Source organism: Kiloniellales bacterium (assembly GCA_030064845.1).
In the GTDB taxonomy this organism is placed as follows: Bacteria; Pseudomonadota; Alphaproteobacteria; order Kiloniellales; family JAKSDN01; genus JASJEC01.
In genome coordinates, this window is record JASJEC010000020.1 from 1 (window position 1) to 56,403 (window position 56,403).

Genomic DNA, 56,403 nt, shown 5'->3' on the forward strand with positions numbered 1-56,403 from the left:
CGGGGCTTCGAGGTCATCGTCGGCGGCGGGCAGGGACGTACGCCCGTGATCGGCGAGACGATCCGCGAGTTCCTGCCGAAGCGGGACCTGCTCAGCTACCTGGAGGCGATCCTGAGGGTCTACAACCAGGTCGGCCGCCGCGACAACATCTATAAGGCGCGGATCAAGATCCTGGTGCAGCAGACCGGGGTCGAGGCGTTCGCCCGTCTGGTCGAGGAGGAGTGGGCGGAGATCCGGGACGGCGCCCTCCAGTTGCCGCGCGAGGAGATCGCGCGGATCGAGAGGTATTTCGCGCCGCCCGCCTTCGAGGCCCTGCCGGCGGTGGACAGCGGCTTCGCGGAACGGCGTCTGGCCGACCGCGACTTCGCCCGCTTTGTGCGCAGCAACCTCTTCGCCCACAAGCAGCCGGGCTACGCCATCGTCAACGTTTCGCTCAAGCCCGAAGGCGGCGTGCCGGGCGACGCCACGGCGGCGCAGATGGAGCAGCTCGCCGATCTCGCCGAACGCTACAGCCACGACGAGATCCGGGTCAGCCACGAGCAGAACCTCGTGCTGCCCCACGTCAGGCAGAGCGAGGTCTACGCGCTCTGGCTCGGTCTCAAGGAAGCCGGGCTGGCGAGCGCCAATATCGGCCTGGTCTCCGACATCATCGCCTGCCCGGGCCTCGACTACTGCAACCTGGCCAACGCCCGCTCGATCCCCGTCGCCCAGCGGATCTCGACCCGCTTCGCCGACATCCAGCGGCAGCACGACGTGGGCGAGCTGAAGATCAAGATCTCCGGCTGCATCAACGCCTGCGGCCATCACCACGTCGGCCACATCGGCATCCTCGGCGTCGATAAGAAGGGCGAGGAGTTCTACCAGGTGACCCTGGGCGGCAGCGCCGACCAGAACACGGTGCTCGGCGATATCGTCGGGCCTGCCTTTTCCTACGACCAGGTGGCCGACGCGGTGGAGACCATCGTCGACACCTATGTCGCAACGCGCCAGGACGGCGAGACCTTCAACCAGACCTACCGGCGGGTCGGCCTGAAACCTTTCAAGGAGAAGCTCTATGCCGCTCATTAAGAACGACGAGATCGTGGAGGATCGCTGGGTATCCTTGAACGACGAGGCGGACGTGCCGCCCGTCTCCGAGCGGTTGGGGGTCATTGTCAGCCTGGAGCGCTGGCTGGCCGAGGGCGAGAGCCTGGCCGGGCGCGGCGTGCCGCTCGGCATCCGCCTGCGCAGCGACCAGGCGCCCTCCTCGATCGCCGAGGATCTTGACCGCTTCGATCTCGTGGCGCTGGAGTTCCCCGCCTTCAAGGACGGCCGGGCCTATTCCTACGCCCGCCTGCTGCGCGAGCGCTACGCCTTCACCGGCGAGATCCGTGCCGTGGGCCAGGTGCTGCGCGACCAGTCGGCCTTCATGAAGCGCTGCGGCTTCGACGCCTTCGAGGTGGCGGACGAGACGGCCGCGGCGGCCTGGCGCGCGGCGGCCGGGGAGATCTCGGTGCGCTATCAGCCGGCCAGCGACCGCCGCAGCTGGGCGTCGTTGCAGCGCCACGGCTCCGGCGCCCTCGCCGAGCGCGAGGTCGAGCCCTGCTCCGCCCACTGGGCCTACTGAGCCGGTTTCGGCCGACCTACAACTCCGGGCCGAAGCGGGCGATCGCGATTGCCCACTTGGCGGCATTGTTTGCGCCGAATACCAGGAACTCGTCCCACTCGGCGACGTACCAGCTGCCGCGCTCGATCTCGGCCTCGAGCTGGCCCGGCGCCCAGCCGGCGTAGCCGAGGGTCAGGACCAGGTGGCGCGGCCTTTCCGCGCCGGTCAGGCTCTCGATCGTCTCGCGCCGGTTGCTGAAGGCGACGCCGTTGCCGAGGTCGACGCTGCCCGCCAGCTTCACCTCGCTGCTGTAGAGGAGGAAGGCCCGCTTCGGTTCGACGGGTCCGCCATAATGCACCTTGATCGGCGCCGCCGATTCGCTCTCGCCACCGGCCAGCTTCTCGCTTGCCGATCCGCCGAGCAGGCGCGCCAGCGGCAGCTCGCCCATCGGCTCGTTGACCACCAGGCCGAAGGCGCCGGACTCGTCGTGGGCGACCAGGTAGATCACCGTCTGCTCGAAGTTGCTGTCTCCCAGTTCCGGCGTCGCGATCAGGAGGTGGCCGGTCAGGTCCTCGGCCTGCGCGCGGATCGGGAGCGCCAGGACGAGGAGCGTCGCCAAGACGGCGAGCAGGGCACGGAGGTAAAGCGTCACGGTCTTGCTCATCGTGATCGAGCCAGCGAAAACGAATACTAGCAGAACCGGGCGCCGCTTTCACGAGTGGGCGCGCCGGCGCGGCTGTGCTAAGGATTGCCCGATGACCAGACTCTCGCCGCTCGCCGCCGGGCTCTTTCTCGCGCTGCTTCTCGCGGGCTGCGCCAACCAGCCCTTTCCGGTCGCGCCCTCTTCCGATGCGCGTGAGGCCCTGCCGCCCGAGGCCTCGCAAGAGATCGTGCTGGGCACCTTCGACTATGATCCCCGGCCGCGGGCGGTCGCCGTCTGCTACGGCTCGTTGTTCAACCGGCCAAAGCAGGTGATGGCCGAGGCCCAGCGGCTCTGCCCGAACGGCGGGCGCCTGGAGAGGGTCGGTCAGGACGCATTCTGGAACGGCTGCGCGCTCATGCTGCCGATCCGCGCCAGCTTCGTCTGCTTCCCCGGTCCGGAACCCGAGCGCGCGGGACTACCGGCAACAAGCCCCGAGTAGACCGGAGGCGGCGCGCGGTTAGGGACCCACGCCCTTCTTGCCTCAGGAGGAACCGCCCTGCGGGTCGCCGATGCTCGTGCCAGATCTCTCAGGCAGGGCAGGGAGCAGAGTAGTCATAACGGGCTCGGAGGTCTGGAGCCTGCACCGAAGCGGACAGACCGGCGTCATGGCGGGCATGGCAAGGTGCAGCCATGAGCCGACATTGTGCCGAATCCGGCGCGATCGAAAGGAAGCGTAAGGACCCGAGACCTAGACTGCCGCCGAAAACTAGCGGCCCTTGGGTCCGCGAAGTGCAAACGCTTCGCGAGTATGAGTTCCATGGACACGTCTCCGGTCGAAACGATAACCAGACTCAAGGCGACCTTTGGGTGCCACACTGGAACTCCTTTGCCGGTTTCTCAGGTGCGGTCGGCTGTGGCCCAGTTAGGCTTGGGCCCGGAGTTTGAAGAGCTCTATTCGGTCGCGAACGGACTCGGTCTCGATTGGTTCGTCGTGCTGCCGATCTATGACCCGTCCAACCCGAAGACCACATGGGACAGTCTTCAGCGGGCTAACGATCAGGACCACTCCAAGCATCAGATCGCTGAGATGGGTTTCCTGGACCGCTTCACGATCTTCGCGGAGATAGGCGGGGGCGCCTTTGCAGCCTGTGAGAGGTCTGATGGCTCCATATGGTACGAAGAGGATGGAGAACTGCATCAGACCGATCTGTCTCTTTGGACGTTCATCGAGACGTGTCTTTGGGAAGTCGCTGATCTTTCTTGAGGGAACGCCGCGCATATGGCCTTCGGAGCCCCCGCCAGCCCGCAGTGCCGAGCGGGCAGCCGGGGCGGCGGGTTTGGGCCTCCATGGCGGCTCCAGCATTGTGCACGCATATCCGATGGTAGGCGGCTGTTCGCCTAAGGCCAAAATGACCGCATCGGGTCAATTCTCCCCGTCGCCAATCGCCGCGATGCAGGTCCGAGAACGGGGGTATACCCGTCGTCGACGGCTCTTAGGTCTGGGGCTAGGGCCAAAGCGGACACGCCAACGCCGTGACCGGCACGGCAAGGAATAGCCACAAGGCGACATTTTTCGGCAAGCCTGTTAGTGTCTACTGATCAACCGGAACATGGGCGGCGAGATGAGCAAACCGAGCATTAAAGCTGCTGATTTCCGCGAAATTGGTTGGACGCTTTGGGACCCAATAGCTCTTAAGGAGGCCGACGGAAATCCTCCCAAAAATGCAGAGGACGAGTATGACACCTACTTATTGCATGCTGCCGGGATGTTGATAAACGGGAAGGGTGTGGCTGCAGCTAGAGATTATCTAGCTAAAATCGAAGCGGATTACATGGGCTTGGGCGATGCTAACTTGGCTGCAATACAAGAAACAGTACGCGCAATCCAAAGAAGACTTGTTGAATTAGGCTACAAGGACGATTAAGTCGCCTTCGGGTCAGATTTCCCCGTCGCCGACCATCGCGGTTCACGTCCGAGATCGGGGGCAGAGCGGTCGTCAGCGGCTCTCAGGTCTGGACCCGGTGCCAAACCGGACGTGCCGCCGCCGGGGCAGGCACGGCGAGGTGTAGCCATTAGCCGACATGGCGCCGAAGCCGGCGCAATCGAAAGGAAGCGTAAGGACCCGCGCCCTAGACTGAAGCCGGATCTCGGGGGCCGAGCGCCCGTGGAACGGAGCCGAGGCGGCGGCGTGACAGACGACTTCTTTTTCGCCGACTACTACCTGGCATCGACGGAATCGGCCGATCTGGACGAGCCGCGGTGCTGCACCCTGGTCAAGCGGGTCCGGATCGGCGAGAGGGACGACTGCGCGCTGGTCAGGCTCAACCGGCCGATGACCGGACCAAAGCGCTGGTTCGGGAACCAGGGCATCGACCTGGTTCTGCTGCAGGCGCGCCACGGGGGAGAGACGCTCTTTCCAATCTCCAGTTGGCCCCTCTTCGTGCACGTGGCGACGTCGAGGGTTCCCAACCCGGAGGCGCGGGACGCCTTCGAGGTCGAAGAGGTTTTCGCCCTGGCCTGGGCGGAACTCTACGAGACCTATGCCCACGCCAGGCATAAGATCCCTTGAGCGGCGATGAAGCGCCTCGAGGGAAAAGAGTCCGACCGCGTTGTCCGGGCATTCCGGCGGCTCGGTTCGAAGACGAATCCCAACCTTCCTGAAGCCTTCGATCCGGCCCTGATGAAGAGGATGGTCTTCTTCAACCGAACGACGCAGATCGAGCGAATGGAAGAGATCCATCGGTTCTCGGGCGAGGTGATCGCGCTGGCGGGGATCGAAGCGCCGGCAACCCTCGGCGTCCTTGAGTTCGAGCCCTGGCCGCACGGAAACGGCTGGGAGCCCTACGAGACGCTGACGCGGCAGCTTCGGCAGAGCCCCCTCTTCAGGCCGCCCTCGGTGATTGATTTCGGCGACGGGGAAACGGACCAGCTGCACGGGTCTCTGGGCATCCTCAATCTGTTCTCACGGGCTTTCTTCGTCTTCTGGAACGAAGAGGAGAACGTTTATGGGCAGTGGCATTCGGGAGACTGCTATCTCCTGGCGCGGTCCGAGATCGAACACCGCAAATGGTTCAAGAAGCTCTCGGAGGAACCGTTCCGCAGCCTTCAATAACGAAGGCATGGGGCCGCCCGCGTCTGCCTGACCGCCGCGGACCGACAAGGAAAGAGTGAGATATGAACTGTCCCAGCAATGACAGGATTTTGAGAGCTGGAAGTGCCGCGCCATGATCTACATGAGAGTCAGATGGATCCACCAGGACCAGGACGATCCAGTGGAAATCTATAGCGAGTTAAGTGATGCGCGATGGGAGTTGAGGAAAATCGAAATCTTCAGAGATGGTAGGTACGGATACGCCAGCGAAGAAGGCTCCCTAGACTCGATGGGGCTATCGCTGGAAGAGATCCCGTCGCTAGAGGAGATTGCTCGCGACCCTGAATTCGAGCCCGAAACGATAACTAAGAAGCAGTTCGAAAGCATGTGGGTCAAGGCACTGGAGAGCAAGAAACCCAAGTGAGGGAGAAGATGCGGGGGCAGCAAGAAGCGCGTAGTCCTCTACCCACTTCCTTGGTCGGCTGTGTGGCCGAGCCCTTCTTCGAATGCTTCCAGTCAGTCGCGGACCGCCCAATCCGCCCCTGTTCCTCTAGCCAGCACCGGATTGAGACGAAAGGGTAAGAAAACGATGATCGCAACTCTCAAGCGTTTTCTGGAATGATCACGACGGCAGAAGAATTCTACAGGTTGCGTAGCAGCGATGATCCGAATGAGTATCGTCGCGCAGCCCATGAAGAGGCCAGCGAGGAAGTCTGGCTGGAAGTGATTCAAAAATATCCGGAGATGAAAGTCTGGGTGGTCCACAACAAGAAAGTGCCATTGAGCATACTACGCATCCTGTCGGATGACACGGATGCGGAAGTTCGAAGTTGGGTTGCGGGGAAGAGGAAACTCGATGCTGCCTTGCTGGAAAAGCTGTCTCGCGACCCCGAGGAGTCGGTCCGGCGAAAGGTCGCCATCCATGGGAATACGCCTGCCAGGGTTCTGGAATCGCTTTGCAGAGATGAGAGTGAATTTGTCAGTGAAGCCGCACGGCAGAGTCTGAAGGAAGCTGGAAAAGAGACGGAACGGCTCGACCGATTTGGATCGCCGCATAGCTGTTAACCTCCATCACCAGCCACCCAGTCGTTTGTTAAACCAAAGGGCAGCTTCGGGTCATAAGTTGCCTTGGATCAATCATCTTCGCGATGTCCGCTCTCGGGAGCAAGGCGGTCACCATCCACTCACCGGGATGCACCAAGAACGGACGCACGACTACAAACCGGCAATGAAGAAGACCGAACACGAAGGGCCGGCCTAGGACGCGCCACTTTGGGCCGTAGCCAAGGCCAAAGCTTCGCCGGCCGCTGAGAAGCCGTCCCGGGAAGCCCTGGGACAAGGATGCCGACGCCGCAAAACGGCGGAAGATTTTGCGCCAGCCATAACAGCCGTTACAGCCAAATGGGCCTGTGATGCCGAGATCAGCTCGCGCCGGCTCCTCGGACGGGGCCCGGCGGACCACCGTGTTGGCGCCGTCCTGCACGTGGTCGGGGCGTTAGTCGGCTTCGGCCCGGCCCAGCCATTCGTCCCGGACGTCGGCATCGCTTTCTCGCTCGAGATGCTCCCGCCGCGCCGCCGCGAAGTCCTCGGCCGTCGCTAGCCGCGACAAGGCCCAGACCGCCATGGCGCGGACCAGGGGGGAGGGGTCGTCCAGGTGCCGGCTTGCGACCGGCGCCAGCTCCGCCCGGCCGCTGTTGCCCAGGGCGATCAGCACGTTGCGCAGGAAGCGGTCGCGGCCGAGGCGCTCGATCGGCGAACCCGAAAAGAGCTGGCGGAAGGCCGCCTCGTCGAGCGCCGCGAGATCGGCCAGGCGCGGCGCGGTCAGCTCGGCGCGCGGCAGGAAAGCGCTCTCGCCGGCGGTCCGGGCGAACTTGTTCCAGGGACAGACCGCCAGGCAGTCGTCGCAGCCGTAGATCCGGTTGCCCAGGGCGGCGCGGAACTCGGGCGCGATGTGGCCCTTGTGCTCGATCGTCAGGTAGGAGATGCAGCGCCGGGCGTCGAGCCGGTAGGGCGCCGGAAAAGCGGCGGTCGGGCAGGCGTCGAGGCATTGCCGGCAGGAGCCGCAGTGGTCGGCCTCGGCCTCGTCGGGCGCCAGGTCCAGGCTGCAGTAGACCTCGCCGAGGAAGAGCCAGGAGCCGAAGTCGCGCGAGACCAGGTTGGTGTGCTTGCCCTGCCAGCCGAGCCCGGCGCGCTGGGCCAGAGGCTTCTCCATGACCGGCGCGGTGTCGACGAAGACCTTGACCTCGCAGTCGAGGTTCTCGGTCATCCAGTGGCCGAGCGCCTTCAGCTTCTTCTTGTGGACGTCGTGGTAGTCGCGGCCCCGGGCGTAGACCGAGATGCTGCCGCGCTCGGGCGCACTTAGAAGACCGAGCGGGTCGCCGGCCGGCCCGTAGTCGAGGCCGAGCGCCACGACGCTGCGCGCCCCGGGCCAGAGGGTCTTGGGGTCGCCGCGCCGGGCCAGGCGGCCGGGCTCGGCCAGCCAGCCCATGTCGCCGTGGTAGCCCCGGGCGACGAAGCCGGCCAGGTCCGCGCGCACGGCCGCGCCGAGCGCGGCCGGCGCGAAGCCGACGGCGTCGAAGCCGAGAGAAAGCGCCCGGTCGCGGATCAGCGCTTTCGGGTCTCTCTCGCTATCGGCCCCGCCGTTCCGCATTCGCCACCCCTCCGAGGTCGCCGCCGATCATAGGGCTGCGTTGGGAGGTCTTCAAACTTGCCCGAGTCCGGGCCCGGCCCCATCCTGGCGCTCTGTCCCCTGCACTCGGAGGAGCCGCCATGACCGCGCCGATCTTTCACATGCTGGCCGCCGCCGCCTCGCCGGTCGCGCCCTACAGCCACGCCGTCGAGGCCGAGGGCTGGGTCTTCCTGACCGGGCAGATTCCCAACGACCCGGCCGACGACTCCCGGCCCCTGCCCGAGGGCATCGAGGCACAGACCGAGCGGGTCATGGAGAACCTGAAGATCGTGCTGGCGGAGCTCGGCCTCTCGTTGGCCGACGTGGTCGCCGGCCGGGTCTTCCTGACTCATTTCCAGCGCGACTATGAGGCGATGAATCGGGTCTACGCCTCTTACTTCCCAGGCGACCGCCGGCCGGCGCGGACCTGCATCGGGGTGACCGGCCTGGCCCGCGACGCCCTGGTCGAGATCGATTTTGTCGCCCGGCGGCCATGAGGCGGCCCAGGTCAGCTCTCTCCAGGCGACTGGTCCAATTCATCGTCCGCGGATAAGCTGACACTGGCTCCACCCCCCAAGCTTGGAGGCCGCCATGGCCGACCCCGCACCGCTGACCATCCGCCTGCACGAGACCGACAACGTCGTGGTGGCGCGCGCCGACATTCTGCCGGGGACCGAAATCCCGGGAGAAGGGGTGACCGCCGGCGCGTCGGTGTCGGCCGGTCACAAGATCGCGACCCGGCCGGTCGCCGAGGGCGAAGCCCTGCGCAAATACGGCCAGATCATCGGCTTCGCCAAGGAAGCGCTCGAGCCCGGCGCGCACGTACACACCCACAACATGGAGTTCCGCACCTTCGAGCGCGACACCGCGGCCTGCTCGGACCGGCGGCCGACCGCCTTCTTCAACGAGGCGGAGCGCTCGACCTTCCAGGGCTTCCGCAGGCCCGACGGGCGGGTCGGCACGCGGAACTACCTGGGCGTCCTGACCACCGTGAACTGCTCGGCAACGGTCGCGCGCTGCATTGCCCGCGCCTTCGACCAAGAGAGGCTCGAAGATTTTCCCAACGTCGACGGCGTGGTGGCGCTGGTTCACGGCACCGGCTGCGGCATGGCCGGCGACGGCGAGGGCTACGCCAACCTGCAGCGCACGCTCTGGGGCTTCGCCCGCCATCCGAACTTCGGCGGCGTGCTGCTGGCCGGACTCGGCTGCGAGGTCAACCAGATCGACTTCCTGCTGGAAGCCTACGGGATCGAGCGCGGGCCGCGCTTCCGGACCATGACGATCCAGGACGCCGGCGGCACCCGCCGCGCGGTCGAGAAGGGCGTTGCCGTGCTCGAGGAGATGCTGCCGGCGGTCGACGCGGTGGAGCGGCAGACCGTGCCGGCCAGCGAGATCACCCTGGCGCTGCAGTGCGGCGGCTCCGATGCCTACTCGGGTATCACGGCCAATCCCTCGCTGGGGGCGGCGGTCGACCTCCTGGTGCGCCACGGCGGCACGGCGATCCTCAGCGAGACGCCGGAGATCTACGGCGCCGAGCACCTGCTGACCCGGCGCGCGGTCTCGGAGGAGGTGGCCGACAAGCTGATCGAACGGATCCGCTGGTGGGAGGACTACACCGCCCGGAACGGCGGCAAGATGGACAACAACCCGAGCCCCGGCAACAAGGCGGGCGGTCTGACCACGATCCTGGAGAAGTCCCTGGGCGCGGCGGCCAAGGGGGGCACGACCAACCTCTGCGGCGTCTACCGCTATGGCGAGCCGATCGACGCCAAGGGCTTCGTCTTCATGGACTCGCCGGGCTACGACCCCTGCTCGATCACCGGCCAAGTGGCGAGCGGCGCCAACATCGTCTGCTTCACCACCGGCCGGGGCTCGGTCTACGGCTGCAAGCCGTCGCCCAGCCTGAAGCTGGCGACCAACAGCGCGATGTACCGTCGCATGGACGAGGACATGGACATCGACTGCGGCGTCGTGCTGGACGAGGGCGTGCCGATCGGCGAGATGGGCGAGCAGATCTTCGCGCGCATCCTGGAAGTCGCCTCCGGCAGTCCGACCAACAGCGAGGTGCTCGGCTTCGGCGAGGACGAGTTCGTGCCCTGGCAGATCGGCGCGGTGATGTGATCCCGACCGTTTGAGGTGGGCATGGGCGCCACCAGGGCGGACAGCAGAACAGGTCCGCCTGCGGCCGGCGAGGTCATGCCGTCAGCGCCCGTCGTTGAGCGCCCAGTCGTAGGCGTAGCCATCGATCGACCCCCGGTCGGACAGGGCCTGCTTCAGCTCCGGGTCGGCATAGCGCCCGAGATGGGCCAGGACCGCGTCCTCCGAGCCGCCGAAATCGCCCTCGAACCAGGCGTAGATGCTCGAGACGACGAGCTCGCCGTCCTCGAGGCGGACGCCGCGCGGGTTGTTGATGTAGCTGCGCGCCGCCTGATCGAGCCGGGCCTCCAGGGACGCTCCTTCGTAGGCCGTGGCGTCCAGGTTGGGACAGCCAACGGACGCGCAGTTGAGCACGTAGTGGACGCGCGGATCCTGCCACAGCGGGCGCAGAATGCGGCTCTCGATGTCGTTGAGGGTCAGGGTCTCGCCCTCGACCCCGACCAGGGGGCGGTCCCAGGGGCCGGGCGAGAGGAGGCCGTCGTTGATGTCCCGGATCGAGTCGACCGGATAGTTCTCCAGCACGGTGCGGACGGTCACCGCGTTGTAGAGATTGACCCAGTAGGCGAACTGTTCGGGCCGGTTGTGGGCGCTGATCTCGATCGCCTCGAGGGAAGCGATGTAGGCGTCCAGCGCGGCCCTGTCGCCCGGGGTGACCTCGTCATAGGCGATCCGGTTCAGCCCGCTCTCGTCGGTGCTCACATGGCGCCCGAGAAAATCGTCCCAGTGGCTGTGATCGATCTTGCCGGTCGCCCTGGCGTCGTGCGCCTCCCAGCGCGGCCAGGGGTCCGAGTCGGGAACGAAGTTCGCCTCGACCCTGGCCTGGGAACAGGCCCCGAGCGCGAGGGCCGCGGCGAGGCCTCCGATCGCTGAGGCGGCGCGCCGCCGATTCCCCCAAAGCATCGCAAGTTCCTCTTCACATGTTGATCGCTTCCCGGTCGCGCGGCATCGGTGCTGGTCCGGCGGCCGGCAGTCGCCATCTACCCAAGAACCGCCGGACGGGCGGACACCGACCGCAGAGATGGGGGCGGGCGCGGCGCCGGTTCAACGCCGATCCCCGGCCGCTCACGGGATTGTAAGGAGATGTCATGAGATGAGCCGGCAGAAGATCCGCGCGATCGACCGCGCCGCCGTCGAGGCCTGCTCGCGGGCCTCGTTGTGCAACCTGCTGTTCGGGCGCCTGGTCGGCCGCAATCTGAGGCGCCCCTGGACGGCGGCCGTCACGCCCATGAAACTGCGGTCCGATGCCTGACGCCGCCCCTGTCGCCGAGCCCCGGCCGCGCCCGGACCAAACGCCGCAGCTGCTGGAAGAAATCGTCGTGGCCGAGCTGGTCGCAAGCTGGCGGCAGGACTTCGGCATCGACGTCGCGGATCATTTTGACGGCCTCGCGGCGTTGAGGCTGTGCCGCGATCCGGAGACCGGCCACGCCTACTTCGATCCGCCGGTCGCCGGCTCGGCGTCCTTCTACCGGCGTCTGCGCTCGTTCCCCTGGTACCACCCCGAGAACAAGGCCGAGCATCGCTTGGCGGCCAGGTTGATCGGGCCGGGCGAACGGGTGCTCGAGATCGGGGCCGGGGACGGCGCTTTCGCCGAGCGTCTGGACGACGCGGCTTACCAGGGGCTGGAATTCGACCTCGCCTGCGTCCGGCGGGCGCAGGCCCGGGGCCGCAACGTGAGCGGCCGGGATCTGGCCGGCCTGGCCGACGATGTCGCGGCGGGACGTCGGCCGCCCTATACAGTCCTGGCGGCTTTCCAGGTTCTCGAACACTTCGCCGAGCCGGACACTTTCATGGCCGATGGGCTGCGCTGCCTGGCGCCGGGTGGCCAGGTGATCCTGGGGCTCCCGGACGTCGACAGCTACCTGGGCGACCTGCCCGATTTCGTGCTCAACGCGCCGCCGCATCACCTTACCTGGTGGAACGAGCCGGCCGTCGCCGCGCTGCTCCGGCGGCACGGGCTGGAGAACCCGGCGTTCTACCGGCCCGCGGTCGAGCCCTGGGAACGGCGGCTATGGTGGATGGCGCGGGCGGCCCGTGCGCTCGGCCGCCGTGGCGGCGCGCGCTTCGGTGCGGGCCTTCGAGGACGGAAGGCCTGCTCCTGGCTGGCGTCGGGTCTGCTGCAGGCGATTCCACTCCCGGCTGCGGCGCGGGGGGCTACTCTGGTGGCGACCGCGGGGGTCGCGGCTTAGCTTGCTTCAGGCCGGCTGGGCGGCCGCCTGGTCCATCAGCGGGTAAAGGTGCTGGTGCTCCCGCTGGATGCAGCGGTCGAGCACGGCGAAGACGCCGCCCGCCTCGCGCAGAAAGCGGTAAGGCTGGCACAGCACGACGTCGCGGTCTTCCCAGCGGGTGGCGAAGCTTGCGACCTGCTTCGAGAGTTCGCCGAGCTCCTGGCGCAGTTCTCGCGCCAGCACGGCGACCTCGTCCGTCGAGCCGCGGACCAGGTTCTGGTAGAGCAGCTCCTCCTCGCCGACCAGATGGATCGCGATCTTGTCCTGCAAGGCGGCCAGGAGGAACAGGATCTCGTCGATCTGCGCGGACAGGGGACCCTCGTCCAGCTTGGCCGAAATCCTGCCGACCAGGTGGAGGATGTCCTCCTGCTGTTTGCGAAACACGGCTGTTCTGTTCATATCCAAGCACTGCCTTGAGGGCTGTGTGAGGCGATGGCGGCAATTATGCTGTCTGGCGTTATAGTTGTCATGAAGCAATTTTGTGTCGCGTGAAATGAAATTGTAAAAGTATCAAATAAATAGGCGTGTTTCTTGTTTAGTTCTAAAGAAACAGACTTGCTCAATCAATAACGCTCGAATTTTTCATTCTTTATCCGGAGATTTGTCGGGGTTTTTACTAAAGTTCGGGCAGATCGCCCTCGGCCAATTCCTGGTGGAACCGGGCCACGAAGCTGTCCAGCTGCTCCCTTTCGATGGCCTGGCGCAGCCCCTCCATGATCGACTGGTAGTAGCTCAGGTTGTGGGTGGTCAGGAGAATGGGCCCCAGCATCTCGCCGGCCCTGAAGAGGTGATGAATGTAGGCGCGGCTGTAGTGGCGGCAGGCCGGGCAGGGACATTCTGGATCGATCGGCCGGGGGTCGTCCTGATGGCGGGCGTTCTTCATGTTGATCTCGCCGCGCCGGGTGAAGCCCTGGCCGGTCCGGCCCGAGCGCGTCGGCAGCACGCAATCGAACATGTCGATGCCGCGCCGCACCGCCTCGACGATGTCGGCCGGCCGGCCGACGCCCATCAGGTAGCGCGGCTTGACGCCGGGCAGCCAGGGCAGGGTGGTCTCCAGCACGCCCAGCATGGTCTGCCGGCCTTCCCCGACCGCCAGGCCGCCGACCGCGTAGCCGTCGAAGCCGATCGCCTGGAGGCCCTCGGCCGACTCGTGGCGCAGGTCCTCGAAGGTGCTGCCCTGGACGATGCCGAAGAGGGCGTAGCCCGGGCGCTCCCGAAAGGCCGCCCGGCAGCGCTCGGCCCAGGCCAGCGAGCGTCGCATCGAGCGGGCGGCCTCCTCGGCCGTCGCCGGAAAGGGCGTGCACTCGTCCAGGACCATAGTGATGTCGGCGTCGAGCTGGTCCTGGATCTCGACTGCCCGCTCCGGCGTGAGCTCGTGCTTGCTGCCGTCGATGTGGGACTGGAAGGTGACGCCCTTGTCGGTGATCTCGCGCAATTGGGAAAGCGACATGACCTGGAAGCCGCCGGAATCGGTCAGGATCGGCCCCCGCCAGTTGATGAAACGGTGCAGCCCGCCGAGCCGCGCCACCCGGTCGGCGCCGGGGCGCAGCATGAGGTGATAGGTATTGCCGAGGATGATCTCGGCGCCGGTCGCCCGGACCTGCTCCGGTAGCAGGCCCTTGACCGTACCCACGGTGCCGACCGGCATGAAGGCCGGGGTCTCGAAACTGCCATGGGCCGTCGTGATCCTGCCGCGGCGCGCCACGCCGTCCTGGGCCAGCACTTCCAGGCCGAAGGGCCCGCCCCGCGGGCTCGGCGCTGCCGCCGGCGCCGCCCCGGGCGCCGCTCTCGCCGGAGACCTGACCGCCGTCGCCGAGCCTGGCGCCGCCCCGACGGCCTTCTCGGGCGCCCTCCGGTGCAGCAGGCAGGCGTCGCCGAAGGAGTAGAAGCGGTAGCCCGCCGCCTTGGCGCGCTCGTAGGCGCCGCGCATCCGCTCGACCCCGGAGAAGGCCGACACCAGCATGAACAAGGTGGACCGTGGCAGATGGAAGTTGGTGATCAGCAGGTCGACCACCTTGAAACGGTAGCCCGGCAGGATGAAGAGCCCCGTCTCGCCCTCGAAGGGCCGCAACCGGCCGTTCTCGTCGGCTGCGCTCTCGAGCAGCCGCAGGCTGGTCGTGCCGACCGCGACGACGCGCCCACCGGCGCGCCGGGCGAGCTCGATGGCCTCGGCCGTCTCGGCTGTGATGCGGCCTGCCTCGGTGTGGATCGGATGCTGCTCGGCGAACTCGGTCTTGACCGGGAGAAAGGTGCCGGCGCCGACGTGCAGCGTCACCCGGCGGCGCTCGATGCCGGCCTCGTCGAGCCGGGTCAGCAGCTCGTCGGTGAAATGCAGCCCGGCGGTCGGCGCCGCCACCGCGCCGTCCTCGGCGGCGTAGACCGTCTGGTAGTCGTCTCGGTCGCGCGGGTCCGGGCCCTCGTCGCGCCGGATATAGGGGGGCAGCGGCATGGCGCCGTGCTGGTCCAGGGCGTCGCGGAAGGCGGTCGGCGCCGAGGCGAAGACCAGCACCACCTCACCCTCGGCGCGCTTCTCGGCGACCTTGGCCGAGAAATCCGGGGCGAAGGTGATCCAGTCGCCCGGCTTGAGCCGCTTTGCCGGCCGGGCGAAGGCCCGCCAGCGGCGGCGGCCGATCGACTTGTGCAGCGTCACCTCGACCGTGACCTCGCCGCGCCGGCCAGTTAATCGGGTCGGGAGAACCCTGGTGTCGTTGAACACCATCACGTCGCCCGGAGAGAGCAGGTCGGGCAGGTCGCGGAAGACGCGGTCGTTCAGGCCGTCGGCCGTGACCTCCAGGAGACGGGAGGAATCGCGTGGCGTGGCGGGATGCTGGGCGATGAACTCCCGCGGCAGCTCGAAGTCGAAGTCGTCGGTGCGCATAGGGCGTGGTGTAGCATCGTCGGGACCGTCGGCCCAGACGCCAAAACCCTTCTCGGGACCGCGGGCCCGGCGCGCCGTGTGAGCCGGGTTCAGGCGGTCGCGGGCTCTTCCTTGCGGGTGTCGTGACGGATGCCCACGCCGATGCGGGTCTCGGTGACGTGGGAAAGCATGTGAAAGGGCCGGTCCTTGAGGCCGGCAAAGCCAGGTGCGCGCATCAGGACCAGGCCGCCCGCCGGCATCGGCAGTTCGCGCGGGTTCCGGCCGCTGCGATCCGGACAGAGAAAGAACCTCGCCCGCCCGCACAGGGTCACCAGGGCGACCAGGCCGGTATAGCAGATGTGGTCGCGGTGCGGCGTGATGCCCTGGCAGCCCGGCGCGTAGCGCTGGACGATCAGGTCGTTGAAACGGGGCGCCTCGGGCAGGAGACCGGCCGTGCGGTCCAGGGCGGCCGCCGTCAGCCGCTCCAGCGCCTCAGCCAGCCGGTGAAAGACGTCTCCCGGCTGGAACGCCACGGTGAGCTCGAAATCCTGAACGACGCGCTTCTCGCCCTCGCCGATCACCGGTGTGGCGCGGCGGTAGGGCAGGGCCTCGGCGGCGTCGAGCAGGCCGGCGCGGTCCTCCGGCCGCAGCAGAGGCAGGCTGACCGCGTCCTCCAGGATCAGGCGGTTGAGCGCAGCGGCGAGGTCGTCGGAGCCGATCTCGAAGCGGTCCGGTCCCACAATGCGGCTCACTCGGACACCCGAGCCTGGGCGTTGGAAGGGCGGAGGAGGCACGCCGGAAAAGCGGCCGTCGGCCACCTCGATACCTTTCGCGCCATGGGGGCAAGCTCGCCGTAAGCTAGTGAATCGCTTTGCTTACCGACTTTACCAGATCGAAAACGCGCTTGCGAATCCTGGGGTTGGGGATGTTGTAGTAGCAGCGGATCAGGTCCAGCGTTTCCTTTTCCGCCATCAGATCGTGGGACATCACCACGGCTTCCTCCCGGGCCGCGGGTGCCGAGCTCGGCAACTCGCTCTCGTCCAGTTCGGAGAAGAAGTAGCCGACCGGCACGTTGAGGACCCGGGCGAGATCGTGCAGCCGGCTCGCGACGATCCGGTTGGTGCCCCGCTCGTACTTCTGGATTTGCTGAAAAGTGATCCCGATGGACTTCGCCAGACGCTCCTGGCTGAGACCGACGGCGAGGCGTCTGAGACGCAGGCGGCCGCCCACATGAACATCGATCGGGTGCGGCGTGGAGGGCGCATCGGCTTCACGCTGCATGACAACCCTTGATCGTTTCGCCATTTTTCTGTAACACTGCCGCAATAACAATCTAGATATTTAGGACTAATCCTGAAAATTGCAGAAGTCAATTAAATTTGCAACCCACCAAAGGCATCGCCGCCGCCGCCACGCCCTTCGAGAGGCCATCGCTTCCAACCGCTTGAAACGGCGTGACATGCAGAAGGGGGCCCGGTGCTTGCCCGCCGGGCCCCTTTTTCGTGAGCCTGCCAGAGAGCATATCCGATGGGCCCGCTATCGCCTCGCTCAAGAAAACAGGCGCAGCGGGACCGCTTTTCGCCCGGGGCTCAAGTTGCAGGCCGCGTAGACGATCGACTCGGCGTCGATCCCGAAGTGGGCGTAGAGGTCGCCGATCTGACCGGTCTGGCCAAAATGTTCGACTCCGAGCGGCACCGTCACGTGCCCGGCGACCGCGCCGAGCCAGGCCAGCGTGGCCGGGTGGCCGTCGATCACCGTGACGATCCGGCAGTGGGCGGGCAGGGGGGCGAACAGACGCTCGACGTGACTGGCGGCACTCTCGTGCCCGCGCCGCCGGGCCCGCTGCGCCGCCGTCCACCCAGCGTTGAGCCGGTCCGCCGAGGTCACGGCCAGCACCCCGACGTCGCGCCGGAGCTCCGCGATGCGCCCGGCCGCGGCGATCGCTTCGGGGGCGACGCAGCCTTGATAGGCGATCACCACGTCGCAGTTCGGTCCGGGCTCCTTCCACCAGTAGGCGCCGTCGATCGCGCCCTGGCGAAAGCTGTCGTCGCGCCGCTGCCCGGGCTGCTCCAGGCTGCGCGTGCTCAGGCGGAGATAGACCGACCCGCCGGTCTCGTCGCGCAGCCAGGTCCGCTCGTCGGGGTCGCCCTCGCCGTCGCGCTGCAGGTAGTCGAAGGCCCATTCGAGGATCACCGACAGCTCGTCGAGGTAGGCCGGTTCGAAGGCGGCGAGACCGTCCTGGCTCATGCCGATCAGCGGCGCGCCGATCGATTGGTGCGCACCGCCCTCGGGGGCCAGGGTCACGCCGGAGGGCGTGCCCGCGATCAGGAAGCGCGCGTCCTGGTAGCAGGCGTAGTTGAGGGCGTCGAGACCGCGCGCGACGAAGGGGTCGTAGACCGTCCCGATCGGGATCAGACGCTCACCGAACAGCGAGTGGGAAAGGCCGGCGGCGCCGAGCAGCAGGAAGAGGTTCATCTCGGCGATGCCGAGCTCCAGGTGCTGGCCCGATCCGGCGAAGCGCCACTTCTGCGCCGAAGGAATCCGCTCTTCGCGGAAGGTGTCGGCGAGCTCGTCGCGGGCGAAGAGGCCGCGCCGGTTGACCCAGGCGCCGAGGTTGGTCGAGACGGTCACGTCGGGCGACGTCGTGACCGTGCGGTCGGCCAGCGCGCAGTCCGACTTGGCGAGCTGGTCCAGGAGCTTGCCGAAGCCCGCCTGGGTCGAGAGCTCCCGGTCCCCGGGCGCCTCGAAGGGCGGCACCGGGATCCGGTCGGCTGTGTAGCGCCGGGGCCCGGCGGCGAAGAACGGCACCGCGCCCAGGAAGCGCCGAAGGGCGGCCGGATCCTCGACGCCGGCGTAGGGCTCCCACTCCCGGCCTTCGGGCACCCCCATGGCGGCCCGGAAGGCGTCCATCTGCGCCGGGTTCATGATCCCGGCGTGGTTGTCCTTGTGGCCCGCGAGCGGCGTGCCCCAGCCCTTGATGGTGTAGGCCAGGAAGGCGATCGGGCGGTCGTGGTCCACCGCGTCGAACGCAGCCGCCAGGGTCTCGAGGCACTGTCCGCCCAAGTTGGTCATGAGGCGGGCGAGCTCGTCGTCGGTGCGCCGGTCGAGCAGGGCGGTGACCGCGCCCTGGTCGCCGATCTCGTCCATCAGGCGCTTGCGCCAGGCGGCACCGCCCTGAAAGGTCAGCGCCGAATAGAGCTGGTTGGGGCAGCGGTCGATCCAGTCGCGCAGCTTCCCGCCGCCCGGCTCGTCGAACGCCGCCCGCTGCAGGGCGCCGTACTTGAGCCGCACGACCTCCCAGCCGAAGGCGCCGAAGATCGCCTCGATGCGCTTCCAGAGGCCCTCGCGGACCACGCCGTCCAGGCTCTGGCGGTTGTAGTCGATGATCCACCAGGTGTTGCGCAGCTCGTTCTTCCAGCCCTCGTGCAGGCACTCGTAGACGTTGCCTTCGTCCAGCTCGGCGTCGCCGACCAGGGCGATCATCCGCCCCAGGGGGCGCGCGGCGCTCCACGGCTTGGCGGCCAGATAGTCCTGCACCATCGACGCGAAGGCGGTGATCGCCACGCCGAGGCCGACCGAGCCGGTCGAGAAATCCACGTCGTCGACGTCCTTGGTGCGGCTCGGATAGGACTGGGCGCCGCCGTAGCCGCGGAAGTTCTCCAGGTTCTCCCGGGTCTGATTGCCCATGAGGTATTGGATAGCGTGGAACACCGGCGAGGCGTGGGGCTTGACCGCCACCCGGTCCTCGGGGCGCAGGGTGCGGAAATAGAGCGCCGTCATGATCGAGACCATCGACGCGCAGGATGCCTGGTGGCCGCCGACCTTGAGCCCGTCGACCTTTTCCCGCAGGTGGTTGGCGTTGTGGATCGTCCAGCAGGCCAGCCACAGGAGCCGCCGCTCGATCTCCTTCAGATGCCGCAGTTCCTCGTCGCGCATGGTTCCCAGCCCAAACTTTCGCCGCCGTTCGGCCGGTACTCTAGCGGTCGTCGGCGGGCGCGCCAACGAAACCCGGCCTCTCCTGGCGGCATTGACCGGGTTGCTTGGCTAGTCTTCAATCGCGGCCTTGTTCTCGCGAGGGGAAAGCCAGCATGGAAGCCGCGCTGCTCGACGCCAGGGGCCTGAAGTGCCCGCTGCCGGTGCTGAAGGCCCGGCGGGCGATGAAGACCGTCGAAGCCGGCGGGCTGCTCGAAGTCCGGGCGACGGATCCCGACTCGGTGAAGGACTTCACCGCCTTCTGCGAGACCACGGGGCACGAGCTGGTCGAGTCGCGCGAGGAGGACGGCGTCTTCGTCTTCCATATTCGCAAGGCGGGGTGATCCCTCCGGGCGCGGTTACTCGCCCGGCAAGGTCAGCGGCCGTGTTTCCCGTTCCTGGGCGGCCCTGACCCGGCGCTCCAGCGGCCCGACCAGGACGGTCAGCAGGGGCGGGATGATCAGCAGCGTCAGCACGGCGGAGAGCGACAGGCCGCCGACCACGACAGAGCCCAGGCCGCGGTAGAGCTCCGAGCCGGCGCCGGGGAACAGCACCAGGGGCAGCATGCCGAAGACCGAGGTCAGGGTCGACATGAAGATCGGCCGGATGCGGTTGCGCGTCGCCTCCTTGATCGCCTCCTCGGGCGACATGTGGTCGACGCGGACGTGGTGGATCGTCTGGTGCACCAGCAGGATTGCGTTGTTGACCACGATGCCGATCAGGATCACGAAGCCGAGCAGGGTCAGCATGTCGAGCGGCTGGAAGGTCGTGAGATTGAGCAGCGCCAGGCCGGCGACGCCGCCCGCGGCGGCGAGCGGGACCGAGAGCATGATGATCAGAGGGTAGATGAAGCTCTCGAACAGGACGGCCATGACCAGATAGACGATCGCCAGCGCCAGGAGGAGCTCGATCACCATGGCGTCCCAGGTCTGCAGCAGCTTGTCCGCCGTGCCCGAGAGGCCGAGGCGGATGCCCGGCGGCAGCCCTTCCTCGCGCAGGGGCTGAATGACCTCTTCCTGCAGCCGGTCGATCGCCGCCTCGAGCGCAATGCCAGGAGCCGGACGGATTTCAAGGGTGACCGTGCGGAAGCGCTCCCGGTGGCGGATCTCGGTCGGTCCGGCGGTCAGGACGACGTCGGCCAGGGACGAGACCGGGATGATGTTGCCCGCGCTGGTGACGACCGGCAGGCTGGCGATGCCCTGGGTTTCGGTCACGTTGTCATCCGGCCCCTTGAGCATCAGGTCCAGGCGGTCGTTACCGACGGTCACCTCGGCGACCCGCAGCCCGTCGTTGAAGGTATCGACGGTTTCGGCCAGCTCGCGTGCGCTCACGCCGTTGTCGGCCAGGCGCAGGCGGTGGGGGATCACCCGGACCTCCGGCGCGCCCAGCTCCAGGCCCGGCTTCGGCCGGAACTGGTTGCCTTGTTCCAAGGGCATGGCCTGGAGCACCTTGCCGGCGGCGCGGCCCGCGACCTGCAGGATAGTCTCCAGATCCGGTCCCGAGATATCCAGATCGACCTTCCGGCCGCCGCCGATGCCGCGGCCGAAGATCGACGGCTGGTTGATGAAGCCGAAGGTGCCGGGCTCCCGAAAAACCGGTTCGCTCATGACCGGAATCAGCTCGCCCGCCCGCTGCGGTTCGACGGAAATCGCGCCCAGGAAGGTGCTGCTGCGTGAAGCGACGAAAAAGAAGCGCTCGATCTTGGGCGGTCCGCCAGGTTCGGCCTCCGGTCCGGAGACGGTCCTCCAGAGGGGTTTGATCTCCTCCTCGATCCCCTCGGCGATCTCGGTCATGGTGTCCAGGTTGTAGCCCGGTGGCGGGATGATCACGCCGAACACCAGGTTGCGGTTGCCTTCGGGCAGGTATTCGAGCTCGGGCAGGAAGCGCCAGGTGCCGGCGACCGCGACCACCGTCACCGCCGAGACCACCAGGATCGGCAGTGTGCGGGTGCGCAGCATGGCGTTGACGAAGGCCATGACCGCAGCCGAAAAGCCGGAAGCCAGGTGGTCGATGCCCGGCAGCCGGATCTTTTGGATCTTGGTCTCCCCTCCTGCTCCGCTGCCGAGCAGGTAGCGTGACAGCGCAGGAATCACGGTGATCGACACGATCAGCGACAGGACCACGCTGACCGAGATCGCGACCGCGATGTCGCGGAACATCTGACCGACCTCCAGCTCCATCACCAGGATCGGAATGAAGACCATCACCGTGGTCAGCGCCGAGACCAGGACCGCGCCCCACACCTGGCTGGCGCCCTTGTAGGCGGCTTCGCGGGCCGAGAGGCCCTTTTCGCGCAAGCGGAAGATGTTCTCGAGCACCACGATCGCCGCATCCACGACCATGCCGACGGCGAAGGCAAGGCCGGCGAGCGAAATGACGTTGATCGAGCGGCCGAGGGCCGCCATCGCCACGAAGGCGCCGATCACCGAGACCGGAATTGCGATCGAGATGACCAGCGTGGCGCGGGGGGAGCGGAGAAAGAGCAACAGGATGATCGCCGCCAGGGTGCCGCCGACCCAGATGTTCTGGCGCACCAGCTCGATCGCCGAGTTGATATAGACGGTTTCCTTATAGACCTGCTTCAAGGTCAGGTTCTGAGCCGGCACCGCAGCCTGGTTTAGCTCATCGACTGCCTCGGCGATGCCCTCCATGATCTCGATCACGTTGGCGCCGGTTTCGCGCTTGGCGTTGAAGGCGATGGCCGGTTCGCCCAGGATGCGGATGTTCGAGACCGGATCGCGGTAGCCGAAGCGCACCTCGGCGATGTCGCCGACCACAACGCGGGCAACCCGCCCGCTTGCCATATCCTCTTCCGAGCGGAGGACGACCTGGCGGACCGATTCGAGCGTGTTCAGTTCGCCCTCGACGCGGGTCACGTAGTTGCGCTTGCCTTCCTCCACGTTGCCGGCCGAGAGCGAGGTGTTGGCCTGGCGCAGGGCGCCGACCACGTCGCTGACCGTCATGCGGTAGCGGGCCAGCAGCTCCGGCTGGACGATGATCTGGATCTCGCGCTTGCTATCGCCGAATACGTCGACCCTGCTGACGCCCGGGACCCGTTCAATGCGGTCCTTGACCACGTCGCGCACGAAATCGCCGTATTCGTGGATCGGCCGCTCGTTGCCCTCGGCCCGGCGGATGATGAACCAGGAGATGGCGTTGTCTTCGCTGCCCGCCGTATCCAGGGTCGGCTCGTTGGCCTCGTCGGGGTAGCCGCTGACCCGGTCCAGTCGGTTGGACACCAGCAGCAGCGCGCGGTCCATGTTGGTTCCGACGGAGAACTCCAGGGTCAACTTGGCGCGGCCCTGCTGCGATTCCGAGGTGATCTCCTCCATGCCCTCGAGGCCGGCCATCTCCTCTTCCTGGAGGTTGACGATCTCGCGTTCGATCTCCGCGGGCGCCGCGCCGGGCCAGGTCGTGGTTACAGTGATGACCGGACGGTTCACGTCCGGGGCCAGCTGGATCGGGATTGTCTGGAGAGCCACCAGGCCGAACATCACGACCATCAGGACTGCCGCGATCACCGCCACGGGACGCTCGATCGCGATCTTGATGATGTTCATTAGGAGGCCTCGTCCACCAGGATCTTGGCCCCGGGCCGAAGCCGCTCGTTGCCGCGCACCACAACCCGGTCGCCTTCGGCCAAGCCGTCCAGCACCTCGAACCGGATCCCCGTCGGCTCACCCAGGGTCACCTGGCGCATTTCGGCGGTGTCGCCCTGGACCAGATAGACCAGGCTGTTCGCGCCGCGCTTGATCACGGCGTCCTTGTGTACCGTGAGAACGTCGCGCGGCTGGCCGACCGGCACGTAGACCGTCACGCTCTGGCGCGCGGCCAGGGGACGCTGGGTCTCACCGATCTTGGGCACGAAGCGTACGGCCCGTGTCCGCGTCATGGGGTTCTCTTCCGGCACCAGCGCCCGCACCGTCGCGCTGTGAGCAGTACCGTCGTCGAGCAGGATGCCGATCTCGGTCCCGGGCGCCAGACCGTCCAAGCGCTGAAAGGGAACGTCCGCCTCGACTTCCAGCGACTTGTCGGCGACCAGCATGACGACAGGGTCGCCGGTCTGCACGTAGGCCCCGGCCTCCGTCATGCGCCGGGTGATCACCCCGCCGTAGGGCGCCTTGATCCGGGCACGGGCGAGATTGATGTCCTCGACCTCCAGATCGACCCGCGCCGAGGAGACGTCGGCGCGCGCTTCGTCCGCGCGGGCCTGGGCAATCACCACGCTCTGGTTAGCGTCATCGTAGCGGGCCTGGTTGAAGGCGGCCGACTTGCGCAGGCCTTCCAGGCGGTCGAGTTCCTGGCGCGCCAGCTTCAGCTCGGCCGCCGCCGTGACCAGCTCGGCCTGGGTCTTCTCCAGCCGTGCCGCGGCGAGGTCGCGCCGGGCCTGGAGCAGCGAGGGATTGAGCGCAGCGATGATCTGGCCCGGCTCTACCCGGTCGCCGACCTCGACGAAGAACGCCTCGATCGGGCCGTTGATACGGGCCGACACCTCGCCCGCCTGCGTGGCGACCAGGCGCCCGAGCACGGGCACCTTCTCCGCCAGGGGCTCTATGCGGACCTCGTCGACGCGGACCAGCGTTTCCTGGTTCTGGGCTCGCGCCGGGACCGCCGCAACGCATGCGGTCACGCAGATCAGCAAGGCGCGTAGGCCAGTTTTCCTCATAATCGGGGTTTTCTTTCAAATTTTCCGCGCTTTTTCGACAAAGCGGGCGGACATAGAGAGACCCTATCTGGAGAATCCTACGTAATTTACCAGTCCTGGATCCCCACCTATCCGCAACTTCACACTCTAGCGCAAAGTAGGGACCCATGGCACGCGCCCTTGTAAGGCCTCCTGGCGCGGTTTAATCGTTGTGCAACCAAGAACCGACAAACCGAACGGAGACGCCGGAGGCCCATGGCGACGCTTCTCTTCACCCATATGGCCTGTGTCGCCCACGATACGGGCGCGATGCATCCGGAATGCCCGGCCCGGCTGGAGGCCGTGCACGAGTCCCTGTCGGCGCCGGAGTTCGACGGGCTGATCCGGCGCGAGGCGCCGCTCGCCGAGCGCGGCCAGATCGAGCGCGTACATGACGCCGCCTATGTCGCGGCGGTGCTCGAGGCGATACCGGAAAGCGGGTACGCCGGCTTGGACGCCGACACCATCGTGTCGCCGGGCTCGGGGGAGGCGGCCCTGCGCGCGGCCGGGGCGGTCTGTGCGGCGGTCGACGCGGTCGCCGCGGGCGAGGCCGACAACGCTTTCTGCGCGGTGCGGCCGCCGGGACACCACGCCGAACCGGACCGTGCCATGGGGTTCTGTCTGTTCAACAACGTCGCGGTGGGCGCGGCGCAGGCCCGCGCCCAGCACGGCCTGACCCGGATCGCCGTGGTCGACTTCGACGTTCATCACGGCAACGGCACCCAGGCCATGTTCTGGTCCGACGAGGCGCTCTTCTTCGCCTCGACCCATCAGATGCCGCTCTACCCCGGCAGCGGGAGCCCGAAAGAGCGCGGCGCCGGCGGCAATATCGTTAACGCGCCTTTGGCGCCGGGCGCCGGCAGTGCCGAGTTCCGCAGCGCCATGCAGGGCATCGTCCTGCCGGCGGTGCGGCACTTCTCGCCCGAATTCATCCTGGTATCCGCCGGTTTCGACGCCCACGCCGACGACCCGCTCGCTTCGCTGAACTTCCGCGAAGCCGACTTTGCCTGGGCGACCAAGGCCTTGCTGGAGGTCGCGGCGGACTGCTGCGCCGGTAGGCTTGTCTCGACGCTGGAGGGAGGGTATGACCTGTCGGCGCTGGCGGCCAGCGCGGCGGCGCACACCCGCGCCCTGCTGGCCGCGTGAGTGCCGGTTGGGACTAGGTGATGACCGAGGACATTGCGAAGCTGAGCTTCGAGGACGCTCTGAACGAACTGCAGAGGATCGTCGGCCAGCTCGAAAGCGGCGAAGGTCGCCTGGATCAGGCGATCGAGGCCTACAAGCGCGGTGCGGCGCTCAAACAGCACTGCGAAAGCAAGTTGCGCGAAGCCAAGGAACAGATCGAAAAGATCTCTTTGGACCCGGGCGGGGAAGTCGGGCTCCAGGCGCTAGAGGTGGAGTAGGTTCCGGGGGCACTCGAGAGATGAGCGGTCTAAAGGAAGCCTTGGCGGATACCGCCAAGGCGATCACGGAATTGCTTGGCGAGCTGATGCCGATGGTCAACGGGCCTGTCGGGCGCGTGGTCGAGGCCATGCGCTACAGCGCGCTCGGCGAGGGCAAGCGCCTGCGGCCTTTCCTGGTCGTTCAGAGCGCCGCCCTGTTCGACGTGGAGCGGCGCCAGGCTCTGCGCACGGGCGCCGCCCTGGAGATGATCCACTGCTACAGCCTGATCCACGACGACCTGCCGGCCATGGACGACAGCGACCTGCGCCGCGGCCGCGCGACCGTGCACAAAGTCTACGACGACGCCACCGCCATCCTCGCCGGAGACGGCCTGCTGACCGAGGCGTTCGGCGTGCTGGCGGACGAGCGTACGCACGGCGATCCGGCCGTGCGTACCGCCCTGATCGGCGCCATGGCCAATGCGGCGGGCTCCGCGGGGATGGTCGGCGGCCAGATGATCGATCTTTCGCCCGAGCGGAGCGGTCTGGACCTCGACGGGATCACCGAACTGCAGCGCCTCAAGACGGGCGCGCTGATCACCTATGCCTGCGAGGCGGGGGCCATCCTCGGCCGCGCCGGCACCGAGCCCAAGCAGGCGCTGACCGACTATGCCGCCGACCTGGGTCTGGCCTTTCAGATCGTCGACGATCTGCTCGATGCCCAGGGCTCGGCGGAGGAACTGGGCAAGCCGACCGGACAGGACGAAGCCCTGGGCAAGGCGACCTTCGTCGGCCAGCTGGGCCTCAACGGGGCGCGGGCCAAGGCCTGCGACCTGGTTCAAAGCGCCTGCAAGCGCCTTGAAATTTTCGATGAAAAGGCAGACCTTCTTCGGGAGACGGCGTCATTTGTGCTAGAACGGCGCTTCTGAACGCGTCGCCAGACGCGAAATCCGTAAGTAAACCGGCGATCTTGGGGTCGAGGGGGTGAAAATTGAGTCAAATCGGACATAATCGGCAGACGCCGCTGCTGGACAGCATCAAAAATCCCGATGACTTGCGTAAACTGGAGGAGAGCGACCTGCCGCAGGTCGCCGCCGAGCTGCGCCAGGACGTGATCAACGCCGTGTCGGTGACCGGCGGTCATCTCGGGGCGGGTCTCGGTGTAGTTGAGCTTACCGTGGCCGTTCACTACCTGTTCAATACGCCCCGCGACAAGCTGATCTGGGACGTCAGCCACCAGTGCTACCCGCATAAGGTGCTGACCGGCCGGCGCGACCGCATCCAGACGCTGCGCCAGGGCGGCGGCCTCTCGGGCTTCACCAGCCGCAGCGAGAGCGAGTACGACCCCTTCGGCGCGGCGCACAGCTCGACCTCGATTTCGGCCGGTCTCGGCTTCTCGGTCGCCCGCGACTTCAAGGGCGAGGACAACGCCGTGATCTGCGTGATCGGCGACGGCGCGATGAGCGCCGGCATGGCCTACGAGGCCATGAACAACGCCGGCGCCATGAACAGCCGCCTGATCGTCATCCTGAACGACAACGACATGTCGATCGCGCCGCCGGTAGGGGCGATGAGCGCCTATCTGTCGCGGCTGATCTCGTCCAAGCCCTACGCCTCCGTGCGCCACCTGGCCAAGGAGATGGCGCAGAAGTTCCCGGATCCGATCAAGAAGGCCGCGCTGCGGGCCGAGGAATACGCCCGCGGCATGCTGACCGGCGGGACGCTGTTCGAGGAGCTGGGCTTTTTCTACGTGGGACCGATCGACGGTCATAACCTCGACCATCTCCTGCCCGTGCTCAAGAACGTGCGCGACACGGACTACGACGGACCGGTCCTGATCCACTGCGTGACCCGGAAGGGCAAGGGCTACGACCCCGCCGAGGAAGCGGCCGACAAGTATCACGGCGTGGCCAAGTTCGACGTGGTGACCGGCAAGCAGGACAAGCCGAAGCCCAAGGCGATGGCCTATCAGAACGTCTTCGCCAAGGCGCTGATCGAGGAGGCCAAGCACGACGACAAGATCGTGGCGGTGAACGCGGCCATGCCTTCGGGCACGGGCCTCAACAAGTTCGCCGACGCCTTTCCGGATCGCTGCTTCGATGTCGGCATCGCCGAGCAGCATGCGGTGACCTTCTGCGCCGGCCTCGCCTGCGAGGGCTACCGGCCCTTCGCGGCGATCTACTCGACCTTCCTGCAGCGGGCCTACGACCAGGTCGTCCACGACGTGGCGATCCAGAGCCTGCCGGTCCGCTTCGCCATCGACCGGGCCGGCATGGTCGGCGCGGACGGCGTGACCCACCAGGGCAGCTACGACATCACCTACCTGGGCTGCCTGCCCGGGTTCGTGCTGATGGCGGCCTCCGACGAGGTCGAGCTCATGAATATGATCGCGACTCAGGTGGCGATCGACGACCGGCCCTCGGCCTGCCGCTATCCGCGCGGCGAGGCCCTCGGCCTCGAAATGCCCGAGCGCGGCACGGCGCTTGAGATCGGCAAGGGCAAGATCGTGCGCGAAGGCAGCAAGGTCGCCATCCTGTCCTATGGCACCCGCCTGCAGGACGCGCTCCTGGCGGCCGACGAGCTGGCGGCCAAGGGGCTGTCCGCGACCGTGGCCGACGCCCGCTTCGCAAAACCGCTCGATCAGGACCTGGTTCGCCGCCTGGCGCGCGAGCACGAGGTCATGGTCACGGTGGAAGAGGGCGCGATCGGCGGTTTCGCGGCCCAAGTCATGCAGTTCATGGCAACCGACGGTCTGCTCGAGAACGGCTTGAAGTTCAGGCCTCTCACGCTGCCGGATTACTTCATCGATCACGACAAGCCGCCGCTTCAGGTCGCCGAGGCGGGCCTCGACGCCAAGGGGATCGTGGCCGCCGTGCTCTCGGCCTTCGGCCGCGAGCGCGAGGCCCTGGAGGCGCCGGTTCGCGCCTGATACGACAGGTCTACCGAGTTGTCTCGCGGCCCGCCCTTGCGGCGGGCCGCTTTATTTTGATCGAAGCGAGTTTAGAGCGAACGCCATGCCGGAACTTTGCTCCCGCCTGGAGCGCGGCGTAACTGTGAACAGGCCCTAGGGTGCCGACGATGGGGCGCGCCGCCAAGTGCCGTGCCGACCAGCTGCTGGTCGACCGCGGGCTGGCCGAGAGCCGGACGAGGGCCCAGGCCCTGATTCTGGCCGGCAGCGTCTACGCCGGCACCCGCCGGGTCGAGAAGCCCGGCCAGCAGCTGCCGGCCGACGCTGCCCTTAGCGTCAAGGGGCGCGACCATCCCTGGGTCAGCCGCGGCGGCCTCAAGCTGGTCGAGGGGCTCGACCGCTTCGCGATCGATCCGGCCGGTCTCACATGCCTCGACGTTGGCGCCTCGACCGGCGGCTTCACCGACGTGCTGCTGAGCCGGGGCGCGCGGCGGGTCTATGCGGTCGACGTCGGCCACGGGCAGCTTGCCTGGAAGCTGCGGGAGGACCCGCGCGTCGTCGTGCTGGAGCGGACCAACGCCCGCCATCTCAACGCCGCGCAGGTGCCGGAGCCGGCCGATCTGATCGTCGTCGATGTCAGCTTCATCGGTCTGGAGACGGTTCTGCCCGCAGTTCTGGCGCGCGCCGCACCCGACGCCCGGCTGATCGCCCTGATCAAGCCCCAGTTCGAGGTCGGCAAGGAGAAGGTCGGCAAGGGCGGGGTGGTGCGCGACCCGGCGCTCCACCGGGAGGTCTGCGCGCGGATCGAGGCCTGGATCGCGGGCCAGGCCGGCTGGCGGGTCATCGGCGTGACCGAGAGTCCGATCACCGGCCCGGAGGGCAACAAGGAATTCCTCCTTGCCGCCGCCCGGGACGGGAAGGTGTCCTGAAGCGGTTTCCGGTCGCGTGGTTAGGGCCTGTTGACATTCACGGCGCGCTCCTGGCGGGAGCGCATTTGCGCCGGGGCCAGGAGCGGGAGGCGCCGTGGGGTTGGGCCCCACAAGGCCTTCCGTGACGCCGCCCCGGCGCAAATCCGCCCCGTCCCAAAGGGATCCGGCGCAATCGGCCCGCTGCCGCGTTGCTCCCAGAGACTGAGACTGGGGTCGAATATGCTCGGCATGTCCTTCCTCCTCGCGCCTAACAGCAGGCCGATTTCACTCGGACCAGGAGCGCGCCCTGAATGTCAACAGGCCCTAGCACGTTCGTGACGGCTTAACGTTCTCACGACACTTTGAAGACGGCGTGAGCGGGCCGGCCCTTTCAGAGCCGCCCGCCCAGCGCCACGTCTTGGGACCGCCGCATCAATCGGGAAGCCCGCTCTTGTCGCCTCGCCTCTCGCTCACCGCCGCGTTGTTCGCCCTCGCCCTGGCATCGCCGGCCGCGGCCTTCGTCAAGGAGCCGGAACAGCCCGGGTCGCAGGGAGTGCTGTCCGAGGCGCTGAAGGCGCTGGGTTGGGAGCTCCTCACCCTGCCCGGGCGGCGGCCGGCACGATTTGCCTTGGCCGAAGACGGCGCCGTCCGCGTCTTGGCGGAGGACGCGGTCGCCTTCCTCTACCGGCCGGTCTCCGAGACCCAGCGCGACGCGCGCCGTCTGACCTGGCGTTGGCGGGTCGACGAGTTCGTTCCGAGCACCGACCTCGCGGTGGTCGGCGAGGACGACCGCTCGCTCGCGCTCCACATTTGCTTCCCGGCCGACGAGGACCGCATGTCGTTCTGGGAGCGCTTCAGCCACTCGCTGAAGAGCCTCGCCGGCGCGCCGCTCTCGGGACACGTCCTGACCTACGTCTGGGGCGGCATCCACGAGCCGGGGAGCGTCTTCGCCAATCCCCACATGGACGCCGAGGGCGAGGCCCGCGGAACCATCATCGTGCTGCGCTCCGACGTCGACCAGGGCGGGCGCTGGCTGATGGAGGAGGTCGATTTCGTCGCCGACTTCGAGCGGGTCTTCGGTTACAGCCCACCGCCGCCGGCCTATGTGGCGATCTCGGCGGACAGCGACGATACGAGCACCCGGGCGCTCGCCTTCGTGAACAACCTCAGCTTCGGGCCCTGAGACGTGGGCGCGGCCGGCCACAGCGCGCTGCCGCCCAAGGTCGCCGAGCGGCTGCGCCGCCTCGCCGAGAACGGGACCGCCGACCAGTGGTGCGTCGACCGGGACATCGACTGGTCCCGCCGGGAACGCCTGCCGCTCTGGATCAGCCGGCGGCACGCAGCGATCGCGATCAGCCAGCTCTATCACGGCGAGATGGCGACGGTCCGCCTGTGCCGCCGCCTGCTCGGCGAGGTCGAGGAGCCGCTGCTGCGCCGTTGCCTGACGCTGCAGATCGGCGACGAGGCGCGTCACGCCGAGGCCTACAGGCGCTACCTCGAGAGGCTCGGCGGGGTCATGCCCGTCGAGCCGGCCCTGGCCCGCGCCCTCGATCTGGCGGGCCGCGGAACGCTCGGCACGGCGGGCACCGTGATGGCCTACCACATCGTGGCCGAAGGCGAGGTTCTGCGGCTGCAGGAACGCCTCGCCGGCTTCTTCCCCTGCCCCCTGCTGCGCCAGGTGTCCCGACGCGTCGCCCGGGACGAGGCGAGGCACGTCGCCTTCGGGCGCCTTTTCCTCGAGGCGCGCGTCTCCCGGCTGTCGGTCGAGCGGCGGGCCGAGCTCTATGACTGGGCGCGGCGGATCTGGGTCGACTGCACCGAGGCGACGCTGGCCGCCGGCGCGGGCCGGGGTCCGATCATCCAGTGGTTCGTGGTGCGCTGGCTCGGCGGCTCGTGGCGCCGGCACGAGATCGCGCTCGGCCGCCTCGGCATCGCACCGGCGTGAGCGGCCGATGATCTCGGTGGTCATCCCGACGCTGAACGAGGCCCGGAACCTGCCGGCGCTGCTGCGGGCCCTGCGGAGAGAGAGCGAGGCCCATGAGATCGTCGTCGCGGACGGCGGCAGCCGGGACGGAACACCTCGGTTGGCGCGCGCGGCGGGCGCCCGACTGGTCCGGTCGGCGCCGGGACGCGGGCAGCAACTGGCCGCCGGCGCGCAGGCCGCGCGCGGCGACATCCTGCTTTTTCTCCACGCCGATTCTGGCTTCCCGGCCGGCGGTCTCGCCCACATCGCGCGCACGCTGGCCGAGGCGCCCGACTGTCCCGGCGGCAATTTCCGCCTGCTGTTCGACGGCGACACGGGGTTCAGCCGCTGGCTCACCGGCTTCTACGCCTGGATCCGCGCCCGGGGTCTCTACTACGGCGATTCGGGCATCTTCGTGCGCCGCGCGGCCTACCGGGATCTGGGCGGCATCCGTCCGATCGCGCTGATGGAGGACTACGACTTCGTCCGCCGCCTGGAACGCAGCGGCCCGACACGCTGCATCGAGGACCCGCCACTGGTCACCTCGTCGCGGCGCTTCGAGGGCCGCCGCCCGCTCGGCATCGTGCTCGGCTGGATCGAGATCCACGCGCTGTTCTACCTGGGCGCCTCGCCGGGGTTCCTCGCGCGCCGCTACGAGGCCCAGCGAAGCGGCCGTCGGCCGCGCGCGGACGCCAGCGGGTCCTATCCGGAGAGCGGCCAGACCAAGAGGATCATGGGGATCGCGACCAGGATGACCAGGACCTCCAGGGGCAGGCCCATGCGCCAGTAGTCACCGAAGCGGTAGCCCCCGGGGCCGAGGATCAGCGTGTTGTTCTTGTGTCCGATCGGCGTCAGGAAGGCGCAGGAGGCGGCGACCGCAACGGTCATCAGGAAGGGGTCCGGGTTGGCGCCGAGTCGGTTCGCCAGGTCCATGGCGATCGGCGCGGCGATCACCGTTGTCGCCGTGTTGTTCATGACGTCCGACAGGGTCATGGTGATGACCATCAGCAGGAACAGCACGAAGACCGCGGAGTAGCCGGCCGAGAGCCAGAGGATGCCGTTGGCGATCAGGGCCGTGCCGCCGCTGGTCTCGAGCGCGGCGCCGATCGGGATCATCGAGCCGAGCAGGACGATGACCGGCCACTCGACCTGCTCGTAGACCTCGCGCACAGGCACGATGTTGAAGGCGATCATGGCGAGCGCGGCACCGGCCAGCGCGATCGGCAGGTAGAGCACGCCGGTGGCCGCCAGCACGATGGCGGCGGCGAAGAGCCCGACGGCCAACCAGGCCTGATTCCGCTTGATCGTCTGGAGCCCCCGCTCGGCGAGCGGCAGACAGCCCATGCGGCTCATCACGTCGGGTAGCTCGTTGGCGTTGCCCTGGAGCAGCAAAACGTCGCCCGGGGTGATGACCAGGTGGCGCAGGCGGTCGCGGAACGGCTTGCCCTGGCGCGAGACGGCCAGCAGATGCACGCCGAAGCGGGTCTTGAGGCGCAGGCTCATGGCGCTGCGCCCGGCGATCCGCGCGCCCGGCGGCACCACCGCCTCGACCACGGCGACGTCCTCGCTGCGCAGCAGGCTGGTCTTGCTGCCGTCGACCACGGCGTACTCCAGCTTCAGCGTGTTGACCAGGCGCTCGAGGTCCTCGGGGCCGCCCTCTACCACCAGCAGGTCGCCGGGCCGGACCTCGGCATGGCGCGCCATGCCAGGCAGCCGCTGGTGATTGCGGATCAGGCCGACGAACTCGATCTCGTGCTGCTCGGCGACGCCGTCGAGCTCGCGCAGCTTCTGTCCCACGATCCCGGCACCCTCGGGCACCCGCACCTCGGCGATGTAGTCCTCTAGGTCGAAGCCTTCGGCGCTGGTCGGCGCCGTGCCCCCGGTCGGGATCAGGCGCCAGCCCACGAGGGCGACGAAGAGCACGCCGGCGAGCGCGCAGGCGCCGCCGACCGGCGTGAAGTCGAACATGGAAAAGGGTTCGCCCAGGGTCTCGAAGCGGTAGGCGGCGACGATGATGTTGGGCGGCGTGCCGATCAGGGTGATCAGGCCGCCCAGGATCGAGGCGAAGGACAGCGGCATGAGGGTCAGGCCGACCGCGCGCTTGGCCTTTTTCGCCGCCTGTATGTCGACCGGCATCAGGAGCGCCAGCGCGCCGACGTTGTTCATCACCGCCGAGAGCCCCGCGGCCAGGGACGACATGACGAAGATGTGCCGGGTCAGCGTGGTCGCCGCGCCGGCGATCGCGCGCGACAGCAGGTCGACCGCGCCGGAGTTGGAGAGCCCGCGCGAGACGATCAGCACCATGGCGATCACCACGGTGGCCGGGTGGCCGAAGCCGAGGAAGGCCTCTTCGACCTCCACCACGCCCAGCACGACAGCCGCCAGGAGCGCCGCGAAGGCGACGAGGTCGTAGCGCCAGCGGCCCCAGATCAGCAGCACCATGACCGCCGCCAGGATGGCGAAGACGGTAAGCTGTTCCTGGTTCAAGAAGTCAGGGCTCCCCGGCTTCCCGGTCGAGCCGCGCCCGCAGTTCGGTCTTCAGGACCTTGCCGTAGTTGTTCTTTGGCAGGGCCTCGACGAAGCGGTAGGCGCGGGGCCGCTTGAACCGGGCGATATGCGCAAGGCAGTGGGTGTCGAGCGCCGCCGCGTCCGCCGGATCGGCGGGAGCGGCGACCACGAAGGCCATCACCTCCTCGCCCCATTCCGGATGGGGCCGGCCGATGACCGAGCACTCCAGGACGCCCTCGTGCCGGAGCAGCACTTCCTCGACCTCTCTCGGGTAGATGTTGGAGCCGCCGCTGATGATCATGTCCTTCGAGCGGTCCTTCAGCGTCAGATAGCCGTCGCCGTCGAAGACGCCGAGATCGCCGGTATGCAGCCACCCGCCCCGCAGGGCCTCATCGGTCGCCGCCTGGTCCCGCCAGTAGCCGAGCATCACGGAGTCGCCGCGGACCGTAACCTCGCCGAGTTCACCGTCGGTTAACGCCTCGTCCCCCGCGCCCACGACCCGCACCTCGACCGCGGTCTGGGCCTTGCCCGCCGACGCGAGGCGCTCGAGATACCGCGGATGGTTGCGCGCCGCGTGCTCGGCCTTGGAGAGCGCGGTGATGGTCATGGGGCTCTCGCCCTGGCCGTAGATCTGGGCCAGGACATACCCGAGCCGTTCCTGGGCGCGCTGCAGGTCCTCCAGATACATGGGACCGCCGCCGTAGACGATGGTCTTCAGGTTCGCGAGATCGGCGCCGCCGAGCGCCGGATGCTCGACCAGGCGCTTCACCATGGTCGGCGCGGCGAACATCATCAGGCCGGGATGGCCCGGCAGCAGGCTGGCGATCTCCGTCGGATCGAAGCCCCGGCTCTCGGGGATCACCTGGCAGACGCCGGCGGCCAGGTGGGGCAGCCCGTAGATCCCGGAGCCGTGCGAGAGCGGCGCCGCGTGGAGGATGCAGTCGCTCGGCCCGATCGTGTCGACGTCGGCGAAGTAGCAGAAGATCATGGTCAGCAGGTTACGGTGGCTCAGCATCGCCCCCTTGGGCCGGCCGGTGGTCCCGCTGGTGTAGAACAGCCAGGCGAGATCCTCGGGCCCGGCCTCGGCGCAGCCGGCCGGATCGCCCGCGAAGAGGCCGCGGTATTCACCGCTCTCGGCCTCGATCAGGCGGTCCAGGCCCTCGACCGGGGGCAGGGCCGCCGCCTGCTTGGCCGTCGCGAAGCAGGCCCGCGCGCCGCTGTGTTCCAGGATGTAGCGGTGCTCCTCGGCGTGGAGCTTGGCGTTGACCGGCACGGGCGCCAGCCCGGCGTGCCAGCAGGCATAGAGCACCTCGAGGAAGGCCGGGCAGTTGTCCATGATCAGCGCCACCCGGTCGCCCCGGCCCAGACCGAGCCGCGTCTGCATGGCGCCCGCCAGGATGGCGGCTCGACCGGCCAGCGCGCCATAGCTCGCCACCGTCTCGGCGCCGATGGCGATCGCCGGGTCGTCGCGACGCGTCTTCCCGGCCCGTATCAGGAGATTGGCCAAGTTCACCAGGAAACGCCCCGTGCTGCTTTCCGTGGCCGCGCCGGGCCGGGCGCGGCGCTTCCATGATCCGCCGCTTTGCCGGCCGAGGTCAATCGGTGCCGGTCGCGCGAAGCGCATCTGGCAGCGGAAGGAGCGCGCTGTTATACCAGGAAGCAGCCTTCTCTTGCCGGCATGACGCGGGTGACCCAGACGCTTCTCGATTGCCCAGGGACCACGCGGGCCGGGCGCACCGCCCGGCGCGGCCGGGCGTTCCTGGCCGCGCTCGTCCTGCTGTTGTCGGCCGTCGCCGCCGGCCCGGCGGCGGCCCAGTCGCCGGACGAGCTGATGTTCTTCCGGATCGGGACGGCGTCGACGGCGGGCACCTATTTCCCGGTCGGCGGGCTGATCGCCAGCGCCATCTCCAAGCCGCCCGGCGGCCCGTCCTGCGAACGGGGCGGCAGCTGCGGCGTGCCCGGCCTGATCGCGGCCGCCGTCTCCTCCGCCGGCTCCGTCGCCAACGTCAAGGCGATCGCCCAGGGCGAGATCGAATCGGCCTTGAGCCAGGCCGATGTCGCCTATTGGGCCTACACCGGGACCGGGATCTTCAAGCGCGAGGGCCCGCAGGACAAGCTGCGGGCGATTGCCAACCTCTTCCCGGAGACCATGCACCTGGTGATCCGGCGCAACATCTTCGCGCGCGACGTCGGCGCCTTGAAAGGCAAGCGCATCTCTGTGGGTCAGGAGGGCTCCGGCACGCGGGTCGACGCCCTCATGGTCCTCGAGGCCTTCGGCTTGGACGAGACCAACACGGAGCTGGTGTCGACCGGCTCGTCGGAAGCCGCGATGATGCTGCGCGAAGGGGAGCTGGACGGCTTCTTCTTCGTCGCCGGCACGCCCGCGCGCGCGGTCGCCGAGCTGGCCCGCGACGCGCTGATCAACCTGGTGCCGATCACCGGCGAGCCGGCGGAGAAGCTGGCCGAGCGCGTGCCTTTCCTGGCGCCGATCACGGTGCGTTCGGGCACCTATTTCAATGTCGGCCAGACCCGTACGCTCTCGGTCGGCGCGCAGTGGCTGGTCGGCGCCCAGGTCGCCGAGGAGACGGTCTACCGGATCACCCGCGCGCTCTGGCACGAGAGGTCCCGGGAGGTGCTGACCAGCGGCCACCCCAAAGGCCGCCTGATCTGCCTGAACACCGCGCTGGACGGGCTCGGCGTGCCGCTTCACCCGGGCGCCGAGCGCTACTACCGGGAGATCGGCCTGCTCGACGCCGACGGCCGCAAGGCCCCGCCCAGCCTTCGGCTGCGCCGGATGCTCGACGAGCGCGGGTGCCCGGACGACCTGCTCTAGACATCCGCTGCAGCGAGAACCGCGACCACTCGATCAAGGGAAGCCCAAGGGAAGCCATGCCGGATTTTCTGACCAGCCGAGACGCCGCCGAGACGATCCCGATCACCCTGCTCGCCGAAGAGGCGCTGGACGCCTGGCTCGCCGGGCAGGACGACGCGGTGCGGCGCTGGGTCGCCGCCACCGGCTTCAAGGCGAAGGCCGGCAGCCATTGCCTGCTGCCCGAGGCCGGGGGCGGCCTGGCCCGCGTGCTGGCCGGCTACGATCCCGATAGCGGCCCCTGGGGGCTGGCCGCGCTGCCGGGGTCGCTGCCCCAGGTTTCCTATCGGCTCGACCCGCCGCCCGCCGCGGCCGAGGCCGAAGCGCTCGCGCTCGGCTGGTGGCTCGCCTGCTACGAGTTCGACGCCTACAAGAAGGGCCGAGAGAGCTGGCCGAGCCTGGTCTGGCCCGAGGGCTGCGACCAGGCCGCGGTGACCGGCGCGGCCGAGGCCACCGCGCTGGTGCGGGACCTGGTGAACACGCCGGCCGGCGACCTCGGTCCGGCGGAGCTGGCCGGCGCGGCGCGTCGGCTCGCGGAGGCCTACGGCGCCGAGATCAGCGTGATCGAGGGCGACCGGCTGCTCGACGAGGGTTATCCGGCGGTCCATGCCGTCGGCCGGGCGAGCAGCCGCCCGCCCCACCTGGCCGATCTGCGCTGGGGCGAGAGCGGACCCCGAGTCACCCTGGTCGGCAAGGGTGTCTGCTTCGATTCCGGCGGCCTCGACCTCAAGACGGCCAAGGGCATGGAGCTGATGAAGAAGGACATGGGCGGCGCGGCCCACGTGCTCGGCGTGGCCCGGATGGTCATGGACGCCGGGCTTCCGCTGCGCCTGCGCGTCCTGGTTCCAGCGGTCGAGAACGCGGTCTCGGGCGACGCCTTCCGGCCGCTCGACGTGCTCCGCACCCGCAAGGGCCTGACCGTCGAGGTCGGCAACACCGACGCGGAGGGGCGCTTGATCCTGTGCGACGCCCTGGCCGAGGCGGACACCGAGACGCCCGACCTCGTGGTCGATTTCGCGACCCTGACCGGCGCCGCCCGGGTGGCGCTGGGCACCGAGCTGCCGGCTCTCTTCTGCAACAACGACGCGGTCGCCGAGACGCTGCTGTCCCAGGGCCTGGCTCGCCACGATCCGCTCTGGCGCATGCCGCTCCACAAGCCCTACCGGAGGCTGCTCGACAGCAAGGTCGCCGACCTCAATAACATCTCCGACGGGCCCTACGGCGGCGCGATCACGGCCGCCCTGTTCATGGCCGAGTTTCTCGAGCCGGAGACCCCCTGGGTCCACATCGATGTCATGGCCTGGAACCTCGCGGCCAAGCCGGGCCGCCCGGCCGGCGGCGAGGCTATGGGAATGCGCGCGGTCTACGGCCTGGTCGAAGCGGTCGCCAGTGGCGAGTTGGTGCCGCGGGGTTAGGTCGGCACTATCTAGCGCACCCATTCCTTGTAATTGCCGGACTTGATCCGGCAATCCAGGAGCGGGTGCAAACTCCCTGGATGCTCCGATCAAGTCCGAGCATGACAGAATTGGCGGTCGAGGGGCGCTCTGTGCTTCTTTGGCGGCACTGGGGAACCGCAAGGCGTTACCGCTAAAACCCGATCCGCGCTAGCGGGAGGAGTCCAACCCTCGCTGCCAGCCCTTGTCATTGCCGGGCTTGACCCGGCAATCCAGGAGTGGGTGCAAACTACCCTGGATGCTTGGATCGATGGCACCGGGAACGAGCCCGGAACCGTCCCCGCCCCACAACTAATGCTTGTCGATCCCTTGATGCGACTCGGGAGTCTTTGGCAGAGTCATTGCGCATTCGCAACGAACTCGAGCGGCACTGCCTTGGACATAAGCTCGGCCCAAGCGATCGAATTCTGGCGGCGGGTTCTGACCGAGAGCCTGCAGCGCCGACTGCCGGACCTGAGCGCCCGCCAGCAAGCCCTGCTCCTGCATGTCTATCTGATGAACCCGCCCCATACTGTGCGCGGTCTGGCGGCGGCGCTCAACATGTCGAAGCCGGCGGTGACCCGTGCGCTCGACCAGCTCTCGGCGCTGGGTTTCGTCAAGCGCAAGACCGACGAGAAGGACCGGCGCAGCGTACTGGTGCAGAGGACCGTGCCCGGCGCCGTCTTCCTGCGCGACTTCGCCGACATGGCCAAGGACCAGGCGGCCTCCCTGCGTTAGCGCGGCTTAGCAGTACCGAGCCCGACTTCTCCCATGAGTCGAACCCTGTGCCGTCTATACTATTATTGATTATTTCGCCGGTTCCCGTGAAACGGGCACGGATGTTCTTGGTTCCAAGTGGCTGAACCACTATTATCGCGCGCGAGAATCACCGGGGGAAACGCCTCGGGTGTGTATGGAACCTGTCGGGTCGCGGGGGCCCGCCGGCAAACCTTGGGGGAGGCCATGCGCATAGGGATCGTCTGCCATCCGTCGGTCGGCGGATCAGGTCTGGTCGCGTCGGAACTGGCGTTGCGACTGGCCGATAGAGGCCACGACGTCCACGTTATCTCGAAGCGGCGGCCGTTCCGCCTCGCCGAAGACGAGGATCGCGTCACCGTCCACCCGGTCGATCAGACCGACTACCCCCTGTTCGAGGGCGACCTCTACCTCTACACGCTCGCAGCGAAGATCGCCGAGGTCGTGGTCGGGCAGGACCTCGATCTCGTCCACGTCCACTACGCCATACCGCACGCCGCGGCGGCCTGGATCGCGCGCGACCTGAGCGAGCGGCGTTTCCCGATCGTCACCACGCTGCACGGCACCGACGTCACCATCGTCGGCCAGCGCCCCGAGGTCTTCCCGGTCAACCGGCTGAGTATCGAGCGCAGCGATGTGGTGACCACGGTCTCGCGCTTCCAGCGGATCCATGTCTTGAAGCACTTCGGGGCGCGCTGCCCCGTTCAGGTCATTCCGAACTTCATCGACCCGAACCAGTTCTCGCCCGCCAAGGCGTCGCTGGAGCTTCGGTCCAGGCTCTCCGGGGACGACGATTTCCTGATCATGCACACCTCGAACTTCCGACCGCTGAAGAACATAACCGGCGTGATCGAGTCCTTTCGGATTGCGGCGGAACGCCTACCCGCCCGCCTCGCCTTGGTCGGCGACGGCCCGGAGATGGACTGGGCCCGCGAGCGGTGCCGGCAGCTGGGTCTATCCGGCCGTGTCACCTTCATGGGTGAGGTGCAGTCGACGGCGGATCTGCTTGCCAACGCCGACTGCGTTCTGCAGCCGAGCTACACCGAGTCCTTCAGCATGGTGGCGCTCGAGGCCATGGCGTCGGCGGTGCCGGTCGTGGCGAGCAACCGCGGCGGCATCCCCGAGGTGGTCGAACACGGCGTGACCGGCTTCGTCGAGGACCCGGACGACCACGAAGGCCTTGCCGGCCATCTCGTCGACCTGGGCCGGGACCCGGATCTCAGGCGCCGTATGGGCGCCGACGGCCGCCGCCGGGCGATCGAATCCTTCCACTGGTCCGACCGCGTCGCCGACTACGAACTCTGCTATCGCGCCTGCCTCGACCGGCCGGCGACGGCGCGCCATGTCGTTTAGTTAGCCGGATGCCCGTCAAGCAGCTGGTAGGCGCGGCGCCGGTCGAGAAGCTCAAGAAGCTGGGCTCGTCCTCTCCGGTCCTGGTCGCCTTCGTGCTCGGTATCGTCGCCGGCTTCGTGTTCGGCGACCTTGTCGCCTTCCTCAGCGTCATCGGCGACGCCTTCATCAGCCTGTTGCAGATGACCATCATTCCCTACGTGGTGGTCTCGCTGATCTTCAGCCTGGGCAGCCTCAGCTACGAGCAGGTACGCACGATGGGGGTCAAGATCGGCATCCTGCTGCTGATCATCTGGGGCGTCGGCCTCGTCGCCATGTACGCCATCGTCTTCAGCTTCCCGGAGCGCGAAGCGGGGACGCTCTTCAGCACCAGCTTCCTGGAGCCCGTCGAGCCGGTCGACTTCATCGAGCTCTATATCCCGACCAACCCCTTCTTCTCGCTGTCCCAGAGCTACGTGCCGGCGATCGTGCTGTTCTGCATCGCGACCGGCCTGGCGCTGATCGGCGTGAAGGAGAAGACCTCGCTGATGGAGCAGGCCAATGCCCTCTCAAAGGCCTTCGTGACCATCACCCAGTACATCGTCAAGCTCATGCCGATCGGCATCTTCGCCATGACCGCGGCGACCGCCGGCACCATGAACATCGACGAGTTCGAGCGCCTGCAGGTCTACTTCGCCGCCCACATCGTCATGGCGTTGCTGCTCACCTACTTCGTCCTGCCGGCGATCATCGTGTGCTTCACCCCGTTCCGCTTCTGGGACGTCGCGCGCGGCGCCCAGGACGCGCTGATCACCGCGTTCGCCGCCGGCAACATCTTCATCGTCGTGCCCCTGCTGATCGAGCGCACCAAGGAGCTCTACCAGGCCTACGACCTGGGCGGCGAGGCCGCGGAGCGCTATCCCGATATCATCGTTCCGATCGTCTTCACCTTCCCGAACCTGGGCAAGCTCACGACCATCATCTTCGTGCTCTTCGCCGCATGGTTCGCCGGCTCGTCGGTCGACCCCGTGACCTACGTCGGCGTGGCGATCAACGGGCTGATCAGCCTGTTCGGCAGCGTCTTCCTGACCGTGCCCATGCTCCTGAACGACCTCGAGCTGCCGGCCGATCTTTTCCAACTCTACGTGGTTTCCAGCCTGCTCTCCGGCCGCTTCACCTCGCTGCTGGCGGCCATGAACATCTTCATCATCGCCGTCGGCGGCACCGCCATGCTGGCCGGAATCGCCCGCATCAACCGACGCAACGTTATCCTCATGGCGGTGCTCACGCCTCTGGTGTTCGGCGCGTCCATCGCGGGCACCGGTCTGCTGCTCGGCCGGATCGTCAGCGCCGAGTCGGAAATGGGCGAGATGATCGCCGGCATGAGCGCGTCCGAGGAGGTGCCCGAAGCACCCGCCCCGCCGCCGCCGCAGGCGGACGCCGAGCAGAAGGGGCCGCGCAGTGTCCAGGAGATCATCGAGAGCGGACTGCTGCTGGTCGGCTACAGCCCCAACAAGCTGCCGTTCTCCTATCAGAACGACGCGCGCAAGCTGGTCGGCTTCGATATCGAGTTGATGCGCAATCTCGCCGCGGACCTCGGCGTCCGTGTGCACTTCGAGCCCTACAAGCTGAGCGAGACCGTCGAGATGCTGGACAAGGGCCAGATCGACGTCGCGGTCTCCGGCGTGCAGATGACGGCCCAGCGCATGACCCAGGTCGGCTTCACGGTGCCGATCCTTCAGTTGCACTATGGACTCGTCGTACGCGACCACAACAAGGAGCTCTTTTCCAGCGACAAGGCGATCCGGGAACGGGGCCGCCTGACCATCGCCACGACCGGCGACTATGACATCGTGCCAAAGCTGGAGGCCCAGTTCCCGGACCTGGTTTTCGTCCAGATCGAACAGGACCAGGACTTCTTCCGCAGCACGGGCCAGTTCGACGCGCTCCTGACCAGCGCCGAGGCCGGCACGGCCTGGTCCCTACGCCATCCTCAGTACACCGCCGTGTTCCGGCGCGGCGCCGTCAAGTCCTTCCCGGCGGCCTACGCGATCGCCTTGGAGAACCGCGCACTGGGTGCCTATCTCAACAGCTGGCTGCACCTGCAGGAATCCACAGGCAAGGTCCAGCGGCTCTACGACTACTGGATCCTGGGCAAGGACGCCGCGCCCAAGGAGCGCCGTTGGTCGGTGCTCAAGGACGTCTTCGGGATCGAATTCGAGTGGTGACGCCCTGGGCGGTCGCTGGAATTCCCCCGAGCTCCATTGCAAAAAGTAATACAAAAGATTTATTATTGTAATTTCTAAAATAAATGAAGTAATTGCACAATACTTAAATGACTTTTAGGTGTAATTCTTAAATAATTATAGGCGCAATCTTGATACAATGTTTTCACTTGAGAGCGAATGCAACGAGCCGGGTCGGTGCAGAAGGCACGAGCCCCGTTGCCACGCCCAGTCAGCTCGCCGGTGGGAATATCAAGAGGAGCGCGAATGGCGCAGCAAAGCACGCGGCCTTGGGAAACGGAGTTCAAAGTCGACAAGGTCGAGGGTGTCGTCGAGACCCCGGACCTTAGAGTGCTCAAGATCTCGCTCGCGGGGGGCGACATCATTCCCTGGCATTGGCATGCGCATGTGACCGACCGCTTCGTGTGCCTGGAGGGCGTCCTGGTCGTGGAGACCAGCAGCCCGCGCGCATGCTACCGGTTGGAAGCGGGTGGCGAGTGCCTGGTGCCGGCGAAGGTGCCGCACAAGGTCAGCACGGACGATGCAACGCCGTGCCGCTTCATGGTGATACAAGGCGTCGGCGCCTATGACTACCACGCCGTCTAGAGCGGATCATGTTTAGATGGAACCACTTCGTGGTTTCCAACTAAACATGTGAATCCGCTCTACATCCTAGGTTTAGAGCAGATCCGGGTTTGATGCCCCCGCCGTTCCGTCAATAACCCCGCTCGAAATCCACCACGTTCTCCAGCGGCTCGCCCGCGCGCTCGCGGCGGATCGCGGCGGCGACGGACTCCGCGGCGCTCTCGGGGATGGTCATGCTGGCGATGTGCGGCGTCACCAGGACGCGCGGATGACCCCAGAAGGGGCTCTCGGGCGGCAGGGGCTCTTGCTGCATCACGTCGAGGGTGACGGCGCCGACCTGGCCGCTGTCGAGGGCCGCCAGCAGGTCCTTCTCGACCACGTGGCCGCCGCGGCCGACGCTGATCAGCGCCGCGCCCCGGGGCAGCTGGGCGAAGGTCTCGGCGCTCAGGATGCCCTCGGTCTCGGGCGTGAGCGGCAGCAGGCAGACCAGAATGTCGCTCGCCGCCAGCATGGCCGAGAGGCCGTCCGGGCCGTGGTGGCAGGTCACCCCAGGCACGGACTTGGGCGTCCGGCTCCAGCCGTGCAGCGGGAACCCGAAGGGCAGCAGCGCCTCGGCCGCGGCCGTGCCCAGGGTGCCGAGGCCGAGGATGCCGACCGGGCGGCGCGCGGTCGGGATCTGCACCAGCTCGCGCCACTCCCGGCGCGCCTGCTGCGCCAAGTAGTCGAGCATGTAGCGGTGGTGGAACAGCACGTTCATGACCACGAACTCGGTCATGCCCTGGGTCAGCCCGGGCTCGACCATGCGCACCACGGGCACGTCCTTGGGCAGGTCCGGGTCCGACGAGAGGTGGTCGATGCCGGCGCCGATCGAGAAGATGACCTTGAGGTTGGGCAGGGTCTTCAGGAAACCGGACGGCGGCTGCCACACCAGGGCGTAGTCGATCTCCGCCGGATCGCCCAGCTCGGACCAGGCGCGGGTCTCGATCTCCGGGGCCGCGCGGGCCATCGCGTCCTGCCAGGCGGTGCCGCGGTCGATGTCGGTCTTGATCAGTAGGGTCGGGGCGCTCATGCCCCGATATCACATGGAAACCACGCCGCTTTCAACCGCCTCCAGGTCGAAGGCGGCCTTCATCAGGGCCTGGGTGTAGGGATCGGCGGGCGCGTCGAAGATCTGGGTTGCGCTGCCGTGCTCGACGACCCGGCCGGCGCGCATGACGATGACCTCGTCGGCCAGGGCGCGCACCACCTTGAGGTCGTGGCTGATGAAGAGGTAGGCGAGACGGTGCTTCTCCTGGAGTTCGCGCAGCAGGTCGACGATCTGCGCCTGGACCGACATGTCGAGCGCCGAGGTCGGCTCGTCGAGCACGACGAAGCGCGGCTTCAGCACCATGGCGCGGGCGATGGCGACGCGCTGGCGCTGGCCGCCGGAGAACTCGTGGGGATAGCGGTGACGGCTCTCCGGGTCGAGCCCGACCTCGTTGAGCGCCGCGACGATAAGGTCCTCGCGCTCGGCCTCGGTGCGGCCGAGGCCGTGGACCTTGAGGCCCTCCTCGACGATCTGGCCGATGGAAAGCCGCGGGCTGAGCGAGCCGAAGGGGTCCTGGAACACCACCTGCATCTCGCGCCGGAGCGGGCGGAGCGCCTTGGACTTCCGCCCCTGGATGTCCGTGCCGTTGAAACGGATCGCCCCCTTGCTGGAGATCAGGCGCAGCAGGGCCAGGCCGAGTGTGGTCTTGCCCGAGCCGCTCTCGCCGACCACACCCACGGTGTGGCCCTCGCGCACCGCGATCGAGATGCCGTCGACCGCACGCACGTGGTCCACCGTGCGCTTCAGGAGACCAGCCTTGATCGGGAAGTGAACCTTGATCTCGTCGCCCTGCATGACCGTGGGCGCGTCGGGAAGGGCGGCGATCGGCGCCCCGCTCGGCTCGGCCGCCAGGAGGCGCCTGGTATAGCCGTGCTGGGGCTGGGTGAAGATCTCCTCGACCGCGTTGCTCTCGACGATCTCGCCCTGGGTCATGACGCAGACCCGGTCGGCCATTTTGCGCACGATGCCGAGGTCGTGGGTGATCAGCAGCAGCGCCATGCCCAGGTCGCGCTGCAGGTCCTTCAAGAGCTTGAGGATCTGGGCCTGGATCGTAACGTCGAGCGCGGTGGTCGGCTCGTCGGCGATCAGCAGGTCCGGCTCGTTGGCCAGCGCCATGGCGATCATGACGCGCTGGCGCTGCCCGCCGGAGAGCTCGTGGGGATAGGCGTTGAGCCGCTTCTTGGCGTCGGGGATGCCGACCATGTCGAGCAGCTCGAGGGTGCGATTATGGGCCGCCTGGGCCGAGAGACCCTTGTGCAGGAAGAGGGTCTCGTTGATCTGCTTCTCGACCTTGTGCAGCGGGTTGAGCGAGGTCATGGGCTCCTGGAAGATCATCGAGATCTCGTTGCCGCGCACCTCGCGCAGGGTCGCCTGCCCCGCCCCGATCAGCTCGCGCCCCTTGAAGCGGACCGAGGCGCCGGCCGGGTGGCGCGCCAGGGGATAGGGCAGGAGCTGCAGGATCGAGAGCGCGGAGACCGACTTGCCCGAGCCGCTCTCGCCGACCAGCGCGAGCGTCTCGCCCTTGCCGATCTCAAAAGAGACGCCCTTGACCGCCTGGACCGGCTGGCCTGGCATGTCGAAGGTGACGCCGAGGTTGGCGACCTGGAGCAGCGGCGCCGTCACTTGCCGGCCCTCCCGCCCGCCGGCGCGGGCTCGCCCAAAGCCTCCTGCGGGCCGGTCTCCTCGGGCGGCGCGGCGTCGGCGAAAAGCTTGCGCGGGTCGAAGGCGTCGCGCACCGCCTCGCCGATGAAGATCAGCAGGCTAAGCGTCACGGCGATGGCGAAGAAACCGGTCAGCCCGAGCCAGGGCGCCTGCAGGTTGGCCTTCCCTTGGGCCAGGATCTCGCCCAGCGAGGCCGAGCCGGGCGGCAGGCCGATGCCCAAGAAGTCGAGCGAGGTCAGCACCGTGACCGAGCCCGCCAGGGTGAAGGGCATGAAGGTGATGGTCGCCACCATGGCGTTGGGCAGCACGTGGCGGAACATGATGACCAGGTTGCTGACGCCGAGCGCGCGGGCTGCGCGGACGTAGTCGAAGTTGCGCGCGCGCAGGAACTCGGCGCGCACCACGCCGACGAAGCCCATCCAGCTGAAAAGCAGCAGCAGGCCCAGGAGCCACCAGAAGTTCGGCGTCACCACGCTGGCCAGGATGATCAGCAGGTAGAGCGTCGGCAGGCCGGCCCAGATCTCGATGAAGCGCTGGAACAGCAGGTCGGTCCAGCCGCCGAAGTAGCCCTGGATCGCGCCGGCCGTGACGCCGATGACCGCGCTGATCAGGGTCAGCGTGAAGCCGAAGAGGACCGAGATTCGGAAGCCGTAGATCAGCCGCGCGGTCAGGTCGCGGGCCTGGTCGTCGGTGCCCAGCCAGTGCTCGCCGTCGGGCGGCGAGGGCGCCGGCACCGGCAGGTCCCAGGCGACGGTGCGGTGGTTGTAGCGGATCAGTGGCCAGATCATCCAGCCATTGGCGTTGATGTTCTCGGCCACCACCGGGTCGCGGAAATCCGTCTCGGTCAGGAACTCGCCGCCGAAGGTGGTCTCCGGTTGGGCCTTGAAGATCGGCATGTAGAAGCCGCCGTCGTAGTAGACCAGAAAGGGCTTTTCGTTGGCGACGAACTCGGCGAAGAGGGTGACGACGAAGATCACGGCGAAGATCCAGAGCGACCAGTAGCCGCGCTTGTTGGCCTTGAAGTTGTTCAGTCGGCGCCGGTTTAGCGGCGTGATCTTCATGCCGAGGAAGCGGTTCTCCCGCGCTCTACTCCCGGCGGTGGCGGTCGCGTCGGCCACGATCAGACCTCCCGGCTCTCGAAGTCGATCCGGGGATCGATCAAGGTGTAGGTGAGATCGCCGATCAGGCCGAGCAGAAGACCCAGCAGCGAGTAGAAGTAGAGCGTGCCGAACATGATCGGGTAGTCGCGCGCGAAGGCCGCCTCGAAGCCGAGCAGGCCGAGGCCGTCGAGCGAGAAGATCACCTCGATCAGCACCGACCCTGTGAAGAGGATGCTGATGAAGGCCGCCGGGAAGCCGGCGATGACGATCAGCATGGCGTTGCGGAAGACGTGGCCGTAGAGCACCCGCCCCTCGCTCAGGCCCTTGGCCCGGGCGGTGATGACGTACTGCTGGCCGATCTGGTCGAGGAAGGAGTTCTTGGTCAGCATGGTCAGCGCGGCGAAGCCGCCGATCACCATGGCCGTGACCGGCAGGACCATGTGCCATAGGTAGTCCAGAATCCGCTCGGGCCAGCTCAGGCTCGACCAGTTCTCCGAGACCAGGCCGCGCAGCGGGAACCAGTCGAGATAGCTGCCGCCGGCGAAGACGACCAGCAGGAAGACGGCGAAGAGGAAGCCGGGCACAGCGTTGCCGATGATCACCACCACGCTCGTCCAGATGTCGAAGCGGCTGCCGTCGCGGACCGCCTTGCCGATGCCGAGCGGGATCGAGATCAGGTAGACCAGCAGGGTGGTCCAGATGCCCAGGGAGATGGAAACCGGCATCTTCTCGAGCACCAGATCCACCACCTTGCGGTCGCGGAAGAAGCTCTCGCCGAAATCGAACACCAGGTAGTTGCCCATCATATCGAAGAAGCGCTCGTGCAACGGCTTGTCGAAGCCGAAGCGGCGCTCGAGCTCAGCGATGAACTCCGGATCCAGACCCTGGGCGCCGCGGTAGCGGCTGGTATCGCTCGCCGTCTTCTGCGAGATCTCAAGGGTCTCGCCCGAGCCTTCCCGGGTCACCCGCTCGGTGATCTCCGTGCCGTCACCGGTAATCTGGGCGATCGCCTGCTCGACCGGCCCGCCCGGGGCGAGCTGTACGACCACGAAGTTGATCACCATGATTCCGAACAGTGTCGGAATCATGAGCAGCAGGCGGCGGATGATGTAGGCGGTCATGGCGGCGACTCTCCTAGGCCTGGCGGTTCTGCATGGCCCGCCGGAACACGAAGAAACCCGCGAGCATGAGGGCCGCGAGCACCATGACGATCACCGCCGGACCCGGTCTGCCGTCGCCGGACAGATCGGCTTCCTGCGGCGTCTCTTCGAGGCGCTCTTCCAGCCGTGCCGCCTTCTCCGGATCAAACCACCACCAATTGAACGAGGTGCCGATCTTGGCGTTGCCGTCGGGCGGACGATCGAACTTGTCCCAGTAGGCGATGCGCCGCTTGCTGAGGTGCCAGTTCGGAATGACGAAGTGGTGATGCAGCAGGACGCGGTCGAGCGCCCGGGTCCGGGCCACCAGGCTCTCGCGGCTCGGCGCCGTGATCACTAGTTCGATCAGCTCGTCGATCACCGGGTCCTTGATGCCGACGAAGTTCCGCGCGGCCGGGGAGTCGGCGGCGGCGCTGCTCCAGTAGTTGCGCTGCTCATTGCCCGGCGACTCCGACTGGCCCCAGCCACCGATAAACATGTCGAAGTCGAAGGAGCGCAGGCGGTTGATGTACTGCGAGGTGTCGACAAGGCGTATCCTGGCCTCGATGCCGAGCCGCGCCAGGTTGCGCTGGAATGGCAGGACGATGCGCTCGAAGGTCGGACTGCGCAGAAGGATCTCGAAGCTCATCGGCGTGCCGGTCTCGGCATTGACCAGCTTCATGTCGCGAACCACCCAGCCGGCTTCCTCCAGCAGGGCGAAGGCGCGGCGCAGGTTGTCCCGCGGCCAGCCGCTGCCGTCGGTCGAGGGCGCTTCGTAGGGCGTCGTGAAGACCGCTTCGGGCACACGCCCGCGGAAGCGTTCCAGGATCTCCAGCTCCTCGCCCTCGGGCAGGCCGGTCGCCGCCAGCTCGGAGTTGGAGAAGTAGCTCTCGGTGCGGCTGTACTGGTCGAAGAAGAGCTTCGGATTGGTCCACTCGAAGTCAAAGGCATAAGCCAGCGCGCGGCGCACCCGCCAGTCTTTGAAGACGTCGCGGCGGGTGTTCATGATGAAGGCCTGCATGCCGGTCGGCTGACCGTGGGGGATCTCCACCTTCTTGAGCCAGCCGTCGCGCAGCGCCGGCACGTCGTACTCCAGCGCCCAGGACTTGGCCGTGTTCTCCTCGCGGAAATCGACCAGCCCGGCCTTGAGCGCCTGGCGGATCACCGTACCGTCGCGGAAGTAGTCGTAGCGGATCCGGTCGAAGTTGTCCTTCCCGCGATTGACCGGCAGATCCCGACCCCAGTAGTCCTCGACCCTTTCGGTCACGACATAGCGGCCGGCCTCGAACTCGGTCACCACGTAGGGGCCGCTGCCGAGCGGAGGCACCAGGGTGGTCTTCTCGAAGTCCCGGTCCTGCCAGTAGTGCTTCGGCAAGATCGGCAGCTGGCCGACGATCAGCGGCAGCTCCCGGTTGCCCGCCTCGGAGAAGTTGAACCGCACCCGCCGGGGCCCGATCTTCTCCGCGCTCTCGACGCTGCCGTAATAGAAACGGAAGACCGGCGGTCCCTTGGCCTTCAAGGTATCGAGCGACCAGATGACGTCCTCGACGGTGATCGGCTCCCCGTCGTGCCAGCGCGCCTCGGGCCGCAGCTCGAAAACCACCCAGGAACGGTCCTCGGGCCACTCGACCCACTCGGCGAGCAAACCGTACATGGTGAAGGGCTCGTCGTAGCTGGATGTCATCAAGCTCTCTGTGGCGTCGCCGACGCCGGGAGTGCCCTTGGGAATGAAGCTGTGGAAGCTGTCGAAGGTGCCCTGCTGGGCGAGGCGCACGCTGCCGCCCTTGGGCGCGTCGGGATTGACGTAGTCGAAGTGGGTGAACTCGGGCCCGTACTTCGGCTCGCCGTGCATGGCGATGGCATGGCCGCGGTAGATCGTCTGACCGTCCTCTCCGATCCGCGTCTCGTAGGCCGCGCCGAGCGCGCCGGTCGCGGCGATCAACAGGGGTATGAGGAGCAGGGAGAGAAGACGCATGGGCCTCGGCGGTCGCGCGTGCGGGACTAAGGGAGGGAGTTAATGCCTCGCCGGTGACCTGGCAAGGCTAAGCGGGCCTGGATAACGAATTGTTAACCATGCTGAAGCAGCGCCAGCGCGGCTTCGTGGAGCGCCGGATCGCCGGCCGCGACGACCCGCGGGCCCGAGTCGAGGCCGAGCGCCCGGCCCTCCCAGTCGGTGACGGTCCCGCCCGCGCCGGCGATGATCGGCACGTGGGCGAGGTAGTCGTAGGGCGCCATGCTCGACTCGACAACCAGGTCGACGAAACCGCTGGCCAGGAGGCCGTAGGAATAGCAATCGCCGCCGTAGAGCGGCATCTTGACGGCCCGGCTCAGCCGGTCGAAGGCCTGTGCCTCGGCGCCCTCGAACATGTCCGGCGAAGTGGCGCAGAGCGCCGCCGCGCCGATCCCGGCGCAGGCGCGCGCGCTGACCGGCCGCCGGCCCTCGCAGTTCCCGAAGACCGTCGCGTGGCCGCGCGCGCCGACCCAGCGCTCGCCCAGTGCGCCCATGTCGATCACGCCGAGCAGCGGCGCGCCCTTGTGCAGCAGGGCGATCAGGGTGCCGAAGAGGGGGTTGCCGGTGATGAAGCGCTTGGTGCCGTCGATCGGGTCGAGCACCCAGACGTAGTCCGCGTCGGCGCGCTCTGCGCCGTGTTCCTCGCCGACGATGCCGTGGTCCGGATAGCTTCCGGCGATCATGTCCCGAAGTCTCGCCTCGGCCTCCCGGTCGGCCCGGGTCACCGGCGACTGGTCGGCCTTGTCGATCACCTCCAGCCGGCTGCGGAAGGCCGCCGCGGTGATCGCCCGCGCGGCATCGGCCAGGGCGTCGGCGAAGTCGATCAGGGTCTGCGGACAGGGCGCCGCCTGTCCCGTTTCGGCCGACGCCACCCTCGCGCTCCCCGGCGGGCTACTCGGGCAGGGGCAGCGGGCTGCCGGACAGGGTCCGGAGGTAGGCGATAAGGTTCGCCCGGTCGTCGACCTTCTTGAGGCCGGCGTAGGCCATCTTGGTGCCCGGCGCCCACTCCTTGGGCTTGGCCAGGAAGGCGTTCATGTTGCCGTAGTCCCAGCTCTCGCTGGCCTTTTCCTGAAGCGCGGCGGAGTAGGAGAAACCGCCGTGGCTGGCGATCGCCCGACCCATGACGCCGTAGAGGTTGGGACCGACCTTATTGGCGCCGCCGTCATTGAAGCTGTGGCAGGCGGTGCATTTCTTGGTGACCTTCTCGCCGGCCGCGACGTCGGCCGAGGCCAGAAGCGGCTCGACCGGCTCGAGCGCCGGGGCCGCGGCGGCGACCGTTTCCACGGCCTCGCCGTCCTCGTCCGCGACGATCGGATAGGCGTTCTCCGCGATCCGCGGTGGGTGTATCAGGACGTGATTGGTGATGAATCCGATACCGCTCGCGATGACGGCGGCGGTGAGCACCGCGCCGATGATCTTGGTGCCTTCGAGATCCGACATCGAGGTTCCCCGTACAGCCCTTCGCCAAACGCTGCGGGACCTTAGCCCCAGCCCCCCGGCCGTTCAATAGCCGGCGCACGAAATATCGCGCACTTGCGCCGGCCCGGAAGATGCTCTTACCTGCGCGGCCTGACGGAGCTCGGGCGGCTCCCGCCGCCGGCCCTGAACCCTGTGGAACGCCTCATGATCGACAGCGAGACCACGATCGTCATGATCCCGGCGCGGCTCGCCTCCACGCGGCTGCCGGACAAGCCGCTCGCCGACATCCACGGCGCGCCGATGATCGTGCAGGTCTGGCGCCGCGCCGTGGAAGCCGGGATCGGCCCCGTGGTGGTGGCCGCAGCCGAAGCGGCCATCGTCGACGCGGTCGTGGCGGTCGGCGGCCGGGCGGTCCTGACCGATCCGGCGCACCCGTCGGGCTCGGACCGCATCGCCCAGGCGCTGAACGAGATCGATCCCGGGCGCAGCTTCGAGACCGTCGTAAACCTCCAGGGCGACCTGCCGACCCTGGAGCCTGTCGCCTTGCGGCGGGTGCTGGAGCCCCTCGCCGACCCGGCGGTCGACATCGCCACCCTGGCGGTCGAGATCACCCGGCCGGAGGAGCGGTCCAATCCCAACGTGGTCAAGGCGGCGGCGGCCTTTCCCGAAGCGGCGGCGCCGGACGCCGGGGTTGCGCGGGCGCTCTATTTCAGCCGCGCGCCGGTGCCCTGGGCCGGCGCGGCCGACGACCTGCCGCTCTATCATCACATCGGGATCTACGCCTACCGCCGGGCCGCGCTCGAGCGTTTCGTATCCCTGCCGCCGGGCGGCCTTGAGCGGCGGGAGAAGCTGGAGCAGCTGCGCGCCCTCGAGGGCGGCATGCGCATCGACGTGGCCCTCGTTGACACCCTGCCGCTCGGTGTCGATACTCCCGCCGACCTCGACCGGGCCCGGGAACTGCTCGCGCCCCGATCGTCTTAAGCACTGATCCTTCGGACAAAATCTTCATGAGCGAGTCCACCACGCGCACCGGCCGGATCGCGTTCCAGGGTGTCCCCGGCGCCAATTCCGACATGGCCTGCCGCGCCGCCTATCCGGAGCTGACCACCCTGCCCTGCGCGTCCTTTGAGGAGGCCTTCGCCGCGGTGCGCGACCGCCGGGCCGACCTGGCCATGATCCCGATCGAGAACTCGATCGCCGGACGGGTCGCCGATATCCACCACCTCCTGCCGGACTCCTCCCTGCACATCGTCGGCGAGCACTTCCACAAGGTGGACCACTTCCTGCTCGCCCCCAAGGGCGCCACCCTGGCTGGCCTGAAGGTCGTCCGCTCCCACGTCCAGGCCCTCTCGCAGTGCCGCAACTTCATCCGCGAACAGGGCTTCGAGGCGCTGATGCACGCCGACACGGCGGGCGCGGCGGCGGAAGCGGCGGCGCTTGGCGACCCGAGCCAGGGGGCCATCGCCTCGGCCCTGGCGGCCGAGACCTACGGCCTCGAAGTGCTGGCGGGCAACGTCGAGGACGCCGAGCACAACACGACCCGCTTCGTCATCATGTCCGAGGAGCCGGTCGATCCGGACCCGGCCGAAGGGCCGGTCATCACCACCTTCGTGTTCCGTGTGCGTTCGGTGCCGGCCGCGCTCTACAAGGCGCTGGGCGGCTTCGCCACCAACGGCGTCAACATCACCAAGCTGGAGAGCTACATCATCGACGGCTCCTTCACGGTCGCCCAGTTCTACGCCGACATCGAGGGGCACCCGGACCAGCGGCCGGTGCGTCTCGCCCTCGAGGAGCTCAGTTTCTTCTCGCGCGAGGTGCGCATCCTGGGCGTCTACCACGCCGCCCCCTTCCGTACGGACTCCGGAGGCGCCGGCGGATTTTGACCCGCCCTCACGGTTGCAGCTGTCTTGCAATTGACACGGCAAAGTTACTAAAAGGCCCCTGGCATCGGGTAGAGAACCCGCTTATCTCGACAGGGTAAAAGAGCGCGGGGAGGAAAGCGCGATGGCGAACGAAGGGCTTTGGTTGGACCCCGGCAGCGAGCCGAGCGTGGCCGAGCTGTTGGCCGATCCCGCCGCGCGGCTGCTGCTCCGCTATGACGGCCTGACGGCGGATCAGGTCTGGACCGTCGTGCAGGATGCGCAGGTCCGGCTGGACACCGCCCTCGGCCTAACCCGCCCGGACATCGAGGCCGCCTAGTTCGTTGAAGGAGCAGCTCTCGCGCTTGAGCACGGTCATCCTTCGACAAGGGGCGAAGCCCGGCGCTGCGCGCGGATGAGGTTATTTCTTTGAAGCATCACACCCTCACCCTGAGCCTGTCGAAGGGTGATGGCGCCGGCTAGGCACATCCCAACCCGAAGATCACGAGCCAGATCTAACCCTCGGCGATCCAGTCTTCGACCAGGCGGCGGGCGATCGAGTCGCGCCGCGGCAGGCGCAGCGTCTCGTCCTCGGGTGATTCGCGCAGCTCCGCGCGGGTGAACCAGCGCGCGCTCTCGATTTCCTCCTCGTAGATCCTGATCGGCGCCGGATCGACCTCGGCGGTGAAGCCGAGCATGATCGAGGCGGGAAAGGGCCAGGGCTGGGAGGATTGGTAGCGCACCCGCCCGACCTCGACGGCGAGGCCCACTTCCTCGGCCACCTCGCGGGCGACCGCCTCCTCCAGGCTCTCGCCCGGCTCGACGAAGCCGGCCAGGGTCGAGTGCATGCCCGGCGGCCAGACTTTCTGCCGGCCCAGCACGCAGCGCTCGCCGTCGTGCACCAGCATGATCACCGCCGGGTCGGTGCGCGGGAAGTGCTGCAGCCCGCAAGATTGTTCCGTGCAGACCCGAATGTGGCCGCCGCGCCGGCTCTCGGTCGGATGGCCGCAGTTGCCGCAGAATCGGTGGCGCCGGTGCCAGTGCATCAGGCCCCGGGCGTAGGCCATGATCGAGCCCTCGTGGCGGGCCATGAGCGGCCCGACCGCGCGCAGGTCGTGGAACTCCCCTGACGCGGGCAGCGCCAGTTCCCGCTGCGGCTCTTCCAGGTGCGAGAGGTCGAGCGCGATGTAGGCCCGCTCCTCGGCGACGCCGAGGAAGACCTGCTGGCCGACCTGGGGCAGGAAGGCCGCGACCTGTTCCGCGCCCAACCAGAAGGGCCGGGGCGCGTCGCCCGGGACCACCAGGTTGCGCGAGCGCCAGACCGCGACGAAGCGGGTCGCCGGGTCGCCGAGGCGGGCGCGCAGCCAGGCCTCGTCGTGCCGCAATGGGTCGGCCCGGTCGAGGCCGGCTCCGCTGTAGAAATTCGGCCGCTGCATGACGGGCCGGAAGGTGGCATAGGCGGTGAAGCGAGGCAATCATCCGAACCGAGAGCTTTCCAAGGGTTCGGCCGACTCTGCGTCCTACTGTGGCAACAGTCCGCGGTCTTGCTTTCTCTGCCATTCACATCTGTTCTCGACGCATGTCACACGATGATCGGCCGCCCAGCCCAGGCAGTGCCAATGCGGAAAGCAAAACTGGGCATAAACCTCGATCGCCGATTCAATCTCCGCCCGCTTGGCTTTGTTGAACAGAGTGCCGCAGCCGACGGAGCGGTTGGAATTGTAGGCTACGGCCGTACAGTCATCCGCCCGCTCGCAATAATTGACCGCGGCCATGACACCCTGGAGGTGGTCATTGGCCGCTTGGCAGTCCTTGATTTCCTGTGAGGAGGCCGTCCGACTCTGCGTGATTGTCAGCCCCGCGAGGACAAGGACGAGAAACATCTTCGGACACAACAAGACAGGAATCTCCCACGTCATTGGATCGACGAGCACGCCGACCTGGGCGAGTCTACTACATGTGCCGGCTTCGCTCTGGAAAGGCGCTCGGGTTTGGTGCAGCAAACTTGGATAGCGAGTCGGATATTCGAGATGATATCAAGGGCGCCTAGATCAAATCCTTCGTGAGCCCTTCAGCCGTGGCCGAGCACATGGAAAGCACGACGTCGTTGCGCGGCGCACAGCGCGACCCGACCCGGTCCTTCCTGGTGTCCTTCCCGCTCGGTCACCTGGCGAACGACTTTGCGCCCGGATCCGTCTGGCTGCTGACGCCGGCGATCGCGATCGCCATGAACCTGTCGCCGGCCGAGATCGGGCTCTTGATCGGGATCCATACGGTCGGCGCCGCGCTCGGCTACCTGCCGGCGGGGATCCTGGCCGACCACGTGGCCAACCGGGGGCGCCTGCTGGCGGCGACCTTCTGGTGGGTCGGCATCGGCTACATCGTCGCGTCCTTCGCGCCGGGATTCTGGACGCTGGCCATCCTCATGGCGGTGGCCGGCCTCGGCGACGCCGCCTGGCACCCGATCGCGACCGGCGTCCTGGTCCAGGCCCGGCCCCGGCGGCGCGCCCAGGCGCTCGGCATCCACGCCATGGGCGGAACCTTCGCCGAAGTGCTGGCGCCGCTCGCGGTCGGCTTCCTGCTGGTCCACCTCGACTGGCGCTCCACGCTGCAGATCGCGGCCCTGCCCGCGCTGGTCATGGGCCTCTACTTCCTCTTCCTGCTCCCGCGCGTGCCGCCCTCGCCAGATGGCGCCATGTCGCGCGCCGATTTCGGCGCGATCCTCAGGGTCTGGTACAGCCGGACCGGGCTCAAGATCGCCGGGCTGACGAGCTTCTACAACATGGCCCTGATTGCGATCATGGCCATGACGCCGCTTTTCCTGCAGAGCGCCAAGGGCTTCTCCTCGGCCGCGGCCGGCGCGGTCTTCTCGGCCATGATCCTGGCGGGCGCCCTGGTGCAGCCCCTGGTCGGCTACCTCTCCGACCTGGTCGGGCGCAAGGCGATCATTATCGTCGGCAACCTGGTCGGCGCCATCGGCGCCATCGGCCTGTTCCTCGACTTCGGGCCGCTCACGATCGTCGCTCTGCTGATCGTGGCGGTGGGGGCGCTCACCTCGGTACGGGCCGCGGTGCTGGCAACCGCTGTGGACTTCGCCCGCAGGCGGGAAGGCACGACCCTTGGTCTCGCCTTCGTCATGCTCGACGGGGTCGGCGCCGTCGGCAGCATTCTGGCCGGCGCCGTCGGCAACTGGGACCTGACCTACGCCTTTCTGATGGCCGCCGTCTTCGCGCTGGTCGCGGTGCTGATCGCCGCGGCGACCCCGGCCGTCGCGCGGGACGGTTGAGCGGCACCGGGGCCGCCGGGCGCCGCCAGAGAGCCCTTGCCCGCCGGCCCGGGATCGCGGATAGTCGGCCCGGGAGGTTGGCAGCGGACGGGCG

The 56,403-nt window shown here is 67.7% G+C and carries 53 protein-coding genes, 1 other RNA gene and 1 pseudogene (1 of these 55 only partly in view); 33 read left to right on the forward strand and 22 right to left on the reverse strand.

The genetic code is table 11. The features are described from left to right. Both QNJ67_09765 and QNJ67_09770 read left to right on the forward strand, forming a co-directional pair. A partial coding sequence (locus tag QNJ67_09765) for a nitrite/sulfite reductase (GenBank protein ID MDJ0609251.1) occupies positions 1 to 1,068 on the forward strand: 1,068 nt, incomplete at its 5' end. Beyond that, positions 1,055 to 1,606 carry a DUF934 domain-containing protein gene (locus tag QNJ67_09770; GenBank protein MDJ0609252.1) on the forward strand — a complete coding sequence of 184 codons (552 nt, stop codon included), beginning with the start codon at positions 1,055 to 1,057 and terminating at the stop codon, positions 1,604 to 1,606. The genes QNJ67_09765 and QNJ67_09770, both read left to right, overlap by 14 nt. Before the next feature lie 16 nt (positions 1,607 to 1,622). Here the strand turns inward: QNJ67_09770 and QNJ67_09775 are convergent, their stop codons facing one another. Beyond that, complete coding sequence (locus QNJ67_09775; GenBank protein ID MDJ0609253.1) at positions 1,623 to 2,237, reverse strand: YqgE/AlgH family protein; 615 nt, start codon at positions 2,235 to 2,237, stop codon at positions 1,623 to 1,625. Positions 2,238 to 2,340: 103 nt separating this feature from the next. Here QNJ67_09775 and QNJ67_09780 point away from each other — a divergent pair, with 103 nt between their 5' ends. The 7 genes from QNJ67_09780 (at position 2,341) to QNJ67_09810 (ending at position 6,385) form a co-directional block, all read left to right on the forward strand. Then, on the forward strand, positions 2,341 to 2,727 hold the full coding sequence (locus QNJ67_09780) for a hypothetical protein (protein ID MDJ0609254.1): 387 nt from the start codon (positions 2,341 to 2,343) through the stop codon (positions 2,725 to 2,727). Between the two features lie 318 nt (positions 2,728 to 3,045). Then, on the forward strand, positions 3,046 to 3,492 hold the full coding sequence (locus QNJ67_09785; protein MDJ0609255.1) for a hypothetical protein: 447 nt from the start codon (positions 3,046 to 3,048) through the stop codon (positions 3,490 to 3,492). Between the two features lie 358 nt (positions 3,493 to 3,850). Next, on the forward strand, positions 3,851 to 4,153 hold the full coding sequence (locus QNJ67_09790) for a hypothetical protein (GenBank protein MDJ0609256.1): 303 nt from the start codon (positions 3,851 to 3,853) through the stop codon (positions 4,151 to 4,153). Between the two features lie 240 nt (positions 4,154 to 4,393). Beyond that, the gene (locus QNJ67_09795) at positions 4,394 to 4,798 is read left to right on the forward strand and encodes a hypothetical protein (GenBank protein ID MDJ0609257.1); all 405 of its coding nucleotides are present in this window, start codon (positions 4,394 to 4,396) and stop codon (positions 4,796 to 4,798) included. A 6-nt stretch (positions 4,799 to 4,804) separates the two neighbouring features. Further along, positions 4,805 to 5,341, forward strand: a complete 537-nt coding sequence (locus QNJ67_09800) for a hypothetical protein (GenBank protein ID MDJ0609258.1) — start codon at positions 4,805 to 4,807, stop codon at positions 5,339 to 5,341. A 112-nt stretch (positions 5,342 to 5,453) separates the two neighbouring features. Continuing rightward, a complete protein-coding gene (locus QNJ67_09805) occupies positions 5,454 to 5,744 on the forward strand; it encodes a hypothetical protein (GenBank protein ID MDJ0609259.1) in 291 nt (96 codons plus the stop codon). A gap of 194 nt (positions 5,745 to 5,938) precedes the next feature. Beyond that, positions 5,939 to 6,385, forward strand: coding sequence for a hypothetical protein (locus tag QNJ67_09810; protein MDJ0609260.1), 447 nt, complete (start codon positions 5,939 to 5,941; stop codon positions 6,383 to 6,385). Positions 6,386 to 6,815: 430 nt separating this feature from the next. On the opposite strand, the gene queG is transcribed toward QNJ67_09810, so the two are convergent. Beyond that, a complete protein-coding gene (queG, locus tag QNJ67_09815) occupies positions 6,816 to 7,970 on the reverse strand; it encodes a tRNA epoxyqueuosine(34) reductase QueG (GenBank protein MDJ0609261.1) in 1,155 nt (384 codons plus the stop codon). A 119-nt stretch (positions 7,971 to 8,089) separates the two neighbouring features. On the opposite strand from queG, the gene QNJ67_09820 reads away from it, so the two are divergent. Together QNJ67_09820 and QNJ67_09825 are read left to right on the forward strand one after the other, a co-directional pair. After that, positions 8,090 to 8,485, forward strand: a complete 396-nt coding sequence (locus QNJ67_09820; protein ID MDJ0609262.1) for a RidA family protein — start codon at positions 8,090 to 8,092, stop codon at positions 8,483 to 8,485. Between the two features lie 94 nt (positions 8,486 to 8,579). Then, complete coding sequence (locus QNJ67_09825) at positions 8,580 to 10,109, forward strand: altronate dehydratase family protein (protein MDJ0609263.1); 1,530 nt, start codon at positions 8,580 to 8,582, stop codon at positions 10,107 to 10,109. A gap of 81 nt (positions 10,110 to 10,190) precedes the next feature. Here the strand turns inward: QNJ67_09825 and QNJ67_09830 are convergent, their stop codons facing one another. After that, positions 10,191 to 11,045, reverse strand: coding sequence for a DUF547 domain-containing protein (locus tag QNJ67_09830; GenBank protein ID MDJ0609264.1), 855 nt, complete (start codon positions 11,043 to 11,045; stop codon positions 10,191 to 10,193). Positions 11,046 to 11,235: 190 nt separating this feature from the next. Here QNJ67_09830 and QNJ67_09835 point away from each other — a divergent pair, with 190 nt between their 5' ends. Together QNJ67_09835 and QNJ67_09840 are read left to right on the forward strand one after the other, a co-directional pair. Next, complete coding sequence (locus QNJ67_09835) at positions 11,236 to 11,394, forward strand: hypothetical protein (protein MDJ0609265.1); 159 nt, start codon at positions 11,236 to 11,238, stop codon at positions 11,392 to 11,394. Continuing rightward, a complete protein-coding gene (locus QNJ67_09840) occupies positions 11,387 to 12,331 on the forward strand; it encodes a class I SAM-dependent methyltransferase (GenBank protein ID MDJ0609266.1) in 945 nt (314 codons plus the stop codon). The genes QNJ67_09835 and QNJ67_09840 overlap by 8 nt, the downstream gene beginning before the upstream one ends. Before the next feature lie 6 nt (positions 12,332 to 12,337). Here QNJ67_09840 and QNJ67_09845 read toward each other — a convergent pair whose 3' ends face one another. From QNJ67_09845 to QNJ67_09870, 6 genes and pseudogenes are all read right to left on the reverse strand, one after another. Next, positions 12,338 to 12,769, reverse strand: a complete 432-nt coding sequence (locus QNJ67_09845) for a hemerythrin domain-containing protein (protein ID MDJ0609267.1) — start codon at positions 12,767 to 12,769, stop codon at positions 12,338 to 12,340. Positions 12,770 to 12,986: 217 nt separating this feature from the next. Further along, the gene (gene tgt / locus QNJ67_09850; protein MDJ0609268.1) at positions 12,987 to 14,099 is read right to left on the reverse strand and encodes a tRNA guanosine(34) transglycosylase Tgt; all 1,113 of its coding nucleotides are present in this window, start codon (positions 14,097 to 14,099) and stop codon (positions 12,987 to 12,989) included. 129 nt (positions 14,100 to 14,228) lie between these two features. Next, a pseudogene (gene queA / locus QNJ67_09855) lies at positions 14,229 to 15,248 on the reverse strand (tRNA preQ1(34) S-adenosylmethionine ribosyltransferase-isomerase QueA). An 89-nt stretch (positions 15,249 to 15,337) separates the two neighbouring features. Next, on the reverse strand, positions 15,338 to 15,979 hold the full coding sequence (locus QNJ67_09860) for a hypothetical protein (protein ID MDJ0609269.1): 642 nt from the start codon (positions 15,977 to 15,979) through the stop codon (positions 15,338 to 15,340). 106 nt (positions 15,980 to 16,085) lie between these two features. Beyond that, positions 16,086 to 16,508: a helix-turn-helix transcriptional regulator gene (locus QNJ67_09865; protein MDJ0609270.1), complete on the reverse strand. Its 423-nt coding sequence runs from the start codon at positions 16,506 to 16,508 to the stop codon at positions 16,086 to 16,088. A gap of 267 nt (positions 16,509 to 16,775) precedes the next feature. After that, positions 16,776 to 19,163: a transketolase gene (locus QNJ67_09870; protein ID MDJ0609271.1), complete on the reverse strand. Its 2,388-nt coding sequence runs from the start codon at positions 19,161 to 19,163 to the stop codon at positions 16,776 to 16,778. 152 nt (positions 19,164 to 19,315) lie between these two features. Here QNJ67_09870 and QNJ67_09875 point away from each other — a divergent pair, with 152 nt between their 5' ends. Next, a complete protein-coding gene (locus tag QNJ67_09875) occupies positions 19,316 to 19,543 on the forward strand; it encodes a sulfurtransferase TusA family protein (GenBank protein ID MDJ0609272.1) in 228 nt (75 codons plus the stop codon). Positions 19,544 to 19,558: 15 nt separating this feature from the next. Here the strand turns inward: QNJ67_09875 and QNJ67_09880 are convergent, their stop codons facing one another. Continuing rightward, a complete protein-coding gene (locus QNJ67_09880) occupies positions 19,559 to 22,759 on the reverse strand; it encodes an efflux RND transporter permease subunit (protein MDJ0609273.1) in 3,201 nt (1,066 codons plus the stop codon). Beyond that, positions 22,759 to 23,865, reverse strand: coding sequence for an efflux RND transporter periplasmic adaptor subunit (locus QNJ67_09885; protein ID MDJ0609274.1), 1,107 nt, complete (start codon positions 23,863 to 23,865; stop codon positions 22,759 to 22,761). The genes QNJ67_09880 and QNJ67_09885 overlap by 1 nt, the downstream gene beginning before the upstream one ends. A gap of 234 nt (positions 23,866 to 24,099) precedes the next feature. On the opposite strand from QNJ67_09885, the gene QNJ67_09890 reads away from it, so the two are divergent. From QNJ67_09890 to QNJ67_09925, 8 genes are all read left to right on the forward strand, one after another. After that, complete coding sequence (locus tag QNJ67_09890) at positions 24,100 to 25,029, forward strand: histone deacetylase family protein (protein MDJ0609275.1); 930 nt, start codon at positions 24,100 to 24,102, stop codon at positions 25,027 to 25,029. A 20-nt stretch (positions 25,030 to 25,049) separates the two neighbouring features. Further along, a complete protein-coding gene (locus QNJ67_09895) occupies positions 25,050 to 25,286 on the forward strand; it encodes an exodeoxyribonuclease VII small subunit (GenBank protein MDJ0609276.1) in 237 nt (78 codons plus the stop codon). 20 nt (positions 25,287 to 25,306) lie between these two features. Further along, entirely contained in the window at positions 25,307 to 26,194 is an 888-nt protein-coding gene (locus QNJ67_09900) for a polyprenyl synthetase family protein (protein ID MDJ0609277.1), read from the forward strand. A gap of 62 nt (positions 26,195 to 26,256) precedes the next feature. Beyond that, entirely contained in the window at positions 26,257 to 28,194 is a 1,938-nt protein-coding gene (gene dxs, locus QNJ67_09905; protein MDJ0609278.1) for a 1-deoxy-D-xylulose-5-phosphate synthase, read from the forward strand. Between the two features lie 149 nt (positions 28,195 to 28,343). Next, the gene (locus tag QNJ67_09910; GenBank protein ID MDJ0609279.1) at positions 28,344 to 29,102 is read left to right on the forward strand and encodes a TlyA family RNA methyltransferase; all 759 of its coding nucleotides are present in this window, start codon (positions 28,344 to 28,346) and stop codon (positions 29,100 to 29,102) included. A 430-nt stretch (positions 29,103 to 29,532) separates the two neighbouring features. Further along, positions 29,533 to 30,264: a DUF3047 domain-containing protein gene (locus tag QNJ67_09915; GenBank protein MDJ0609280.1), complete on the forward strand. Its 732-nt coding sequence runs from the start codon at positions 29,533 to 29,535 to the stop codon at positions 30,262 to 30,264. Between the two features lie 3 nt (positions 30,265 to 30,267). Then, positions 30,268 to 31,026, forward strand: coding sequence for a ferritin-like domain-containing protein (locus tag QNJ67_09920; GenBank protein MDJ0609281.1), 759 nt, complete (start codon positions 30,268 to 30,270; stop codon positions 31,024 to 31,026). 7 nt (positions 31,027 to 31,033) lie between these two features. Further along, the gene (locus tag QNJ67_09925) at positions 31,034 to 31,834 is read left to right on the forward strand and encodes a TIGR04283 family arsenosugar biosynthesis glycosyltransferase (GenBank protein MDJ0609282.1); all 801 of its coding nucleotides are present in this window, start codon (positions 31,034 to 31,036) and stop codon (positions 31,832 to 31,834) included. Here QNJ67_09925 and QNJ67_09930 read toward each other — a convergent pair. Continuing rightward, positions 31,747 to 33,531, reverse strand: a complete 1,785-nt coding sequence (locus QNJ67_09930; GenBank protein MDJ0609283.1) for an SLC13 family permease — start codon at positions 33,529 to 33,531, stop codon at positions 31,747 to 31,749. The genes QNJ67_09925 and QNJ67_09930 overlap by 88 nt on opposite strands. Before the next feature lie 4 nt (positions 33,532 to 33,535). Beyond that, on the reverse strand, positions 33,536 to 35,065 hold the full coding sequence (locus QNJ67_09935) for an AMP-binding protein (protein ID MDJ0609284.1): 1,530 nt from the start codon (positions 35,063 to 35,065) through the stop codon (positions 33,536 to 33,538). A gap of 174 nt (positions 35,066 to 35,239) precedes the next feature. Between QNJ67_09935 and QNJ67_09940 the strand changes: the two genes are divergently transcribed. The 6 genes from QNJ67_09940 to QNJ67_09965 all read left to right on the forward strand — a co-directional run bounded on the left by QNJ67_09940 (position 35,240) and on the right by QNJ67_09965 (position 42,770). Next, on the forward strand, positions 35,240 to 36,385 hold the full coding sequence (locus tag QNJ67_09940) for a TAXI family TRAP transporter solute-binding subunit (protein ID MDJ0609285.1): 1,146 nt from the start codon (positions 35,240 to 35,242) through the stop codon (positions 36,383 to 36,385). 56 nt (positions 36,386 to 36,441) lie between these two features. Then, positions 36,442 to 37,836 (forward strand): leucyl aminopeptidase family protein, encoded by a 1,395-nt coding sequence (locus QNJ67_09945; protein MDJ0609286.1) that lies wholly within the window; start codon positions 36,442 to 36,444, stop codon positions 37,834 to 37,836. Between the two features lie 414 nt (positions 37,837 to 38,250). Next, positions 38,251 to 38,592: a MarR family transcriptional regulator gene (locus tag QNJ67_09950; protein ID MDJ0609287.1), complete on the forward strand. Its 342-nt coding sequence runs from the start codon at positions 38,251 to 38,253 to the stop codon at positions 38,590 to 38,592. Between the two features lie 225 nt (positions 38,593 to 38,817). Then, on the forward strand, positions 38,818 to 39,963 hold the full coding sequence (gene bshA / locus QNJ67_09955) for an N-acetyl-alpha-D-glucosaminyl L-malate synthase BshA (protein ID MDJ0609288.1): 1,146 nt from the start codon (positions 38,818 to 38,820) through the stop codon (positions 39,961 to 39,963). Between the two features lie 8 nt (positions 39,964 to 39,971). After that, positions 39,972 to 42,167 carry a cation:dicarboxylase symporter family transporter gene (locus QNJ67_09960; protein MDJ0609289.1) on the forward strand — a complete coding sequence of 732 codons (2,196 nt, stop codon included), beginning with the start codon at positions 39,972 to 39,974 and terminating at the stop codon, positions 42,165 to 42,167. A 264-nt stretch (positions 42,168 to 42,431) separates the two neighbouring features. Continuing rightward, entirely contained in the window at positions 42,432 to 42,770 is a 339-nt protein-coding gene (locus QNJ67_09965) for a cupin domain-containing protein (GenBank protein MDJ0609290.1), read from the forward strand. A gap of 109 nt (positions 42,771 to 42,879) precedes the next feature. On the opposite strand, the gene QNJ67_09970 is transcribed toward QNJ67_09965, so the two are convergent. The 7 genes from QNJ67_09970 to QNJ67_10000 all read right to left on the reverse strand — a co-directional run bounded on the left by QNJ67_09970 (position 42,880) and on the right by QNJ67_10000 (position 51,185). After that, a complete protein-coding gene (locus QNJ67_09970; protein ID MDJ0609291.1) occupies positions 42,880 to 43,818 on the reverse strand; it encodes a glyoxylate/hydroxypyruvate reductase A in 939 nt (312 codons plus the stop codon). 9 nt (positions 43,819 to 43,827) lie between these two features. Next, positions 43,828 to 45,411 (reverse strand): ABC transporter ATP-binding protein, encoded by a 1,584-nt coding sequence (locus QNJ67_09975; GenBank protein ID MDJ0609292.1) that lies wholly within the window; start codon positions 45,409 to 45,411, stop codon positions 43,828 to 43,830. 44 nt (positions 45,412 to 45,455) lie between these two features. Further along, a complete protein-coding gene (locus tag QNJ67_09980; protein MDJ0609293.1) occupies positions 45,456 to 46,559 on the reverse strand; it encodes an ABC transporter permease in 1,104 nt (367 codons plus the stop codon). A gap of 59 nt (positions 46,560 to 46,618) precedes the next feature. Further along, on the reverse strand, positions 46,619 to 47,719 hold the full coding sequence (locus QNJ67_09985; protein ID MDJ0609294.1) for a microcin C ABC transporter permease YejB: 1,101 nt from the start codon (positions 47,717 to 47,719) through the stop codon (positions 46,619 to 46,621). Positions 47,720 to 47,732: 13 nt separating this feature from the next. Further along, positions 47,733 to 49,709: an extracellular solute-binding protein gene (locus QNJ67_09990; GenBank protein MDJ0609295.1), complete on the reverse strand. Its 1,977-nt coding sequence runs from the start codon at positions 49,707 to 49,709 to the stop codon at positions 47,733 to 47,735. Positions 49,710 to 49,801: 92 nt separating this feature from the next. Next, on the reverse strand, positions 49,802 to 50,617 hold the full coding sequence (gene hisN, locus QNJ67_09995; GenBank protein ID MDJ0609296.1) for a histidinol-phosphatase: 816 nt from the start codon (positions 50,615 to 50,617) through the stop codon (positions 49,802 to 49,804). A 19-nt stretch (positions 50,618 to 50,636) separates the two neighbouring features. Continuing rightward, positions 50,637 to 51,185, reverse strand: coding sequence for a cytochrome c family protein (locus tag QNJ67_10000; GenBank protein MDJ0609297.1), 549 nt, complete (start codon positions 51,183 to 51,185; stop codon positions 50,637 to 50,639). A 186-nt stretch (positions 51,186 to 51,371) separates the two neighbouring features. Between QNJ67_10000 and QNJ67_10005 the strand changes: the two genes are divergently transcribed. From QNJ67_10005 to QNJ67_10015, 3 genes are all read left to right on the forward strand, one after another. Further along, positions 51,372 to 52,145 carry a 3-deoxy-manno-octulosonate cytidylyltransferase gene (locus QNJ67_10005; GenBank protein ID MDJ0609298.1) on the forward strand — a complete coding sequence of 258 codons (774 nt, stop codon included), beginning with the start codon at positions 51,372 to 51,374 and terminating at the stop codon, positions 52,143 to 52,145. Between the two features lie 26 nt (positions 52,146 to 52,171). Further along, positions 52,172 to 53,047, forward strand: coding sequence for a prephenate dehydratase (locus QNJ67_10010; protein MDJ0609299.1), 876 nt, complete (start codon positions 52,172 to 52,174; stop codon positions 53,045 to 53,047). A 121-nt stretch (positions 53,048 to 53,168) separates the two neighbouring features. After that, positions 53,169 to 53,363 carry a hypothetical protein gene (locus QNJ67_10015; protein MDJ0609300.1) on the forward strand — a complete coding sequence of 65 codons (195 nt, stop codon included), beginning with the start codon at positions 53,169 to 53,171 and terminating at the stop codon, positions 53,361 to 53,363. A 175-nt stretch (positions 53,364 to 53,538) separates the two neighbouring features. On the opposite strand, the gene nudC is transcribed toward QNJ67_10015, so the two are convergent. Together nudC and QNJ67_10025 are read right to left on the reverse strand one after the other, a co-directional pair. Next, a complete protein-coding gene (nudC, locus tag QNJ67_10020; GenBank protein MDJ0609301.1) occupies positions 53,539 to 54,459 on the reverse strand; it encodes an NAD(+) diphosphatase in 921 nt (306 codons plus the stop codon). Positions 54,460 to 54,543: 84 nt separating this feature from the next. Continuing rightward, positions 54,544 to 54,957 (reverse strand): hypothetical protein, encoded by a 414-nt coding sequence (locus QNJ67_10025; GenBank protein MDJ0609302.1) that lies wholly within the window; start codon positions 54,955 to 54,957, stop codon positions 54,544 to 54,546. 128 nt (positions 54,958 to 55,085) lie between these two features. Between QNJ67_10025 and QNJ67_10030 the strand changes: the two genes are divergently transcribed. Both QNJ67_10030 and ffs read left to right on the forward strand, forming a co-directional pair. Beyond that, positions 55,086 to 56,309, forward strand: coding sequence for an MFS transporter (locus tag QNJ67_10030; protein MDJ0609303.1), 1,224 nt, complete (start codon positions 55,086 to 55,088; stop codon positions 56,307 to 56,309). A 72-nt stretch (positions 56,310 to 56,381) separates the two neighbouring features. After that, positions 56,382 to 56,403: signal recognition particle sRNA small type (ffs, locus tag QNJ67_10035), an RNA gene on the forward strand (it continues 75 nt past the right edge of the window).

Bases quoted from the DNA above. Each gene is read 5' to 3' on its own strand.
- QNJ67_09770 (MDJ0609252.1), top strand. From the start codon at position 1,055: ATGCCGCTCATTAAGAACGACGAGATCGTGGAGGATCGCTGGGTATCC.
- QNJ67_09780 (MDJ0609254.1), top strand. From the start codon at position 2,341: ATGACCAGACTCTCGCCGCTCGCCGCCGGGCTCTTTCTCGCGCTGCTT.
- QNJ67_09785 (MDJ0609255.1), top strand. From the start codon at position 3,046: ATGGACACGTCTCCGGTCGAAACGATAACCAGACTCAAGGCGACCTTT.
- QNJ67_09790 (MDJ0609256.1), top strand. From the start codon at position 3,851: ATGAGCAAACCGAGCATTAAAGCTGCTGATTTCCGCGAAATTGGTTGG.
- QNJ67_09800 (MDJ0609258.1), top strand. From the start codon at position 4,805: ATGAAGCGCCTCGAGGGAAAAGAGTCCGACCGCGTTGTCCGGGCATTC.
- QNJ67_09805 (MDJ0609259.1), top strand. From the start codon at position 5,454: ATGATCTACATGAGAGTCAGATGGATCCACCAGGACCAGGACGATCCA.
- QNJ67_09810 (MDJ0609260.1), top strand. From the start codon at position 5,939: ATGATCACGACGGCAGAAGAATTCTACAGGTTGCGTAGCAGCGATGAT.
- queG (MDJ0609261.1), bottom strand. From the start codon at position 7,970: ATGCGGAACGGCGGGGCCGATAGCGAGAGAGACCCGAAAGCGCTGATC.
- QNJ67_09820 (MDJ0609262.1), top strand. From the start codon at position 8,090: ATGACCGCGCCGATCTTTCACATGCTGGCCGCCGCCGCCTCGCCGGTC.
- QNJ67_09825 (MDJ0609263.1), top strand. From the start codon at position 8,580: ATGGCCGACCCCGCACCGCTGACCATCCGCCTGCACGAGACCGACAAC.
- QNJ67_09830 (MDJ0609264.1), bottom strand. From the start codon at position 11,045: ATGCTTTGGGGGAATCGGCGGCGCGCCGCCTCAGCGATCGGAGGCCTC.
- QNJ67_09835 (MDJ0609265.1), top strand. From the start codon at position 11,236: ATGAGCCGGCAGAAGATCCGCGCGATCGACCGCGCCGCCGTCGAGGCC.
- QNJ67_09840 (MDJ0609266.1), top strand. From the start codon at position 11,387: ATGCCTGACGCCGCCCCTGTCGCCGAGCCCCGGCCGCGCCCGGACCAA.
- QNJ67_09845 (MDJ0609267.1), bottom strand. From the start codon at position 12,769: ATGAACAGAACAGCCGTGTTTCGCAAACAGCAGGAGGACATCCTCCAC.
- QNJ67_09865 (MDJ0609270.1), bottom strand. From the start codon at position 16,508: ATGCAGCGTGAAGCCGATGCGCCCTCCACGCCGCACCCGATCGATGTT.
- QNJ67_09870 (MDJ0609271.1), bottom strand. From the start codon at position 19,163: ATGCGCGACGAGGAACTGCGGCATCTGAAGGAGATCGAGCGGCGGCTC.
- QNJ67_09875 (MDJ0609272.1), top strand. From the start codon at position 19,316: ATGGAAGCCGCGCTGCTCGACGCCAGGGGCCTGAAGTGCCCGCTGCCG.
- QNJ67_09880 (MDJ0609273.1), bottom strand. From the start codon at position 22,759: ATGAACATCATCAAGATCGCGATCGAGCGTCCCGTGGCGGTGATCGCG.
- QNJ67_09885 (MDJ0609274.1), bottom strand. From the start codon at position 23,865: ATGAGGAAAACTGGCCTACGCGCCTTGCTGATCTGCGTGACCGCATGC.
- QNJ67_09890 (MDJ0609275.1), top strand. From the start codon at position 24,100: ATGGCGACGCTTCTCTTCACCCATATGGCCTGTGTCGCCCACGATACG.
- QNJ67_09895 (MDJ0609276.1), top strand. From the start codon at position 25,050: ATGACCGAGGACATTGCGAAGCTGAGCTTCGAGGACGCTCTGAACGAA.
- QNJ67_09900 (MDJ0609277.1), top strand. From the start codon at position 25,307: ATGAGCGGTCTAAAGGAAGCCTTGGCGGATACCGCCAAGGCGATCACG.
- QNJ67_09910 (MDJ0609279.1), top strand. From the start codon at position 28,344: ATGGGGCGCGCCGCCAAGTGCCGTGCCGACCAGCTGCTGGTCGACCGC.
- QNJ67_09925 (MDJ0609282.1), top strand. From the start codon at position 31,034: ATGATCTCGGTGGTCATCCCGACGCTGAACGAGGCCCGGAACCTGCCG.
- QNJ67_09945 (MDJ0609286.1), top strand. From the start codon at position 36,442: ATGCCGGATTTTCTGACCAGCCGAGACGCCGCCGAGACGATCCCGATC.
- bshA (MDJ0609288.1), top strand. From the start codon at position 38,818: ATGCGCATAGGGATCGTCTGCCATCCGTCGGTCGGCGGATCAGGTCTG.
- QNJ67_09960 (MDJ0609289.1), top strand. From the start codon at position 39,972: ATGCCCGTCAAGCAGCTGGTAGGCGCGGCGCCGGTCGAGAAGCTCAAG.
- QNJ67_09965 (MDJ0609290.1), top strand. From the start codon at position 42,432: ATGGCGCAGCAAAGCACGCGGCCTTGGGAAACGGAGTTCAAAGTCGAC.
- QNJ67_09970 (MDJ0609291.1), bottom strand. From the start codon at position 43,818: ATGAGCGCCCCGACCCTACTGATCAAGACCGACATCGACCGCGGCACC.
- QNJ67_09975 (MDJ0609292.1), bottom strand. From the start codon at position 45,411: ATGCCAGGCCAGCCGGTCCAGGCGGTCAAGGGCGTCTCTTTTGAGATC.
- QNJ67_09980 (MDJ0609293.1), bottom strand. From the start codon at position 46,559: ATGAAGATCACGCCGCTAAACCGGCGCCGACTGAACAACTTCAAGGCC.
- QNJ67_09985 (MDJ0609294.1), bottom strand. From the start codon at position 47,719: ATGACCGCCTACATCATCCGCCGCCTGCTGCTCATGATTCCGACACTG.
- QNJ67_09990 (MDJ0609295.1), bottom strand. From the start codon at position 49,709: ATGCGTCTTCTCTCCCTGCTCCTCATACCCCTGTTGATCGCCGCGACC.
- QNJ67_10000 (MDJ0609297.1), bottom strand. From the start codon at position 51,185: ATGTCGGATCTCGAAGGCACCAAGATCATCGGCGCGGTGCTCACCGCC.
- QNJ67_10010 (MDJ0609299.1), top strand. From the start codon at position 52,172: ATGAGCGAGTCCACCACGCGCACCGGCCGGATCGCGTTCCAGGGTGTC.
- QNJ67_10015 (MDJ0609300.1), top strand. From the start codon at position 53,169: ATGGCGAACGAAGGGCTTTGGTTGGACCCCGGCAGCGAGCCGAGCGTG.
- nudC (MDJ0609301.1), bottom strand. From the start codon at position 54,459: ATGCAGCGGCCGAATTTCTACAGCGGAGCCGGCCTCGACCGGGCCGAC.